Genomic DNA, 56421 nt, shown 5'->3' on the forward strand with positions numbered 1-56421 from the left:
GAGGGATACGGTTTGCGTGCAGGCGTCATCCCTCATTACTGCACCAATCAGGCACGAAAGTACATAACACCCTCTAGGCTCGTATCTCGGATTTGAGCATCTGTTAAAGTTCCTTGCTACGGACGGACATGATGCTGTCGTGCCCTCGGTACCCAGCTCTGCCTTTTTCAACCCGATCACCGGTATCATACATAGGCCCGCGTTGTGCAGCCGCACTCATATGCGGGCTGATGGCTCGTCTAGCCGGTACCCGGCGTTTTGAACGCTCATCGGCGTCAGGATAAGGCTCCAGACTCACCCCGCACCCAGACTGAAACAGGTGATTTCACACCCCTGCCCAATTAGAGTACAAAACCCGACCACAGCCCGGTGCCATTGCTAACGTATAGCAACCTACCGCCAGGAATGTGCTGGCAGCCGCAACCGAACGTGACCCTGTTCGGCTGTGCTGCACATCTCATGTTTCCGTTTTCTGGCGCAGAGGCCAACGTTGCCCTGTATGTCGGCGTAGAACGTGGTTGATCGCTCATCAGACAAGCGCATGCAGCGTCGAACCTACAACACATATTAAGAAGTCCGGCAGGACATGTTTGAATACATTGAAATGTTCGGGCTTCCCTGTTTTCCTCGGCCAGCCAGTAATCTGGCATGCTGACGAACTGCCTCAATTTCCTTTGCCGAGACCTTTCCTTTGAGCTTCGCGTTCCGCATCCGCCAGTCCAGACTTCTCACCTGATCAGAGAGGACCACACTGGCGGGTTTTACTACTACGGCTACTTCAAACGGATAGCCTTTGATTTTAGTGGTCATGGGGCAGCAAAGCGTCATCCCCGCTTTGGCATTATAACTTGCAGGGCTGAGAAGCACCGCAGGCCGATGCACAGCCCGTTTCCGCCCCGGCTGAGGGATCAAATTCCAACCAGACAATGTCGCCGCAGTCCGGAACCCACGTGACCTGCGATTTGGTGTTCACCAGCTTTCGTCACCTACAGACTGTCCAAAGTCAATTTCATCATGCCCGTTCAGATCGGTAATCCCGGCGACGAGATCTTCCAGTTTGAGCAGTGTGGCGCGAACTGGCGCAATGATAACTCGAACATCTTCCTCATGAACATTCATCATCTGATCATCCTGACGTTCGGGTGATGCCTGGCTGCCTTATGACAAAGCCGGATAGGCTGGGCTGATCAGTCAGACCTTGGCCCCTTTTGCTTTCGTGCCGGTCTTCCGTACCGCACGCGGTCTCGCTGAAGTCTTGGAACCCGGCGTTTTCTTTGGCGATGCCGCGGAAGATCCGGTTTCAGTTGCCGACGACCTGGATCGCTTCGAAATCGTTTTTTTGGGGGGTAATACAGCCTCTGCAGTGTCGACCAACACTTCTTTCGTCGCACTATCGACAGAAGGTGCTGCGGTTGCTTCGTCCACGGGAGCGGTCTGGGGCACCAAAACCTTACGTCCGAGACCCGCGTCTCGCGCCAGAGTCGCCCGCATTTTGGCATACTCCGGAGCAACCATGGGATAATCCATAGGAAGCTGCCACTTCTCTCGGTATTGCGTTGGCGTCATTCCGTACCTTGTCTGCAGGTGACGCTTGAGCATTTTGAGTTTTTTGCCATCTTCCAGACAGACGATGTAGTCAGGAAATACCGACTGCGCGACTGGAACTGCGGGTTGCTGGGCAGGGATGCTGCTGTTTTTCTCTGTGGCCGGTGTTGTTTCGCGGATAGCGGCGTAGACATCGCGGATAAACGCCGGGACATGTTCTGTCGGCAGAGAGGTATTGGTATTGCCGAGATGCGCTGCCACGATGTCGCTCATGGCAATTACAATTGCCGGGGTTAGGTCGTCTGATTGGTCCATGATAAAGCCTCTCCGCTATATTTTTGCCGAATAACATTGCCGGAGTGTAAGTCTTTATGCAATCGGCAAAATATGGCGTATCGAAAGCTAAATTATATATTGCGGTACGTTGCCTACATCGATCACATTGCACCATGAACATCAAGTTTTACGCAAATTGTATGCGGCGGAGCCTGCCCCTGATTACGCTATCAGACGGCGTAAACTGGCTTATGCAGCGGGCCTTTCACGAAAACTACGGCTCACCTCAATGTCGATGATAAGTTTTTTTAGTCGGAATATATCCACACACGAATTTTCCATGACGTGGTGAGCGGATACAGTATTTATCTCTATCACCTGTCTGATGATCACCCCGGGTTATCCTGCAGATAATGCTGCCAGTCATGACTGTGTAACGATATAGCCGCGTTTCAGGCGATAACGGATCATCGCGGTCAGAGCATTCACCGCAGCGCCTTCGTCGGGATAGAGATCCACGCGCTGGGTGCCAGCTGTCCCGATCCTGCCCCAGTTACGAACAAGTGCAGCACCACCGAACAGGTCGGGCTGAACTGACAGTCCGTAATACCGCCACTCATTGAAACTGGGTTGAATACGGCGCAACTGGACCGATAGCGGGAACAGTCCAAGTTGTATTGTTTTCCCTGGGGGAACGGCGCTCCTTGATCTTCTGGATGTCATATTGGTCCTGCGCATCGCATGATGCTAACATGATCTATTATCCAAGTACAGATATTCTGAACTTCTTTCAGCCTTTTGCAACTCCGCGTGGAGCATGCATGGATCATTTCCTACGATCTATGGGTCGGATGATACGATGCGGATGTCTTCCGATACGTCAATCATCCAGCACATTGGTGGTTGCCTCAAGCCATGACCCGGTCGAAGATGACGTAGAAGACGCTTTTTCTCGCCACTCAGGCGTGACTGCCCTTCGATCAGCCAGAAAGTGCAGGGCATGTTTCGAACATGCGTTGCCCGCAGAATATTGACGAAACACTTGGTAACAATAATGAGATATACGTTACAACAAGACGGAATCGTGTAGATTGAGCAGCCTGATCATGATTCCGTGGAGCCAGGTGACCAGATTAAATCACTACGGAAATCGTCAACAATAGCAAAGTATATCGGGTTATGCCGCTCCAGCGCTCCGTAAGAAACATGGCAACCGTGCACTGCGTTGCTTCAGTGTGTTCGTCTTGATCCGTGTGAGGATGATATGAAGTTTGATGAACTTCGCTCGCGTTTCGAGCTTATCGATGACGAACAATCCGGACAGCTATGTCTGACGCTGGTTCAGGCGATTTTAGCGCTGAGATGCAATATTGAATACATTGCTTCTCCAGCGAAAACATCAACTGCCAGGCGTGAGCAGGCAAGATCATTGCACCCCATTCTGGTGCTTTGCCACGAAAAAGGCCATCAGTTGAAAGACGACCACCCGAATTCCCATTATTTGCAACTCCGCGTTGATATTCTTGTAAAAATGATAAGCGAGATGTCGGTCGAGGAGTTAGGAAGCGAAGCAGAAGATACGTTTATTCTCTCCCCGATCCCCCCCCCTTTTGAAAATCTCCTGTCTCAAGAAAGGGGAAACGACAAGGGATGATTTTTTAATCGCAGTCGCATGATCAGGGCGTACAGGACATAGGTATTGTCCGGAGTCCGCCATGCGCTGTTTCTACGTGTTGCCATTTCTCCTGCTCATGCACGCGCCAGCGCGAGGACAGCAATGCTCTGTGTCTACTCCGATTGAGTCCAGGAGCGACACCATAGGGCCGACCCTGGAACATGATGATAAAGGTAGGACCGATGCAGTCGCCCACCTTGGGATCGCAGGGGCCAACATCGAAAAACTACCCGATCTCCACGGGTTCGAAGCTGGCATCGCCCATACCCGGAACGAACTCCTCGTCTTTTTCGCTCCGGAAAGCCATGCAATCGTGCTTAGCGGCACGATGATTCCGGTACCCTACGACACCCTACGTTCACTGGCCGGGTCGCGCGCCCACGATCTCGCACCGGTCGATGGCATCAGGGGAATGTTTGTTCGGGCAGATAATCGTTTTCAGGTCGTCTATGCGACCCCGGATGGCAAGGCAGCAGTCGCGGCCCGGATGTGGGGTGCCGCTGGACAGGACATCACGAAAGACCAGATCAGGGGCATTCCTGGAGCCGTCCCAGAAATCAGTATCTCTGGCGCTTCATCCGACGCTAACGAACAGTCCGAGTTCCAGGGGCTCTCGGGAGGCCTTATAGGGATACCTTCCGCCCCGGAAGTCATCATGTTCATAGACCCGCAATGCATTTACTCGATGAAGGCGATGCATATCCTTCAGCCCGCAATCGATGCAGGGAAAGTTCGCCTGAAAATAGTCCCGCTGTCATTGCTTGATTACGAGGATAACGGCGCCAGTACCGTCAATGCGAGAGCCATGCTATCGCTCCCGGCAAACGAGATGGCACAAGCGTGGGTCAACGGTCGTCTAAACCCGGGATTGGCTGCACCTGAACCGGATAGTGGGGAGAAGCTTGCCCGTAATACCCGGATTGCACGGCAGATAGGGCTCACAGGGACACCAACGTTCGTCTGGATGCACCGCAATGGCGGGACCGGCCGGCTCGACGGCGTTCCCACGGATGTCGCCACATTTCTCACCTCGGTCTCGCAATGAAGACACGACAGGACCAGACCGGCCCGCGGCGTTTTTTTGAAAGAACGCGCAAGGTGGCCCGCGTGGTGATTGGCGACCCACGTACATTGGTCGCCTGGTCCGATGTAACGAGGAATGCCGCGCTGATTGAAGCCCTCGGGAAGGCATTACTGAAGCCTAAAGCCGGTATGCAGGGCCCGCGGGCGCCAGACGGTACCCCTATTGATATCGCCGCGGTCGCTGCCGAATACGGCGTCGAACCCCGCGTTGTGGCGATCTTACTCGATCAGAGACAGCATGAGACATACAGGCGGGCGCTTGCTGCCAGTATGCTCGCTGTTGTTCTGGTGCTTGGCTGGACCGGAGAAATGCTCCTTTCCCACTGGAAGGGCAGCCAACTCCTTGCTGCGCTGGAGTTCGCACCCTTCTGGACATTTCTGACACTCGTGGCGTTTCAGAACGCGTGGCTCAACTGGCAGATCCGCGAACGCCGCCTGGGTTCCGCCCGCCAATTTGTCGCCACCGCCGACAGCCTCATTCCACGCAGGCCGTAACCGCAAGTCCATCTGCTTTACGCTGGTGAATAGATAGGATTGGCGGAGCACTCAGAACGTGCCGGGTGGCGCGTTCTTGTCGCCGCCCTGAGCGCCTGTTGCCCAGGAGGCATGTTCGTAATCCTCGCGCCCCGACATCGCCCGTGGATCATCAGGCCGGACGATCGTACCGGCGCGATCGTACGTAGGGGGTGTCCAGATTACACGTGTCGATCCGTAGGCCACGTGCGGATCATAACGCGCATGCCTGGTCGGGGGAGCCTTTGGGCCATGCACATGTGCAGCAGACGACACGTTGCCAGCGCTGCATGCCGCAAGCCAGGGGGAGAGGACAAGAGGTAGAATGAGATGTTTCACGAATGGTCTCCCGCTTAGAGGAGACCATCCTGACAAAGTATCTTGCGACTAGGACTGCCGCTTTCTCCATTCATTTTCCATGGAAAGATAGCCCCAAATCCGTCGTTCCATGTTCTCGGCTTTAGTCTTCAGCATTGTATGGTCGTCGCTAAGTCGATGGTATTTATCGTGGGCTGCCGCAAGATCGCACGCCAGGCGTTTCTCTCGGTCCCCAGCAGCCTTAAGTTGAACTGCCTGCCGCGCAGTTGCTGCATCTGCGAGAGCGAGAGTGTCTTTCAGGTCTTTGATCTGAGCCTCCAGACCAGAAGCATATTCCCTAGATCTGAGCAGATGCTCCTCAAGTCTGTCAGATTCCGCGTTCTTCTGTCGCAGTAGACTTGTCATCTGCGAAAGCAGGTGAGCAAGTTCATCGGCTTCTGTCGGTCGCGCAGGCCGTCGGCCGTAAAGCGCACGTTGTATGGAGTTCCCCAGCGTCTGTTCGTACTGGTGCGATGCACGTCCCAACATGAACGCTGCAGCCCCGCTCAGGCCACCACAGTTCGACATCTCAGTTCCTCCTGACCCTAAAGTCAGACGCTCTTTTTCATTGTTGTATCACTTATCAGGGCTCGAGCACCAGAAGATATGCCACCGTTGCCTTGTCCCGGCCCATTCTGATTATCTGCTTTATTTCCTGCCAGAGACTGCTGAATCGAGAGCAACGTGCCCGCCATACCGACAACGGCGGCGTCCCTGCTGAACTGGTCGATATCAACGCGATCCACGTCACCAAATCCGATCATCGCGGGAACCCGCTGGGGCAGGATCGAGATCATCCTGAATGAAATGAACGCCAGGGTGACGTGAATCATGACAAAAAGGCTGACCAGAACAATCATGCCGAGGAAGTTGCTGACAATCCAACCGTTTGACAGCACCAGTCCGGCCGCAATGCCGAAACACATGTGGATCAGCCACGACACTGAATCAAATATAAAATATCCGAGGAAAAGTCCGAACAGCATCAGTACCGGCCGGAAGATGACATTGAACAGAAGGGCATAACCCTGTTTTGCATGACCGTGCAGCCCCTCCCCATTCATGGTCATATGCGCGAGCATCCACAGAGGTGCTGCAATCACGGATTCACAGACCATGATGAACCACCCAGCTACGGCAAACATCCACATGACAAACGGGATCATCGGGATGACGTAGGCAATGGTGAGGCCTGGCATAAGCATGGCAAAGCAGCCGCCGATAATCGGCGCGCCAAAAAAGTGCATCAGTGCGTGCCCGGCCCCTGCCGCTACGGCACCTTCTGGATTCCCGCTCAGAAGCGACAGCACGCCGATACCAACGGTCCCGGCCGTAGAAGAAAGGACCGACGCAGTGCCCATCGTGAGAAGGGCGGTCGTGATCATCCAGTTTCCAAGTGACATGAGATTGCCAAACGGATCCGTCCAGTAGCCGTTCGTCCCGGACGGCTCGATAAATCCGGTCACGATCTGCAGGGCGTAATCGTTCAGGTGCAAAGCGCGGAACAGCTGGTCGAGCACACCCGCACCGTCTCCACCCGGTATAGCGCCTGTGTACAGGTCGGCATTCCCGCCTGGCGCAGTCACGCCATCCTGCGTCGCAACCATGCTGTCAATGTTCTCCATAAAGGTGTCCGCAGACTGCACCAGGGGCGCAATGTCCGAGGCAAGATAGTTTCCGAGACCGGAATAGGATGGGGTGGTGATGGTTGGCGTTGCGGTCATGAGAGACAGGGTCTGGCCATTGAGGCGCGCGAATTCGAGATAGTAGGCTCCTGCGCCAGTCCACCCGAGATTATCCATCTGGTTGCTGGTGTTGACCGCATCTCCGTTCGTCGAAATCCCCCATTGGTGAAGCGCGAGCGTCTGATTGTTGACCGTGTCCTGAAGCTTCGACCGCAGTTGTGCCGCCTGCGTCGTGAGACGCGACGCATAATCGTTGGTGGCATTGACGATGATGGTCATGAGTGGGGCCAGGGACGCTGTCGTTTTCGTCTGCCAGTAATTCTCGGCCACCTGCGCAACCTGGCTGCGAATGTCGCCAAGGATCACGGAATCAAGGACCTGTTTTTGCATACCCGCCTGGTCGACCTGGAAACCGGCCAGATTCACCGCGTCAGTATTGGGCGCCTGCAGACTTACGGCCCCGCAAACTGGTGTCCCGTCCCCTGCGCCGGCTGCCATATTGTAAGAATAGTTGATGATTCCCATCTTCCCGCCGGTCACGGACAGGACGGTCTGCCCGGTCGGGGCTGCAATCAGGTTCGTGTTATTCGCAGCAATGTTAATAATGGCCCGGCAGAACTCATTTTTCACAAGACCGGTCACAATCCCCTTTGTGCCGGGAATAAGGGGCTGTGCGATGACCATGCCGTCTGGTCCGATTGCCTGCTTCGCCTTGTCGTAGACGACCTTCGCCATACCGATGCCCCAGAGCGAGCCCTGCACGACAACGGCCTGCGCCGCATTGAAGCCGGTTGTCGGAAGCGGCCACATCAGGATGGCTGCAATCCCGATCCGCACAATCGACATGCTGGTCTGGTTGTTGCCAAGGAGTTGCGCTGTTTCTGCCCCCCGGTGGATGTTCATGAAGTAGATATAGCTTACGACCGCCATCGCAAATGCCATGACGAACCCGGAGAACCACCCGATCATGGTTCCTATCACGGTCGCCTCGTTGCCGATGCTGGGCGCGCTCGTATCCTGGCCGAAAACCGGGAATACGGACCGGATGACCTGCGCCGCCCAGTCACTGCCCGGATCAAGCAGGTCCCATGTCACGTTATAGCCCGTGCTGCTGGCTGCATCTTCCGAACCGGTCGCAACAACCGTCTGCGCTGCAGCGGACACGGTAAGAGCCGACAGAAACAGGAGCGGCAGGATGGCGAATACAGGGCGACGAAAGGGCGTCATGGTTTGTCCTCCCAGCAGCACAGTCACGGCGCAGGACTGGCGGTGGGACCAGGATTCATCCGCGTCATGAAATCCGTCACCGCAGTCACAGCCTTGTGCATCATCTCGCGGACCTTCTCGCTCATGTCTTCCAGCGCACTGGCCCCCTCTTTTTTTCCGGGCACTTCGGCAGCAGTCCTGCCAATCTCGGCATCGATCTGGGTGAAGCGCTGCGTCACACTGCCGGGCATTCCCATGCGCTGGCCTGTTGCCTCGGCGGCTTCCCTTCCCTTTCCGTAGGCTTCGAGTTTGCTGGTGACATTCTCCAGTTGCGCCGCAAATGCCTGGTTATTCTGTTTCTCCGTCACAAACTGGCTATGCAGATCGGCATACCGACCACCAGCCTTCATCTCCGACAACACACCGGCAACACCGTCAGGATCGCCCTTTCCTGCATCTGAGATCGCCGCCATGATCGAGGAAGCTGGTCGCTCCCTGAGGTCACGCAGGGCCTCCACCGCCTGCTTTCCCAGACGTTCGGTCGCCTCCAGGCTCTTTGCGTCACGCGCGTTGTGCAGCCGGGTGCTGAAATCGACGGCCTTTTCCATCCACGATGATGCCGGGTTCGCAGGCTGGTTATCAATGCGCGAGGCAATCGCTTCCGCAAGGCGGGCAAATCCGCCACCGCGAATAACCTTGACGTCCTCCTGATCCTTGGCCGCCGCGTTCGTTTCCCGCGTGTTCGCTGCCGCCTTTTCCTTTGTGCCGCTGGCATCCATCGTCGATCGGCTTTCCGGCGCATCTTTTGCCGGACCTGTCTGTTTCTCTCGAAAATCCTTCTGAGGATCCGTCGTATGGGTCCGTCCGGGCTGGCTGCTGGCTGACTGCTCCGGTCCTGGCGGGGTACCCTCCCCCGGGGACGCCATTCCTCGGGTTTTGTCCGGCTGACCTTTCTCATCGTGCGCAAACCCGGCAGCATGGTCATGCCCTGGCGCTGGCTGGCGCCCTGGTTCGGGAAAGACGGTCGCCCTCAGGTTCTCGATGGTGTGCGCGATGTCCGGGTGATCCGGATCCTGACGTCCTTCAACCAGTTCGCTGGCAAGTGTCCGGATCGCGTTTACTTCTGGCTGCTGAAGGCGATGCGTTTCACGCATCATCGCAGCGACCACAGGTTCGTTCAGACCCGGGTAATGCGCCGCGCGCTCTGTCATCTCGGTGCGGAGAGGATGCTCCTTTTCGAGCGTCGGTCCCAAAAGACGCTCTACATCCTGCATGGCGTATGCGACGCGCGTACGGAAGCCGGGATCATTATGGACGTCAGGCTCGCGGGATTCCTGCCGCAGCCGATCATAGGCGGCGGCCTGCCCGGGTGCCTGCTTCCTGTATTCGGACTGCACGCGATCAAGGGTTGTCAGCACATCCTCGATATCGCCGGTTTTCTGCTGGGCCTCAGACATGGCAAACCTCTAGGGATTGATCGTGGGGGAAGGCATCGGTGTCAGGCCGTCCTTGAAGGCGACCTCTTCTTCCTGCGCAACCCGGGCAGCTCCCATGGTCGCCAGGTAGAGCCCGAGACGGTAGTTCTGCAGCGCAAGGTAATTGGACTGCGCCATCTCGGTGGCAACTTCGCGCATGACCGATGCGGGAGGCATTGCCTGGAGCGAGGCGTTCCAGCTCACGCTGGAGACCCTGCGATTGACTTCCAGCGCCATGGCCTGCAGCCACGACGCCTTGTCGAGCGGCGTAAGCCCCTCGGCCGTCATTTCGGCCTTCTGGTCCCGCGTGAGCGTGACAGACGGAACACCAAGAGATGTGACGTAGCCCGTGACCCAGCGGGCAAGAGACATACGACTGTTGTACGACCGGCGCCGGGTTGCGGCTTCACGTCCCCGAAGGCTGGACAGCTGCTCGCCACGCAGGGCCGCAGGCGCTACCGGCTGGATGAGCGTGGTCGCATAATCATTGGCTGCATCCACTGCGCCATCCGCGGACAGGGTATCGGCGCCGAACAGGCTGGCGGCACGCTGGTCGGCGTTCGGCAGCCGCGACACGGAAGAGCAGAGCCCCTGCGCCACGTCGTCGGATGAACAGTAGCGCTTGAGGTGCAGGGACATGTTCGCATCCGTGCCCTGTGACTTGCCGTAATAGGAGGGCGTCCCCTGACCTGCCTCACCACGGGGATCGCTTACGGTCGCGATGGCATACACCGCGGATCGAGCCGCCTTGGACGCGGCCACGGTGGACTGCTGGGCATCAAGGCCCGCGCAGAATTCCGGATTCATCATATGCTCGTCCCGGATTCCGGTTTCCTGCTGACGCCGTAGAAATCCGGCCATCGCCGCGTCCTGGGCATCCATGAGTTGCGACTGGGCACCGACCTGGGCTTTCGCGTAATTGGCAACCTGCGTGAAACCCTTCGTCAGGAGAGACGCAACGGAATTCGGGTTTGTAAGGCTACTGAGATTTGAATCGATGCTGTCCGTCAGGTTTTTCGTCATCGTATTGAGGGCGTTGCCCGTGAACGCCTGGAGAAGCTTGATCGCCGCAACGACAGCAGCATCGCTGAAAAGCGCGTATGCCGGACGCGGCGTGACTGCCAGCACGCAGACACACGAAGCGGCACCAATGGCAACCATCTGCAGCCGGCGCATCAGAATACTCCGTCCACGAGATTGCTCAGGCTGTATCCAGTCGGAAGCTGGGGAGATCCGTTGATATACAGGTCAGTCGCACCGCTCGACGTTCCCGCAATGGTGGTCGCAATTGGCGGCCCACCACCACCGAAACTCAGGCTCGGGCACATGAGTCCGCTACTCGAGCCAAAACCGAGCCCCAGGTTAACGCCCGACAGACTGAGTCCACATTGGGTCGACCCCATGGCGTTCCCCCATGCAGCCTGTGCGGCCTGACAGACCTGGCCACCTATCTGGCCCTCGACGGCCTGCAGGAGGGCTGCTGGGTCAAGGCCGTTCGTGATGAGATTCAGTCCGGTGCCGTTGAAAAAATTGCTCAGGCAGGACAGGCCGTTGACGCTATCCGGCTGCTTTTCATAGGCGTCGTTGGCCTGGACGCGTTCGTTTACGGCTGTTGCCGCCGCCTGGGTCAGGGCAGCACAGCCGACGCTTCCCGTAGATGTCGTGGCACCAGAGGCGCCTGATGACGTGGTCTGCGCATGCCCCTGTATCGATACAAGAGCGGCAGTCACTGACAACAGGACACGGAAGCGCAGACGGATCATGCGGCCTCCTGACGTGTAGCCGGACGCGTCACAGCCTCCAGCAGGGCAATCCTTTCCGGAGCAAGAAGGCGATGAAGCGCCTGGCGCCTGCTTTCCGAGATCACGCCCCGTCCAAAAGGGCTATCCGCCGACAACAGGTCCCTGCGGCCGCGCAGATAGGGGATCAGCGCGTCAAGGGAGTTGACCAGATCAGGCCATTCAGGCGACGCGACACCAGAGAGGATGGCGTGCCAGGCCGTCCTCGCTGTCATATCATTGTCCAACATCGCGATGACATCCTCTCCGCCCCTGATGCGCCAGATCTCGCCGAGCGCATCCAGCGCAAGGGCGACATTGGGCATCGGGGAAGAAGGTCCGGATTTCCGGACGGATGAGGGCTTGTTCATGGAACCTTCCTCGGGTGATTACGACGAAGGTGTCGGGCCATCATGCGACCGGTCAGCGAATTCGACGTCGGACCGCGACTTTATTATGAGCGACATCAATGACGTCGCCCGCCTGGGCTACCGTGGTCGCCAGAACCTTGTTCCATTCCCGGCCGCCCTGCCAGTCAACAGGAACGCTGGTGTCCACGTCCGCCGCGAACACGACACGCACCCCATGCGGAACGATCTGGCGTATGGCGAAGCCAAGTGGAACCTGCTTTCCGTATCCACTGGCGATATGGAAATATCGACGGGCTGGAACATTCCCGGATGTTCGAGGATCCGTACCAGTACCCGGCAATACGCCCGGCCCTTTCTGACCAGTGTCTCCCGGTGAAGGTAAGGTCTCCCCGCCGGTCGTCCCCATTGTGGGCGACGTCAATGCCGACTGCGGCGGAGTTTCCGGAGAGGTTGTCTGGACCAGATGAAACGCGGCAGGTGTGACAGATATGGGGCCAGAGGCCAGCGCCATAACCACGGCAGGCATAACAGGCATATGAGTGTCTCCATCAAGCTCTCCTGACCAAAGCAGCGGCCTTTGCGACCTCAGACACCTTTTTTGCGGGCTCCAACTCGACTATCATGACGTTCCGTCACGGCTGATCCCCTGTCAGGACGCGGCCAGTCGATATCTTCTGGATGTTGGAAGTTTCTTTTGCTGAGGAAAACGCCCGCCGTGAGAGTAAACGAAAATGTCCCATGACAATGGCAAGATGCAAGCCGAGGCCTTATTTGCATCCGGCCAATTATATAGAGACATCGGGGAAATCATTTATGACAGGCGGACTGCGCTTGACTGGACGCAGGTGCACCTCGCCAAACTGGCACGGTTGAATGTATCGGTCATACGGAGCATCGAAGCCGGTCGTCCGGTTTCCCTGGAAACATTATCGGCGCTGCTACGGGTGTTTGAGATAGATCCGCGCGATATTCTTCCGCAAGGTGCACCGGAAGGAACATGGTTTGCCCATCTGGATCTGGCGGCATCCGCCACGCAGCTGAAAAAGACCATGAAGCAGTGTTCGGACTACAATCTGGCAATCCAGAAATTACGCGACATTATTGGCAATATTTCCAAGACGTTTAACCTGCCGGAAATACCGGCCAGATTGCCGATCGATCATTATTCACACAGTGTCGCCTTCACCTCGGGGGAACGGCAGGACCTCCTTGAGATATTTGGGCGCAGGATTCAGATCTTCAGAACGCTTCAGGGAGCAACAGCGAGCCAGATCGCTCATAAATCGCACGTTTCCCTGACCAGCCTGAGCCTGATCGAAGCAGGGCTGAGAAATCCGAGCCTTGAAACGGTTTATCGCATTGCCGAAGGACTGTCCGTCTCCGTTTATTACCTGATCCCGGGAATACATGACGACGCAGATCTTTTGCGTTCCCTGGACATGACCGCGTGGGCAATGTCCGCGCAATCACAACTCGAAGCCCTCGCTGATCTCGAATCCATTATTGGTCACCTCGACGATATCGCAAACCACTGACCGGGTGCATGAAGGTATAAAGACTGTCAGGAAAGGGGTCTCCTTTCTTATGGCAGACCCTATGCCTTGGGCTGTCCATTCCAGGTGATGTGCCCCGGCTGATCACCAACGTGGACCGGAAACCGCGTCTGGAGTCATATTGGCGCGTTCTGCGCTATTTATTTCTTGACGGTGATATAACGCTTAAGAGATATTATTCCCAAAACACGCAGCCTATCCCGAAAACGCGATGACGAGGGCATACCGCCATGAAGTCAGCATCGTTCGGCCAGGTCATAAAACACGGTCTGTTTACATGGCTTCAGACCTATCCCACGCCAGAAATGACGCGCGCCCTCTATGCCAGGCTGTGCGACGAAGTCCTTGTAGCGACAATGCTTACCCTGACAGTGCAGGAGGTAAAGGAGTCAGTCGCGCAATGGGCCAACCGACCCCAGAATGTTTTTTATGAAGCGCCTGCACGCAGGGGAGCATGGACAAGGACCCAGTTGCTCATCCTTGGCCAACGCTGGCTCTGTGGTGATAAAACCGCCGACATAGCTGAGATGCTTGGCCGCTCGGCCGGGAGCGTGCGTGCAAAAAGAAAGCAGCTTGGCCTGCCACCGCGCATCAGGCTCTCAAAAATACAGGCGGAGACCATACTTGCCGAAAAGCGGAGCGCCATTCCCGCAGATCCCGAAGCTGTCCTGACATGGGAACAGGCCTCCCTGCTTCCTCATGAAGCCCGGCGGGGACGGACATGGCTTGTCAGGAAGAGCCTCAACAGGCTGACCCTCACAGGACATAAGGGAGGAGACAAGGTACGGTGGCACGAGGCCGCCAACATTGAAATCGCATACCGCCATTTTGCATTTCAGAACCCGCGTGAAATTGCGCGGGACTTCCTTATTTCGGAAAGCGCGCTGAAATCCCAAAGCTGCTGGGAACAGCTTCCGCCACGACGCGGCGCCAAAGTGCCCTGGTTCATTCACGCGAGGGCCGAATATTATATCGGCGAACACCACTACATCCGGCGGGAATGCCTCTGCAAGAGCGGATGCTTTTTCTGGACCACCCGCAAGGGTGGTGACCGGGTCAGCAGACGATACCGCCGCAGCATTGCCGCCACGCATGGCATTGCCGCCTGAGTAGTAGCGGGAATCATCAAAGAAAAAACGTGCCGGTCGCAAGATAGACTTCCAGCCTGCTCTCATCACCGTCGGGAAATGAGAGTAGAGTGATGACCACCTTTTTTCATGCCCCCGTAAGGGAGGCGCGCCATGCGGCTGTTTAATTCCGCAGTAACCAGGCGGCTTACCGACCCCGACTTTCAGGGGATTGTTGTAGACAGATCACTGCTGCTCAACATCGCACTGGCGGGCGTGGTCATCGTGTTCGCGGCGCACGACGCCTATATCCGTGCACACCCGCCCACACCCCTCTATTTCTACGTTGACGGCCAGAATGCTCCCCGACCGGCCGTGGCCCTCACCAGTCCGGTACTTGGCCAGGATCAGCTTCTCGGCTGGGCCGTCAAATGGGCGATCGCACCCTACAACATCAACTATCGTGATTTTCCAACCCAGATGAACACCGCGGGCGCTCACTACACGCTCAACGGATGGAACACCTTTGCAAAGTCTTTCATTACGCAGGGGAATCTGGCGAAACTCAGGGATGCAAAACTGCTCTGTTATGCGCAGCCGACACGGGCCGCGACCGTACGCGCCGAGACAGTCGTGCAGGGACACGCGCGCTACGTAATACAGTTTCCTTTCATCCAGACCTGCGAAAACGTGAACCAGCAGAATACGCAAATGCTGATGGCAACCGTGACGATTGATCGCGTGGAGGACCTGGATCACCCGGATGGACTGGCCATCGAACAGCTTGTCGTCTCGTCGGGGAGGGAGTGACAACCGTGCGAATTCTTTCTCTCTTTCCGCTGACCCTGTCCATCCTGCCACTTGCGGCACTCGCACAGCAGCCATCACAGCCCGGGCCTGCGGCAACGACACCTGCAGACGATCAGGATCAGGCAGCCGAAGGTGAGGCCGAGCATGAGGCCATTCCTTTCACCCCCGAAGAAATCCTTCGGCTGGGGGAACGCCTGAAGGACGTGCGTCGTGCCACGGAGCAGGTCGGTACGGAATTCGCGACCCCTAATGCGCGCCCGGCGATCCGTGTCTCCTTTGCGCCTGGTCAGCAGACAAGCCTGATCTTTACGACAAAAGGCTATCCGACCGCATTGTCCTTCGTGGACAGCACGGGACAGCCCTGGCCGATCGCATGGAATACGTCTGGCAATTCCGCCAACCCGGACGGCAGCACGAACTGTGCTTCCGGCAAAAGCGGCGCGTCGGCCGGGAATCCTGCGGTTGAGACAACGGGTTTCTATACCTGCGTCCCGTTCAAGGGCTCCAATACCATCAATATCGAACCGATGTCGCTCCAGCCCAGAGGTGGACTGCTCGTAACGCTTCAGAACGCGCCAAAGCCGGTCTCCTTCCTGCTGATCGCGGGACGTGGATCCTACGATGACAACCTGACCGTTCGCATGTCCGAGGGAGGGCCCAATGCCCGGGAGCCGGTCGACAGCCGCCCCGGAGTGCCCGCGACAGGCGAGCCCTACATGAACGCCATGCTAAGCGGCATTCCACCAGCGTCAGCCGTTCCGCTGGCCGTCGAGGGTATTTCACCCGATGACGTACGCGCCTGGCGGATTGGAAACGAGGTCTATCTTCGCACGCGCCTTCATCTCATGACGCCCTCCTCGGACAGCATGGAGCAGGGTGAAGGGGGATACACGCTCTATGCCTTCCATGAGTCCCCCGTTGTCCTTCTCTCCGATGCGGGACGGACGGTCTCGGCCCATATCAGGGACGCACAGTGATGAAACCCAGGTTCAACCAGCTGCTCAGTGATGCGTCGCGGGGCGGAAACCGGCGTCTGCTCGCAATCCTTGGGAGTATAGGCACCGTTCTTGGTGTCACGCTGCTCATCTCCACCATCCACCGTAAGGAGCTTCCACGCTCGGACCCCGGCAGGCCGCCCGCCGCCAACCCCCTGCCCGGCGGCCTGAATTCCAATCCGCGCCAGCAGGAACTCCGCGAAGATCAGATCCGCGACGAGGCAGGTCGGGCACAGACTGCGGGACAGTCGTATTCACCCGATATTGCACCGGGCACGCCCACCCATCCCGACGACAAGCTTCCCCCGCCCCCAGTCGCCCAGGAGGTCGGGGCGGACGTCAACCCGGCGCTGGCCAAGGCCGCCGCAGCGCCAGCCCTGCACGCGCCTGAGGTCGTGCCAAGCGTTCCCGTCGTACCAGTGCAGACGGATGCAGCCTTCCGTGCAGCCATGCCACGTGACCCACAGCTCCAGAAAGACGCCATCACCGCATACAGACATGCGATCATGGATCTCGCGGGCCGTCTTGATGGACGCTTTCCTGTCACAAATGTCCTGTATGAAAAGACGGAAATCGGAAGGGAACAGACAAAAAAACCGGTGGTCTCCCCTTCAATAACTTCGGCCGCGACAGCAAATTCCCAGACGGCCCTCTCCCGCGTCCTTGTTCCTGCCGGGCGGGGGATTTACGCCCATACGGTTTCAGCAACCAACAGCGATCTCGGGGGAGAAATCATCCTGGAAGCTGATTCAGGTCCACTCGCTGGCGACAGGATGAAAGCATCCGTCAGAAGGGCCGGGGGACATCTGAACAGGCTGGTTGTCCGCGTTGATCAGGTCTTCCATAAGAATGATCCGACCCCGATCCAGGTCGAAGGTATGGTGGTTGCGCCGGACACCATGGAAGCTGCGGTGGCCTCAAGCGTTGACCAGCTATACGTTGAGCGCTTTGTTCTTCCCGCCGCAGCCGCCTTTGTCCAAGGGCTCGGGCAGGCGATCGAGATGACGTCGAACACGACCGGTTCGATCGGAGCCCTCGGCAACGTCAACTACGTCCAGTCACTGAATTTCCCGCAACAACTGGGCGTGGCGGCCGGTGCAGCGGCCTCGCAGGTCAACAGCGCGCTCATGCAGCAGATGCCGACCCAGCCGCGCGTAAATCTTGCCGCTCAGGTCAGTGTTGGCGTGATCTTCATGTCGGACGTCGTCATGAAGAAGTAAGTTTTCGGGCACCGGTCGCATGATATCGGCGAATTCTGCACTCTCTACCAGAAGGCAGCATTCACCATGACCTCAGCCGCAACCGCAACGACGTCCCGGGATCCGTTCAGCGCGGATCGCGGCATTGAACCTGTTCCGTTTCGCAAGCTGGGCACGACGCCCGAGCCTGACCCTTCGCCTGAACCGGACACAATTGCCGAGCCTCTCTCTCCTCACCCGCAACCTGTGACAGCAGCACCTGACAGGAACAGACCCGTTCCACATGCCATAGCCCTTTTCAGGGCGCTTCCGCGCCGCAGGCAGGTCATCATCGCGGGTACTGCCGTCGGCAGTCTGCTCTCCCTCTTCCTCGTGATGGGCATAACAAAGAGGCAGGCGTCTCCCGTGGGCCAGGAAGTCGGAATGATTTCCGCCCCGCTACCAGCAGGCCCCAAAGCGTCTCCAGCGCCAGGGCACTCACCTACATCATTGCCATCACCCCCGGCACCTCAGGTCTCGGCTACAGATGAGGATCTCAAGGCACTCCTTGCGATGAAAAAGCCGCCCCATCCCGCCGACCCAATACCGGCAACTCCGTCGGCTGAGAACACGCCTACGCAGAGACACGATATCGGCATCGAAACGGCCGTTCCAACCGACGATGCGGTCCAGAAAGCAACCCGGCTGCAAGCGGCTCCCATGACATCGGACGACCAGTTGCAGGTGCTGCAGCTTGTAACGGAAGAAGCAGCACTGGTGCAGCGGACCCGCAGCGACATCGCAGCGCTCCGGCAGGATCTTGACCGGCTGCGTATCGCAGATACGGCAAAGGCTTCGGATCTCAACCGCCGGATGTCGCTCCTCGAAGCGAAACGAGCCGTGGCCGACGCCGAAGCACCCCCGTCAGATGGACCGGCCGCCACACGCGCCGCAGCCGACAAGGCACGGGCAGCTCTGGAAGCCGCGGCGGCCGAGCCGCAACCAGCACCAACGCCGCCGCAATCTCCAGCGTCCCGGACAGCGAAAATGCGCCCGACGCCTCCTGCTCCGCCCCCGACATGGACGCCCCACTACCGGATACTTGCCGCATCTCCCCAGCTTGCCATGGTGCAGGACGACGCTGCGCCGGCCGGGCAACCGCCGCAGTCCGAAATCGAAATCGGCACGGATCTCCGCGGATATGGTCGTGTGCGCGCCATCTCTCAACGCGGCACGATGTGGGTGATCCAGGCTGAACGCGGCATCATCCAGTAAGGCAAGGACACATCGACGTGCAAGGTCTGGTCAACCTCGTCAACGATCTCGCTCTCGCCATGGCCTGGCTGCTGCCAATGGCCTGCTATATTGCAGCGTGGATTGCCTTCCTGACCGGGGCATGGGGATTATGGCAGCAACGCCAGCCCCAGAACCCGTTCGTCGGCCGTCCCTGGGTGCCCTGGATCGGGATTGTCCTGTCCGGCGTTTTTGCCACCTTTGACAGGATACTCACCAAGTCCACCACCTCTGCCGGTCTCGATACGCAGGTTGCGCTGGGAGCTTCTGTCACCGGCTACACGGAAGCGACGACGGGAAGCGTCATTTCCGGGACTGGCCCAGAGGATGCCATCCTGTCAATCGTCAGTGATTTCGCCCTGTTCTTCGAAATGTTCGGCGCCTGGGCGGCGTTCATGGCGGTCGTTGCGTGGAACGCGTCGGCGACCGGAAAAACAAACCGCTCAAAACTCAGTTGCCTCATCCAGTTCGTTTTCGGCGTGATCCTCCTCAATCCCGTCAAGGAAGCAACCTGGATCCTGAGCCACTGGACAACGTCCGGCTAAAATCATGACCCAACCCGTAGCGCTAAGATTGGCCACGGTTCGACACTTTCTTCCTGCGCATTTTTTTGATAACCGATAAACATGATAAAATTGGGAAATAATAACCCGAAAAAGCGGGGCGCGCGCCATCTGGAGAGATGGCCACATGTGGCCGTGCGCCAAGGCATTAACCGTGCTGGAGCAATCCGCCGCCTGATCGCAAGGGAACTTGAAGCCGCCGAACGCGATGGCTGGGATGGGTAATCTTGTTCATAACGAACGGACCAAGCTGCGGGCAAACCTGCTGAATACCGCTGCGGGATCTTGCCTTTCGCTAGGTGTTCTATCTTCTTTGGCTGCGTCATTTTTTAATCTGACAGCCAACCGCGTTCCTACTCATATCGTTATCTTGGGAGTCGCTTTCTGGCTGGGAATGGCGTATTTTCTCCATCAGCGGGCACAAGCCGTTTTAGGAGGGCTTCGAGAATGACCTTTATGCAGTTCTTCGCCTTTATTGGCATGCCAATCATCATTGGCGTTCTTGGTTATGGTATTTCTAAAATGCCTATCAAGGATAATTGAGAGTTTATCATCCGTTCCAATCAATGGTTGATCGTATGATACCTGTTTATGATTAGGATAACAGACCCATAAAATTTGAGGTCCATGCAGAAATAAGGGTGTATTCAAGGTAATACCTAAACTCTGCCCGCTCACTTTCGTTTACCGTTCACATTTTACAGAAGTTAAACAAAAAATATTTCGTTTTTACTGAAGCTCCGAGCGGTTCTGGATCAAGATATATGTCCCGGATTTTTATACCAAAGTCATAGTGTACCGTTCGACAAGATAGATTTTTTCGGAAAAAACATTCGCAGTCGCATGTTACTGGCCGAAGACTCCTCCGAGGGACATGCCTCCCTCTTTAACGGAGCCCTTGACCATGAACCTCTCTCGCACAAGCATCCCCGACACGGGGCGATTGACGCGTCTCGTGACCAAACGGGTCGGATACAGCCAGCGTGCCGTCACGGCACTTGGCACATTGGCCGTCCCGATCCTCATTGCCAGCCATGCGCTGGCCCAATCCGCAACCGGCAGCGCAAACGGTATCGGGGCCCAGATGCAGGCCACCGCCCAGGAGGGGCTGACAGCGGGCGGCTTTGTCGCTGCAGCATGCATGTATGTCGCTGCCTTCATCTGCTTCATCGGCGGCGTATGGGCGGCCTGGCAGAGCCGCAACGAACAGAACCGTTCGCCCGGAAAGGTCGGTATGGCAATCGCCGGCATCGTGCTGTGCGGTCTTTTCGCAACGGGTCCGCAGTGGATCAACAAGGCTGCCAACACCGCGTCCGGTGGCTCGGCAACCGTTGGTACGCAGGCTCAAGCCTATCAGTTCACGAGCGGCGGCTAGGAACCCGATCGCAATGGCCCGTCTCACCCAGTCTTTCCGTCTGCTGCCGCGCCCATGGGATCCGTCAGCGCCAGGCGCCAGGGAGATGGGTGAGCCGGGCCTTTTCACATGTGCCTGCTGCGGCCTGATAACGCCTGGTCGCAGGTTTCCATGGCATGGTGACGGACCCGGGCCTGTCTGCGCCTTATGCAACATTCTGCAGGATCCGACCCGTCCGGCCATTGAACGCGAAGCCGTCCTAATATGGTGGCCGAAACTGCCGCAGGCCCGCATCATGACCCTGACCCGCTGCGCGCATCAAGCCCTCATCCAGACGCTCGGCAATGGGCCAAACGGACAGGATGTCGTCTGGCATCGTGCAATGGACACGATTGCGTCAGGGTCGGACACCGCGATGATGCCTGCGCAATGCAAAAGCGCTCTCGCTGTGCTCCGCGCTTTGCACGCGCGAACGACCGAAGCCCGGCGGCGGCTGGAGACAACCTCTCCCCGACTGCTGGCGACTGCCCTGCTGATGGCGAACCGGGCTGACCCGCAGATCAATGAAAGCGCGACCGCCCTAATGGACGGCATCCGGCTCTTCCCCCTGGGCCGTCTCTACAACGGCCCCACCGACATCTACCCGGCGCTCGTCAGGGAATGGCTTGATGCCGATCCCCAACCGGTCATGACATGACAGGATCATATCAATGGGCGGTATTCTTTCCAGTCTGCTGGCCGGCATCAGCCTCGGGCTGCGCCAGCCCCTTGCCTCATTCTGCGATGTGGAAAGTACGCACGGGGACCATCTCATCACCAAACGCGGTGAATATGTCTCCGTACTGCGCATCAATGGCCTGCGTCGCATGTGCACGCGGCAGGAAGTGGAAGCGCTCGCCGAGCAGCAGCGTATAGAATTGCAGGGTCTCCTTGAAGAACGTGGCCATGCCATCGTGGGATGGTATATTTCCGATCCCGAGCGCTCAGGTATCGAGATTGACCGCCTGAGCCTCAATGGTTGCCGGTCCATAGCCCGACAGATCGGAGCGGACCTTTCGGACGTCATCGAAGAGAGGCGCCGGCGCTGGCCAAACGTCATGCGCTGGGAAGCCACCTGTTACGTCCTGTGGACCCGGCCCAGCGTGCTGACACGTGAGGACCGCAAACAGGTGGCAGAGGAGCGCCGGACCCTTGCCTCCCAATTTCCCCGCGTGGGCAATACCCAACGTTTTGCCCTGCGCTCCGATATCATGGCGGCCCGCCATGAATCGTTCATTTCACGCGTCCAGGCTGCCCTGCAGGGGTTCGACATTTCCTGCGAATTCCTTGGTCCACATCAGGCATTGCAGGTCGCGCGCGAAGCGACCTATCGTGAAACGGCGGGCTCCGCCTGGAAACCGACCCTGCTGGGTGACCGGGTCATGCCACGGCTTCCCGACGATCTGGATGATCCGCAGCCACATCCGCAGGGCCTGCTCTGGCCGGCGATCCGGGACCAGATCTTCAATGCCGACGCCGAAACGAAAGGCGGGCAACTCGTGACCGTGGGGGATTATACATACGCCCCGGTCGACATGACGATTGGCCCAGAGGATCCGCGCCCGTTTTCCGAACTGTCCAGCGTACTCGGCCGCAAGAGACTGCCATGGCGCAGCGCCATGATCCTGGAGGGTGGTGGCCGCGCCGCCTTCGGCTTCAAGGAAGCCGGAGCCGGGTTTCTGGCGATGTTCCCCGGAAATAGCGACATTCGACGGGCGTTTGCCGCACTCAAGCTGGAGCGCCAGAAAAACAACCATAATTCCGTGCGGATGCGCATGACCGCCACAACCTGGGCTCCGGTTGGAGCAGAGGCGAAGCTGCGACGGCAGGCGTCGGACCTCTCTCAGGCAATTGATGCGTGGGGCAACAGCAAGACAACGCGGATCTCTGGCGATCCGCTGGAGGCGGCCATGGGTTCTGTCCCTGCCCTGGCGCTCGGTTCGACTGCGACCTCATCGCTCGCCCTTGTCGGTGACGCGTTCTCCATGATGCCGTGGGCACGCAGTGCATCACCGTGGCAGAGAGGATCCATTCTCTTCCGCAAACCCGATGGTTCAATCTGGCCCTACGATCCGACCGGGGGCGGGCTACGCCCATCCGTCGTAGACATTATCGTAGCCCCGCCTGGCGGCGGAAAATCCGTTCTGGCCAATACCATTCTTCTGGGCTTGATCCTCAGCAGCGCCGCGATCAGCAGCCACGGCACGAAGCTCCCCTATATCGGCAAGCTCGATATCGGGCCGTCCTCGCGCGGACTGATCGAGATGCTGCGCAACGCGCTTGGCCCCGAACGCCAGCACGAGGCGGTTTACGTCAAGATGCAGGCAATCCCGGGCTTCGAAGTCAATGTCTTCGATACCCAGGTCGGACTGGAATATCCCCTGCCACTCGAGCGCGTTTTCCTGCAGAATTTCATCTCGCTTCTTGCCACGCCGCTGGATGGCAGGCCGTGGGAGGGCATGGACCATCTGGTAGAGGACGTGATTGATGAAGCCTACCGCCTCTGTACCGGGGTGCAGGGGGGCACGCCCAAAATCTACACCCCAGGGATCGAGCCCGACGTCGATGCCGCAATAACATCGCTGGGTATCAGCCTGCCCCACCATGCGGGAGAGGACGATCCGACATGGTGGCGGGATGTCGTCGATGCCCTTGTCAATCTCAGGGAATACCGCCTTGCAGGTTTTGCCCAGCGCCATGCCGTACCGGTCCTGCAGGATCTGCTGATTGCGGCCCGCAGCCCGGAAATCGAAAAACGCTATTCCAAGATCACCCTGGAAACCGGTGAAAGCCTGATCGACACGTTTGATCGCTACATCATGAACGTGATCAAGAATTTTCCCATGCTGGCGTCCCCGACAAGGCTGGATATGGGGGACGCGCGCGTGATCGTCCTCGATCTTGCCGAGGTTGCACCATCCGGCTCTCCCGCGGCCAACCGCCAGACAGCGCTCATGTATATGCTTGGCCGCCATATCCTGGCCCGGAATTTCTTTCTCCATCCCGATTATGCCGACGACCCGCATATGCCCTCGTCCATGCGGGACTATCATCTCGCCCGCTTCACTGAGATGTATGAAACGACGAAGCGTGTCGACTTCGATGAGTGGCACCGTACCGAACCCGCACCCCAGGTAGACAAGCAGGCTGTCCGCGACGGCCGCGAGGGGCGTAAGCACAACGTCCAACTCGCCTTCATTTCACAGAACCATACCGATTTCAGCGAGGATCTCTACAAGATATCAACCGCCCGATGGGTCCTCAAATGCGGTGATCAGGAGACGGCAGACAGTCTTATCCGACGTTTCAAGCTGTCCGATGCCAGCGCCTATGTCATTCGCAACGCGCTGCCGGGTCCGGGAAAGAATGGTGCGCCGTTCTTCGTGGACATGTCGGCCGGAGAAGCAAAATATGAACAGCTTCTGGTGAACGTCCTGGGGCCAATCGAACTCTGGTCATTCTCGACGACGCCTGGCGACACGGCGCTCCGTTCGCGCCTTTACAAACGGATCCATTTTGCCCGCGCCCTGCGGATGCTCGCCACTGTATTTCCCTCGGGAACAGCAAACAGCGAGATCGAACGCAGAAAAAGCGAGCGCATGAATGTTTTCGGTCTCGCGACCGATGAAGCGTTTGCCGGCGTTCTGGATGAACTGGCGGATGAGATCGTGGAAGGTAGAGGCGTGGCCGCAGGATTGTATGAAACCCTGCGCGCCATTGATGAACAATCGGAACTCGAATTTACCATTGGGTAGAAGGTGACCGATATTTTCCTGATGGCCTCACATCCCGATCATTGCGGACACAATGATGTTGACCATGCTGTTCGATCAATAGCGCGGCGACGTCTGGCAGGGATAGATTCGACAAATTTATGTGTCGTATCTGGCATATTATACGATATTATCAGTCATATGTGACTATCAGATCGTTAGCGCGATCCCGATCTGATCGTTTATGAAGGCGGCTTCATAATGACGCGCCATCGCCCCGGAAACACCAACCTCTCGCAGAACAGGCCTCCACTCATCCGAAATTCGCCGCGCTGTCACACGGATCATCTGCCGGGCCTCAGCAGGGGTAATTTCGAAGAATTCACACGCCTCCAGTGCCAGACGGATGGACCGATCATGCGGACCGCCCTCCAGTATCGCCGTTTCCAGATGCGGGTTACGGTCGGGTGCTGGATTCACATCGAAAACGGGGGATAACCGCCAGTGTCCAGCGCCCACATAGAGAAATCCGTGATTTTTCAGATGATCGTCCTTATTTGACACGAGAATAGTATAAACCAGACGCAGGAAGAGTTCGCGGAACTCTGCCTGGGGATCGGCGGCATAGGTCCGGATAAAATCGACAATCTCCGTATAGGAACCCAGTTCCGTTCCGGTTTTCCCCAGAGCAGTCCTCGCCGAAATATAAGGAATCCGGCCAGCCCCACGCCGATCAAACCGCTGGATCAGAGCCACAGGAAACGGCGTTTCAGCCAGTTCCAGCCTGACCTCTGGCGTCCGGATTCCGCATGCTCTTGCCAGACGAAGCGTGGCAACTTCAATACGTTCTATTGGCCACTGGTCGTGAACCGAGGTAAATTTTGCAAGCCAGAGCACATCGCCGTCCCGAACATTGGCCTTCGGTCGCGCCCCACCCGAACCACCTGCACCAGCGAGCGCCTGCATATCCCTTTCGGATATGTCCTTGCCCTGTTCATATGCCCGCGCGATAGCCGTAATAGCGGCAAGATCGACCAGACGCGGTATGATGTCATCGGCGCCGCCACGAATGATTTCTCCGTTATCATCGGCGAAACGAAGCGCACCCTGCCGACATACGTCATCCGACAGTGTGAGATATTCAAACTCGGAAAGCCCATTACCGTAGGCACGCTCGAGAAGCCTGCGCCCCCAACTGTCGGGCGCAGCATCAGCAAAGACACCCGCAAGGGCATCGCGCACGTTCCCTGGCTGGCCAGCCGCATGAAACGGCCCAGAGCCAAGGGGAAAGGTTGGCTGGATGGCAAAGGCCCGAGAATTCTCGACCCAGGCCGGATCATAAGTGAAGGTCGAAAACTGCCGTGGACCTGCCTGCGTAAAACGCAGTTGACCCACGGGAGTCAGGCTGTTGCCAAGAACGACATGGGCGCTGAAATCAGGCATCAGAACGAAGCACCGTCCATATCAATAACATCCGCTCCCCCATGCGTGGCCTTATCCTTATCCTGCTGCCTGCGTAACGTGGTCGCAGAAGACCGGCCTCGACGAGGCTGACGTTCAGCAGCCAACGCCAGTCCCAGATCATCCTTGCGGATATCAATCAGGTCGGCCAACCGGTCCAGAAGACCAAGCACGACAAGCACGTCGGCCAGAGTGCCGATCCCCACACCCGGGTCTCCCTTTTCCAGGCGCGCGATGGAACTTGCTGACGTGCCGGCACGAGCGGCCAGGTCGGCTATCGCTATGCCGCGCCGCAGGCGCGCGCCACGAAGGTCACGCCCCAGTCGTTCAAGAGCCGCGCGGGATTTTGGTGAGCCCATTACTATCACTCATATTTGACGGATAATTTGCCTTATACCGTCATATATGGAATTCTGCAAACTCCAGCCTCTGCCCTTCACAACACGTTCCTGGCAGGAACTGGCACGTCGCGTAGAAAACGCTGGGCAGGCCGCCTGAATTCCACGGGCAGTTTCTGGTCGCGGGGCGATCATCACCCTATAAGTCTATTTTCCACCTTGAGGTCATGATGCCTGTGCCGCAAATCGATCCCTTCCACGCGCTGTCCATCAGCGCACTGGCACATGAACTGGCCGCGCAGGGGCGCAGCATCATTCATATGGAATTTGGCCAGCCTTCTACCGGCGCGCCAAGCGCGGCGATCGAACGCGCCCAGCACGTACTGGCGACCGACCCCATGGGCTATTGGGAAAGCCAGCCCCTGAAGGAACGGATCGCCTTGCACTATGACGAAACATATGGCGTTTCGCTCCAGCCTGAACAGATTATCCTGACCTGTGGCGCCTCACCCGCGCTGGTTCTGGCGCTCATGACCAGTTTTGTGCCCGGCGCGCATGTAGCCATGGCGCGACCGGGTTATGTGGCCTACCGCAATGTCGTGCGCTCGCTCCATATGAAACCGGTTGAAATTCCGTGTGGGGAAAAAGAACGCTTCCAGTTGACCCCCGACGGCATTGCCGCGCTTGAACCTGCTCCCGACGGGTTGATCCTGGCCAGTCCCGCCAACCCCACCGGTACCATCCTGTCTCCTGATGAAATACGGCGCATTGTTGACGTCTGTCGCGCGCACGGGATCTGCATCATATCGGATGAAATCTATCACGGCCTGAGTTTTGGCGAACGCGCGCACAGTATTCTGGAATATGATCCCGATGCGCTGGTGGTAAACAGTTTTTCCAAATACTTCAGCATGGCGCCGTGGCGGCTGGGGTGGCTGGTTGTCCCGCCAGCCAAGGTGGAAGCCGCCCGCGCGCGGATGGGTAATCTGTTCCTGCCGCCCGCCGCCCTCAGCCAGCACGCGGCCCTTGCCGCCTTCGATTGCCGCGATGAGCTTGAAGGGCATATGGAAACCTACCGGCGCAATCGTGACCTGCTGTTACGTGCCCTGCCCGAAATGGGGCTGCGCCATATCGCGCCACCAGATGGAGCGTTCTATATCTATGCCGATATCCGGCACCTGACGGATGACAGCATGGCGTTTTGCAAGCGCCTGTTGCTGGATACGGGTGTTACGACAGCACCGGGCATTGATTTCGACCCTCTAGACGGGAAATACTTCATCCGTTTCAGCTTTGCGGTAGCAACGGACCAGATTGAAGAAGCCATCCGCCGCATGGTCCCATGGTTTCGTCACCAAAAGGACCGCTTACCCGTCAATGCAGTGACTTAAAGGGGGATAGACGTCTGGAGCGCGTATAGCTGTGTTTCTGATCAGGAGACATGCGGATACGCACTTACCGCGACCCATTACTACGGACCATGCAGGTGGTTTCTTCCAACTTAATTTCTGCGGCACACGTCTTGATTATAGTCAGCCCCGGCTGCATGCCTTACCCAGATCAATACATTCATACCAAACCATTACCTGCCTGCGATATTACTACCTCAAGCCACTGCTGGAACTGAAATGCGAGGTGGCAAAACTATGCTTCAGCACGATCCCGTTACTCAACACAACAGTCAGCATCTTGCTTTTGTTATTTGATCTTTCTCCAAGCATGCCAAGCCCGACTACGTCCTGCGCTATTGAAAGACCATCCTCCCTGCCGGACGTAAAACTATAAATCCAGACCTCATAACCATCTTCATAGGTTTTCTGCCCCGGTTCACCGTAAATCTGACGCACCTGGGATGAAGTTGTCACACCATCATGAATATTCTGATCAACTTCCGCGATGGTTGTTTTTTTTATGGAAGCATCACCCGTGGACGAACAGGCACTCGTGCCTGCAATGATCGCCATCACGATGGCCGTTCTGATGATCTTCATCCTGCACTCTACCCTCTCGGCTACATATCATCGACATACCTCATTGTGTCCCATCGATACAGATTGTTCAGCGCACATCAGATGCTTGGTAGGACTGTCAGCAACATGGATGGCTGCCGGTGATCCCCTCACGTTCAGAGCCGAAAACAGAAAAGGGTTGCTCCTGTCCCACGCAATTCTGCGCGTCAATCCGGCGACAGCATACCCCAAAAGAGGACACGAATCTGCTCTCGGGGCCTACATGAAAGAAAAAGCAACGCAGCCAATTTTTGCTGTAGCAGTCGCAAGATGATCTTCGAAGCTTCTCCCATCATCCGGAGAAGCTCATGAAACATTCTCTGCTCATTTTTCTTTTGTCCATGGCGCTCAACGCCTGTGCGCAGAGCCTGTCGTCACCTTCTCCCATTGCGACGACCGGCATGGCCAATCCTGAACTGGCCTTGCAGCGGTCAATAGCAGAGACCACGACTGATCTTCGGGAACTTGGCAGCATCCGCCCGTCTCCGGTCGTTGCATCTACCAACCAACCCCCGCTCCCCGATGACCTGACCCGCCGAATCTGGTTCGTGTGGGACGGCCCGCTGGGCAAGGCCGTCGCAAAACTCGGCCAGGAGATTGGCTACAGCGTGACGGTCACCGGCCATCCCCGAGCAATGCGCGTCGCGACCAACAGCGTTGCCGCCGTGGTGGATATCCTTCGGACATTGGGCGATCAGGCCGGAGATCAGGCCATGGTCTCGGTAGACCCGCTTCACCACGCGATAACGGTGGCCTGGCATGCGTAAGATGGCGCTCTTTCTATCTTCGGCCATCGTCGTGACGGCCGCAGGCAGCCCGACCCATGCGGCATCTGTCTCCACGGGGAAGGTTGTCATTGAGGAGGGGCAGCACGTCCGGCTACCGACATCGTCTCCATCCCCGCCATCGGCCCGCAGCGGCACATTGGTCCCGGAGCCACAGCCGCCCCAGCCGGGTGCGGATCAGGTGGACGGGGCTGACCCCGCCCTTGCCAATCCCATCAATAAACCGGTGACAGGGGCCTCAACGCTCGACGAGGTGGTTGGCGGCGGAGCGCCCCCCTCTCTTGAGGCCCTTGAGAACACCCGCCCCAATGACGAGCCAGGCGATGACCTGAAACCCGGTCGAAGCACCCAGCTTCGGGAAGCCGCGCATATTTACGGCGCGCAAGGCGGTCTGGCCGCCCGGGCATTCGCAATCAACGAGATGCTGCGGCGCCACGAGGAGACACTCGACGCCACTTATGATTTCCGGTCGATCGTGCTTCCGATCGGGAGCGGCCAGACCCTCATGCAGCCCCCCATCGTCACCGAGGCACAGATGGCCTTTGCGCTCAATGACACCGGCCAGGTGGCGCACGAGACAGAATGTGTTTTCGAGATCACCCGGGAGGCACAACTGACATCCGCGCCCCCGGACTGGCGCACGTATCTCGTCCGGACATGGGGCAAACCGCATCACCCGGTAGCCGCGGCCCTGCCCCGCACAAAGGCGGAAGTGTCACACTGGAACCAGTGGGTGGCCGAAGGCTGGGCAGACGGGGAAAAGCAGGCGACCGAGATCTTCCTCTCCGACCTGTCGCGCCTGCAGCGCGACATTACCGGCATGGCCCGCTACCGGGTGCTGCTGAACGCTGGGCGCGTCGAAGAACCGCGCGTCGTGTTCGAGCACCAAGATACCGTGGGAGGAGGAGACACCCTCCACCTCAATGACCGCACGATCCGGATCGCGAGCCAGCCGGGGCTTCAAGGCCACGTCCGGCGCGGAAGCGATTACGGTTATCCGGAGCATTGCCGATGAATATCACCATCCCCGTCACGACCGACGAACGCTGGCCGGATGAAGGCAGGAAAGCGTTTGCCTGGGTCGAGGAGCGACGGCGTAACGCGCCAGGGCTGGACTCCCTCCTTCGCTGGGCGCATGGCCTCGGCGCCTCGCGCATCGACATCAAGACCGGCCATCCGGTCACGATCAAAGTGCACGGCGTGATCCGCTACGCCACATGTAAAGCGACGGACTCCCTTGCGCTGGCGGATATCGTCGGCCATGTCTATGCCTCTGACGGGATGGCCATGCTTGGTGTCGGCCATATCCTCGATACAGCCTACAGCGTGGCACTGGACCGCAAGGTCAATCTGCGTTTCCGGATCAATCTTTCACCCATTTCAGTCAAGCGGGGCAGTGGCGTCCACATCGTCATGCGTCCGATCCCCGCCCGCCCCGCAAGCCTTGACCAGCAGATGGTCGAGCAGGAAATCCGGGACACGAACAGGCTCAAAAGCGGCATGATCCTGTTTGGTGGGGCAACCGGTTCCGGAAAGACCACGTTGCAATTCGGGCTCGCCATCGAAAAACTCATGGACCCGACCGTGTATTGCGACATGGCAACCGGCGAGGAGCCCATCGAGTTCCTGCTGGACGACCTGCGTCCGCCTTCAGGCTCGCGGATCAGCCAGACGGAGATCCGCCCCCCCACCCTGACTTTTCCCACGTTCACCCGCAGCCTGACACGCCGCGAGATGAGCGATGGCATCATCACGGAATGTCGGGACGGCGAGACCATGAATGCAGCCATCAATATCGCCATGATGGGCGGTATTCTGGGCACGACGCTGCATGCAGACAGCGTCTCCCTCATGATCCAGCGCGCGATCGCGCTCTGTCCCCCCTTGGAACGTGACAACCTGGTCTCGGCCCTCGCTCAGGCGCTCCGGTTCTGCATCAACCAGCGCCTTGTGCCCCGAAAGGACGGCGGGCGTGTTGCGATCCGCGAATTCCTCACCTTCGATCGTGATCTGCGCCGCAAGCTGACCCGGACCGAGCCAACAGACTGGCCGGACGTCGTGGCCGACGCGGTCGAGGCGCAGGGCCAGTCCTTCGGCAGAGCCATCCGCAAACTGCTTGATGCCGATCTGATCACCGAAGACACCGCTCTGGCGGAAGAAAGGAGAGACGCGTGATGTGGCGTGCAACGGCCTATCCTGTCCGGGTTTTCATTCTCGACGCCCGCAGCTGCTTTCCCATTCTCATCTCCGTGACACACTGGAGCCTCACCACCCTGCTGATCGGGGTCTTCGGCGTGGTGTTTTTCGGGACGATCTCGTTTTTCGGGCTGACGCTGCCAGCCGCGATACGCTCCATGCGACGCTTCCTCATCGGGCCGGTCCGCACCGCCCTGCCGACATGGCAAAGGAGGCGGTTCTCATGAGCGCGATCGATCTGGCGGCGATCAGTGCCGCGCAGACACGGCTTCTGGCCGAAATCGGCAAGCCGATTGAACTGCTGGACCGTGGCACCGGAAAACGGGTGGTCGTATCACCAGCTGACGCGGCACACCCTGAAGCCTATCTGCCCATTTTCCTGATCAGTGCCGAAACCCTGTGGCTGGAACTGACGGGAACGGGCTTTGCCCTTGATGTCAGCAGGACGCCCGACAGCGCGCTCGGCTATGCCGTCCGCAAGGTGCGCGCCGGTTCATTTACGGTCGTGATGTTATGTCTGATCGATGTCACGATGAGGCTTGCGGAGATGGACGACGCGCTGGTCCTCAATCATCTGATCGACTTCTGGGGCGAAGCCCATGGCCGGATTGCCGATGTCGCGCCGACCTTGCAGGGGGCGACATGATCCCCCGCCTCGCTCTGGCGGCACTCGGGGCGTTTCCCCTTTTTGTCGCCAGCACGACCGCCCGCGCCACGAGCATCGAAGAAAACGGCCACCAGATTGCAGCCTGTCTGGAGGCTTCGGCAAAAATCTCCAGTGTGCCCCGTGGCGTGCTGCTCGTCCTCCTCTATGTCGAGGCCGGCCGCCCCGGAATGGTCAGCCCGAACGGTAACGGCACGGCGGATCTCGGGCCGATGCAGGTCAACACGACATGGGTCGATCGCATCGCGAGGCGATGGCACAGCACGCCCGCGCAAACATATGCAGCGCTGCGCGACAGTTCGTGTGCCAATATCGAGGCAGGCGCCTGGATCCTTGGTCAGGCGATGCACGAAGCACACGGCGACCTCTGGCAGGCCGTGGCATTCTATCACTCTCATACCCCACGCCATGGCAATGCCTATCTCCGGCGTTTCTACGACATCGCCCTCACGATGATGGCCAGAAACCGCAGGGGCGATCGCTCATGAGCACGAGCCGCGTCCCATGGTCATCCAGCGATGACTATCTGCTCTTTTCCTCGATCATCATCATCATCGGGATCCTGCTGTTCAGCTACATGGCCTGGAGCCTGTGGCACACGCAGATCTCGGCCTTCTATCTGCGGGCCATGCTGGGGCAGATCAACCTGCTGCATACGTCCGATCCCGACCTGATGCGCCTGCGGTTCCAGTTGCAGGCCGCACAATATCGACCGGACCTAGTGCGGGCGATCCAGCTTTATTATGGGCTTGCGATCCTGGGCAATGCCCTGAAATGGCCGGTGGCCATCGTGATTGCGCTCCTGGGCGGGTTATGCATGTGGCGTGCTGCCCCCGGCCGTTTTGCAAAAGCGCTCGATCTGGAAGGTCTGATTGCGGTCCAGGCAGAAATGTTTCCGACACTGAGAGGCTTCGTCCGACGCCGACTGGACAGGCTTGTAACGCCCACGGATGGCATCCCCCTGCCCGCGGACCCGGCCCTGACACGTGCCGAATGGGGCGCGCGCTTCGCTGTCGATGCACAAGACCGCTACAGTGAAACCGGCGCGCTCGAAGCGTTCACGCGCCAGCTGGGCCGCCACTGGTCCAGCATCCACGCCGCATCCCCTGTCGAACAGGTGCTTCTCGTTGCCTTTGCGATGCACTACCTCCAGAGGCGCCGGGACGCCCTCGCGCTCCTTGGTGAACTCTCTGCCAGTCTGGCGGACGCTGGCCTTGGTGGTCCGCAAGGTCCGCTGGCGCCGCTTACGGTGCCAGAGTCCGTTGTGCGAAGCGCCCGCTCTGCCCTGCAGGACAAGGAAATCACAAACTGTATCGATACGGTCTGCGAGCGCAGCGGATGGAGCGTGACCGCGCTCATGACCCTGCTGCACGAGGCCCGGCGTCAGGCGGGCGTACTGGCACCCTCCTCATTCGCCATCGTGAAGCTTATCGACCGATCATTGTGGTACGCGCTGCACTCACTCGGCTTTCCTGCTGAAATCCCGGCCGAAGACCTTCATCCCAATCCCCGCATCGAGGCCGCTGGCGCGCGTGCGCACTGGAGCGAAGAACGACGCTACCAGCGTCCGATCTACATCCCTGCGGTTGAGAACGCGCTCGCCATCCTGCGCCCGATGCCCGAAGCACAAGGATTTTCCCATGACCCGTATCATTCTCCACGCTGATGGCCGGGCGCCCATCACCGTTGAACTCGACGGGACAGGCTTACAGCCCCTCCATCTCCATCTCCATCTCGGATCTGATTTCGGGCAGACAAAGACAAGCGATGCGGCACCGACTGTACCAGAAACGGCAGCAGCACGACGCGGGCGCCTGAAAAAGGCATTGCCCGCGCTCATCGCCGGGGGGCTGGCCGCCATCCTGATCATCGGCACACGTCAGGCCATGGTTTCCGACCGCGCTGTTCCCGACACGGGGCCCGCTGGCATGCTACGACCGCCTGCAATTCTACCCCCACTCTCCGGCTCGCCCATGACGGACGAAGGCGCGCCAGGGGTCAGCTCAACCTATGTCCCGGGCGCACGCATGCCGGTCGACGGGAATGTGGTCGGCAATCCCGACGGTCACCCGGCGAGCGCGGAAATCGATGCCGCACGACGCATCATGACGCAGCGGCCCGTCGTCACTTATCCGCAACCCCCAGGTAGCGCGCAGACAGCGCCGACGGCGCCGGTTTCCCCCACGGCACCAACCGCGCCCGTGGCGCCCATGATCGACACGGGAAAATCTCCTTTCGGGCTGGAAGACTGAAGCATGGTGAAGCGCGAGATTGGCGGACCGCAGGTCCACCAGCAACTGAAACACGGCTCCACCTATCGCGACACGCGTCCCTTCACGGTCCGGATCGCCGAAGAGCTGCAATCCAGCAGTTCCGGGTTCGCCCTGATGATTCTGGCAGGGCTCAGCGTGCTGGCTCCCGCGATCGTCGGGATCACCTTTCCCCTCGCCCTCTGCCTGACGCTCTGGGTCATGACCCGCCAGCCCGTGCTGCCTTTTCATCTGCCCAGGTATTGCGGACTGAAAGACAAACACGATCTTGATCCCAAAACCCGTCGGCCGCGGGCGGCGGCAGGCATCATATATCTTGGAACGGACGGACTGACCGGCCAGCAACTCTGGCTTTCATCCGACGCGGGGCGCCAGCACGCCGCCGTGCCCGGCACAACGGGTGCAGGCAAAACGACATCCGCCATCTCCCTGCTGGCCAATCCTCTCGCGCACGGATCCGGGTTCATCCTGATCGACGGCAAGGGTGACAACACGGTCCACGGCGATGTGCTGGCGCTCGCCCGCCGCTTCGGGCTGGACGACCAGGTTCTCAATCTCAACTTTCTGACCGCAAGCGGCATCCGCCAGTCCAATACGTTCAATCCGTTTGCAACCGGCAATGCCGACGCCATCCGTGAAATGCTGGTCAGCCAGCTTGGTGAGCCGTCCAGCAACGACGCCAACGGCGTCTTTCGGGACCGTGCCGTCGGCCTTGCCGGCACGATCGCCCCCGTGCTGACCTGGATGCGCGACACCCACGGCGTGCCGATCAACATCGAGACCATGCGCTACGCCATGGAACTGCGCTGGATCGGCACGCTGGCCCGGCATCGCGTATTCCTGATCCGCAATCCCGGCTCCGATCACCCCATCGAGATCAGCGTTCCCGAAATTCCCGATGATATCCTCTATCCGGCCCAGGCCTATCTGGGCGAACTGCCGGGGTATGATTCCTCGTTGGCGTGGAATGAGCAGAAAGAAAACAAACCGAGCGAGCAGCATGGCTACGCCAAGATGTATTTCACCCGGGTCTTCACGCAGCTTGGTGTCAGTCTCGGGCACATCTTCCGCGCCCAGATCCCTGATATCGACATGCGCGATGTGGTGCTGAACCGCCGCATTCTCGTCGTCACGCTGCCCGCGCTGGAGAATTCCTCGGATACGCTGGCCGGACTGGGCAAGATCGTGGTTGCTGCCGGTCGCGGCGTCATGGCCCAGCTTCTTGGCGCCCGCCTTGACGGCCCCGCCGAGCAGGTCTTCAAGCTCAAGGCAGGCAGCGGCGACGCGCCGTTCCATTTTTTCTACGACGAACTCTCCGCCTACGTCACGGACGGCATGGACCGGCAGCTGGCCATGGGACGCGGCCTGAACTGCATGTTCTGGCTGGGGTTTCAGGATCTTCCGGGTCTCACGACACGCATCGGCGACAAAGCCTTTACCCTGCTCGGCAACGCCAACCTCACCCACGCCATGCGCCTGCAGGATGCCATGCGCACACGCGAGTGGATCGAAAAGCAGTCCGATCGGATCGAGGTCAGTCAGGCCACGCATTTTGAAGGCAACTCCGCGGGAAGTTACCGGGAAGGACGGGGTGCCGAAGTCCGGGAAGTCGCCCGTATCCCCTGGGCAGACCTTCAGTCACTCATCGAGGGCGAGGCCATAACGATGTATGCCGGTCGCATCGTCCATTCGAAGACGTTCTTTGCCGCCGTCAATGGGCGGTCAGGCGCGATCCGCATGGCCCAGCCGGTCATGCTTGCAGCGCCGCTGGACCTGAATCGGGTGCCCCCGGACCAGCAGCTGCTTGCCCTCCTCGCGACGATCGAAGGCGGTCTGTTTCAGTCTGAACTGACCACCGTACACGACGAGCCGGATGTTCGCGCACTCGAGGAAGCAGTCGACCGCCTCGGTTCAGGTTCTCAAGACATCCTGCGCAATTTTGCACAGATTGGTGCAGCAGTCGCCGCCGCACCACGCCGGGTTGCGACCGCCAATGACGATGAAGAGAATGAGCATGCAGCCGGAACAGACATGCTGACACCATTTTCCTATATGCTGCGTGACGCTGCCTCCATCCCGAAACCCGGTTTTCGGACACCGCCCCGCACCATACCTCCCATCGACGGTCACCTGCTTGGACGCCTGGAGGCTATTGAACGCCGCGTGGACCGGCAGCCTGGTGTAGCCCGGCGTCAGGCACTGCTTATGTTGGGTGTCAGGGACGCGATGACAAAAGGCGCATCGAAGGAGGGCGCTGCCAGCACCGGGATGACCGAGAAGGAAATCCTCGCCCAGATCAGGATATTGCGAGAAAAAACCTCGGCATGACCGGCACGATCATCATCCTTCCCGGCGGGGAAAGGTTCCAGCTCGAATGGCGCCGGACCGACCCGGAGCGATGGGAACGCCGCCTGAAGGCAAAATATGATGAGAGCCGGAGCGCGGAGCGTTCTGACAAGGCGCGATGCCTATGCCAGCATCGCGGCGCCGTACTACCTCTACAGATCCGTTACCGGGCGGACAGTCACAGTTATCACCTCGCCGTCTGGCCAAATGAAGGGCCGCTGCATGAAAAGACATGCTCGTTCTACAAGCCTGATCCGGAGAAAAGTGGGCGCGCCAGCTATGTAAATAGCGTAATTCGCGAGGGTGAGGATGGGGATGTCGCTGTGACCCTGTCGATCGGCCTGCGCCGCAAGGGACCACCCCGGCCAGTCGATGACACGCCGCTGCCTGCTTCAGATCGGCCCGGACAGGCGCGACAGCGCCGGATGACGCCTCTCGGGCTGCTCCATCTCCTGTGGGAGCGGGCGGGGCTGACCGAATGGCGGCCACAATTCGCCGGACACCGCACACCGACGGTCGCCCTGGGCCGGATCGCCTCTGCCGGAACCCGGATCCGGGCGCAGGGCCGACTGATCTCCGATCTTCTATGCCCTGTTGCCCCAGGGCATGAAAAGTTCGGACGGCGTCTCCATGCCGTTGTCAGGACAGAAGGACAGGAAAACCATCTGTTCCTGATCGGGTTCGTGGAGGCTCTGGAACCAGATCCCAGGGGCAATTTCACGATGGCCCTGAGCGGTCAGCGCAACGGTTACCGCTGCTTTCTGACAGTGCCTGCTGCCGAGAGGAACCGTCTTGTCCGGTCGCACCAACTGGCGGCAGCCACGCTCGCCCTGCCCGAAGCGGCGCGGCAGGCACATGTTGTGGCGTTGCTCTATGTGACGGCACGAAACATCGGAACGCCCAATAGCCGATGGAAGGGCTGGATCCAGGCGGAAGTCAGGACCGGTGCCCTGATGACCGTCTCTCGCAGCATGCTTCCTTTCGAAAGCAGCCATGAACTGGCGGTAGCCGATGCCCTCGTGGCAGCGGGACGCGCATTCGAAAAACCACTACGTTTCGACGCAGAACGGGATCTCGTTTTTCCCGACTTCATCCTGCAGGACACCGCGCGGAGTGACGGATATCCAATGGAAGTTTTCGGTCGCACGGACGAGGCCTACACTGCCAGACGAGCCGGGAAGGAAAACTACTACACCATGACTTTCGGCGCAGGCGGATGGTGGTCATGGGATGCGACAACGGGAAGCCGGATTCCAGCCTTCCCGCCCGCCAGAAAAGGAGCGATGCTGAGCTGATCACGTCAGACAATGCCTTTCATCCGGCTTGATGGGGCTCCAGACCTTGTCGACGCCACCGAACCCAGCCGGGACCATATCAACGGACACGAGGAGCAAACAGGCTGATCATGCGGCGCTTCAGTGAATGAGAATTATTGATCACAAAGACGAAGTGACGAACGCATACGCGGGGCCACGGCTGTCCATATATATTTTTTTACACAAGGCACCGTTTATATGCGATTTTAAGCATCAATAAACGGTTTTGGACAACTCGGCAGGAATCTAACTCCAATGGCGGACCCGATTGGCGGCACGTGGCTCGCACTGAAATATGATGCAGAGCCATTCGGTGGACTGGCTGTCAAAAGCCAGCTTGGAAGTCGCCGGTCGAGCAGTCATCATAATTTATACAGCATCGAGACATATCCCGAAAACATGCGTCCGGCTGACACGGCGGCCGCGCATCTGCAGTTTCATCTGCGACACGAACCCACCAGCCTGGAGTTGCTGGCGCGCGTCTTTGCGAAGACCGGACCAGGTTTTGTCCAGGAGTGGATAAACAGTGCACCGACCGGACAATATGCCAGACGGGCGTCATTTCTCTTTGAGTTCGTCACCGGACAAACGCTCGTGCCGCCAGTCGACCTCGGCGGCAACTACGTCTTCGCACTGGACGCATCTTTTCAGGTAACAGCTTCTCCGGACAAAACGAGCAACGTCAGCAGATGGCGCGTCCGTGACAACATGCCCGGGAACCGCTTTTTTTGCCCCTTTATCCCGCTTTCCAGTCAACTCAAGACGGCTGCGGAGATGGACGTATCTGCCGGTTACGGTGAACTGGTGCAGGAGTTCGGCGAGAGCATGCTTGCCCGGGCCGCAGTGTGGCTGACAAATCGTGAAAGCAAGGCAAGTTTCACCATTGAAGGCGAGGAGCATCAACTTGACCGGATCCAGCGCTTCAGCCACGTACTCGCCACGAGAACCGGGCAAGGGACAGTCCCCCTGACAGAGACTGACCTTGCCGAATTGCAACGCAACATCCTCGGTGACGTCACAATAACCGAGCATTTTGGCTTGCGACTGTCTCCGGTATTCGTTGGAGAATACACGATGAGGTACGAGAATGTTGTTCACTACCTCGCGCCTCCCGCACAAGACGTAGCGGATATGCTTGAGGGATTAAAAATTTTCCTCGACAGGACTGAAGAACAGTCTCCTGTCATGCGTAGCGCCGTGGCAGCCTTCGGGTTCGTCTACATCCATCCTCTTTCTGACGGGAACGGCCGTGTCCACCGGTTCCTGATAAACGACGTTCTCAGGCGGGACGGCGTCATCCCCGACCAGATCATCCTTCCCATCTCAGCTACGATCATTGGAGACCCGACGAGCAGGCGAAACTACGACCAGATTCTGGACAGGGTTTCAAAACCCCTGATGCGACAGATCACGGATCATGTCTCTTTCGATCGTGACATGAAGACCTATCCTGATGGGATAAAATCCAATCTCGACTTCTCGAACCCTGATCTGGCGAGACCGGCCTGGCGCTATATCAATTTCGCCCCCCACGTTATCTATCTCAGCGCAGCACTGGAGATGACCATCAAGCACCACATGAAAGAGGAAGCCATATATCTCCGGTCACACCATAATGCCCGGCAGGCACTCAAGGAGCTTGTTGAAATGCCGGATATGGATGCCGACCGCATCATCAGGTCATTACGGAATACTCGTTTCATACCCAGCGGCAAGATTCAGAAAGAATATCCCATGATCGAAAAATTCAGGCTTTGGAGCGCCATCTCTGAGGCGCTGAGGCGTTCATTCTCTGAATGACTACACGTGGACCGCCCGTGACAAGAAGAAAGTTGTCCGTCACCAGACATGGGATCTGCAAAAGGATTATCCGAGCGGAAAAGGCAGGCTGCCCTCGTGAGAGCACAACTTTGTAGTCATCGCTTATGGATTTTCACTGAGAACTGAATTCTTCCGCGAGGTGCATAACGCAAGGGCTTAGGATCGCGATCCGCAACCTGGATTGTATAAAAGGCATCTTTCGTCGGGATTTATCGACGTCACGCCCCGAACTGGATCATGGTCCGGTCAAACAGGAACATCCACTGTCGACACCCTACAGCGTAGCGAAGAAGTTCTGCCTTCGCATATTGCTGCGTTCCTGAGCCAAGAGATCGCCGCGCCGCCCGGTCCGGCGGCGCGTTCCCCTTTTAGTGGATGGCCTTCTTTCTACCCCGGCGACGTCCTTGCGGCCTGTCAGACAATGCAGGTTCTGTCGCGCCCTCATCACCAGATTTGGTGGCAGTGGACATTATATCCCGCCCCAGCCCAATCTCTCTTGCAAGTTCCGATCGGCGTGCTGTGTAATTGGGGGCGACCATCGGGTAATGAGACGGAAGTCCCCATTTCCGCCGATATTCTTCAGGCGTCATGCCATAGGATGCCTGCAGATGCCGTTTGAGCATTTTCAGCTTTTTCCCATCTTCAAGACATATGATATAATCCGGAAATACGGACCGCTTGATGGGAACGGCAGGTATCTGTTCTTTTACGCCCGAAGCAGTCGGGACGGACAATGAATTGTAAACAGTCCCAATCAGCCTGATAAGTTCGTCCGGCGATATTTTATTTTCCGATACATAAGCAGTTATGATTTCCACGGTCAGCGCCAGCTGTCTTTGTTGTTCTTCGGGCATTGTCCATCACCTCAACAGACGAAAAAAACTCTGGCCCTGTATATAACACCGCTACTGGGAATAGTCCTCGACGTTTTCGAGGATTTGGCAGATTGCAAAACAGGTATGCTCTTGAGCAAATATCCAATAGGATCCTTCGCCTGCTCATCTGTATTTTATCTGACCGTCAACACTTCTTTCTTTATACAGCAATCCTATTACCCGTTTCCCGCCCAGCATCAAGACGCCATATCTGCGATACGAAATTATCTGGAGCCGGTGTCAGCAGAACACTCAGACACAGCTTCCTCCTCGGTCCAGGAAGGTCTTGAGGCGTGAACATGCCCGGAAGCTTCAGTCGCGCCAATAATGCGCAGCAGACTTTCAGGGATCGGTTCACGCACAACATCATTGAACCGCGCACGCAATTCGTTCTTCAACCAACAGTCGAACGGATCAGGATCTCCCCGGAAAGACACATCGTCCATCATTGGCCTGTTATCTGCTGCTCCCCGCCTGCCTAACGGTACGCATCCGACTTCGTTGCGCAAATGACCAAAGCGTGCGTCAGATCTGAGACGTTGTCGCGGTATGGCACACTGTCAGCGGGATCCAGATACGGGTGAGAACAGCAGAAAGCCGGACCGCTCTAGCTGGCGGCGCCTGGCGACGCAGATGGCACAGGGGGACGCCTGCCCAGCACCTGAGCGGCCCGTTGGTTCCGAAGCGTCTGCTCTGCACCCGTCATGACCGCTGGTGCGTTCCTGATCATGACCTCCAGTCTGGCGTCGATCTCGGCCAGACGCGCCTTATGCAAGCGCTCGGCCTGCCGCGCCTGAGTTTCCAGAATAATCTCCCTTCCGTATGGGCGACCTGACTTCATCAGTGTCTCCTGCGTGCGTCCAAGCGCGATCAGTTCGCGGATCCTCGCATCCCGGGCCTTGCGGGTTCGGGCAACCAGATCCGTGCCCAATGATTTATAGGGTTTATGCGCCATTTTCTTTGCCACGTGGTTCCACAGATCGTCACTGGTGATGGGCGTGGTATCCCCGAGCGGCCTCTGGTTCCGGACCGCCTCAAACGTCGCGCCATCGGAGATCATGGTCCATGTGGTTCCACGCGCCCGGCTTTCCGCGACGTATGAGGTAAATCCCGTCGCCAGTTCGACGCCTCGCGGCAGGGCATTGATATGCTCATCGGAAGTAAGCCCCTGTGCCGCATCAATCGTCATGGCATGTCCGAACCCGAGCAGTACCCGACCAGTCTTCACATCACGAAACCGCCGCCATTCGACATCGGCAACAAGCCCGTCCTTCGTGCGAACGCGAAGCCCCGCATCGCCATGGGCCAGAACCTCCACCACATCACCGTTATTTCCGACTGTGGCGCCCTTTCCATCCACACTGCCCCATGTCCGACGATACAGCCGAAGCCGGTCGCCCATAGCGATCGCAAGATCATAGGTTTCGCCGCGCTGATCAATAGCCTGCACGGTGATTTCATGCGTCGAGATCTCGCCGCGCTCCTGCAGGATTGTACGGACTGCCCGACTCAGATCGGCAGCATCCTGATTGGTCAGTGCCGACATGCTGATCGTCTTGGTCCGACCACGCCGCAGGCCGGCACCCTCGGCGGCCAGGGCATCGCGACGCGTCACATACAGCCGGGCAATATCCTGCAGGACTTCCTCATGGTCGCCGCCGACCAGACGGATCGTTCCATCCGCCCGTTTCATATCAATCGCGTCCCGGACTTCCTTCAGATGGAACCTGTTACGGACGTCGTCATCATTTTCCTCGTCGGTATGCGCGTTGGCCGCAGCCCCCTTGAACTCGTGGGATTCCAGATCGCTCTCTTCCGGCTCTGCGCCACGAAACAGATCAGCAATCTGGCGATTTCTTGCAGATACCTGCCGGACACTGGACAGAAGCTCAGGCATATCTTCCGGATCCAGGACCCGGCGCAGCATCTCGATGGCGTCCCCTGCCTCGATATTCTGCGCCTGCTCGTGGTCACCCAGCGCCTTGATCGTGCAACCGGTATCGCGCTGCAACTGTAACAGGCGAAGCATCTGGCGCGGGCCGACCTGACCGACCTCGTCAATCACCAGCACCGTATTCTGGTCCACATCAACGTCACCGCGCTCCAGCCGCGCCAAAAAGGGCAGCATCGCGCTTGTGTCAAAGATGCCGGCCTCACGTAATGCGTCCGCCTGGCGCCAGGCATTGGCAATCCCGATAACCCTGCGACCATTCGTGTCATAACGCGTATCATGTTTCCACGCATCAACCAGCGGAGACAGCAGGGCCGTCTTCCCGGAACCCGCGACGCCGGTGAGCATGGAGAGCGCACCGCCCCGGCCAAGAGCGTAGATCGCAGCCTTCTGGGTCTTTCCATGCTCGCTTGCGAAGTCGAGGGGTGATCGTCCGATCGCTTCCGTGATCTGGCGGTCCGACAGCGCCCCGCTCCGGTCTCCTGAAGCACGAGCCGCCTGAATCGCGAGGTCCTCCTCAATGGCGATCTGCGCGGAATTCGTCACCCTCAGCCTGTCGCCACGCATCTCCTGAATCAGCGAGACCCGTTCCCCGCCGAGTTCAAGACCACGCTGTTCAATAAGGGCCACGACATGATCAATGTCCTTCACGCCACCCTCGATGCCGGTGCCGATCAGGCCCCGGGCCGCATACGTTCTGAGCTTGTCGTGATCGATCACGGCGGCTGTTTCAAACTCCCTCGCGAGATGGCGCGCAGCGAAACGGTAGGCAATATCGTATCGTTGTTCCCTGGCGCCCACGGGCGCTACTGGCGTGCCAAGCAGACTTTTTTTCTCCCAGCCAAGACGCCTGGCCTGCTCGTGCCATATCTCATGGTCACTCGTACCTTTGTCCTTGTCGAGCCGGGCTGCCAGGCCGGCCATGGACAGGATGCGGCGCTTGCGTTCGATCGGCATATGCGCCCAGTCCGCTCCTTCCGCCGCGGCATACTCCTTGGCCGCCCTGATGACGTTGCGTCGTCCCTTGCTGAAGAAATCCGATATATCCTGCGGCACGGCCGAGATGACCGTCGCCTGTTCACTCGCATCGTATTGCTGGGCGATGCCGATCCGGCGCAGTTCATCGGCGAGCTGTGCCTGGAAATATGCTCCAAATTCGTGAACGCGCGATCGCAGCCGCTTCGTGTCGAGTGAACCCACATGTCCCTCTTCCGTAACCACGACATTGAACAGGGCATTATGGATATGGGCATGGGGATCGCCGCCTGCTGGCGTATCGATCAGATAGGTCTGACCTGTCCCCGCGTCACGCGCCTCGACCGTCGGGCGCGCGGTATCATGCCGGAATGACACCCAGGCGACCTCGCCCGGGTTGGCACCGTCTTCGCCCCCATGACCGCGCCGCGCGAAGCCGATTTCCCGCGCGACATAGAGCATGGTGGCGTCGTTTGCCCGATCAATGGCGTGCCAGATGGCTGCCCTCTCGGCCTCGGTCGGCGCAAACTCGGCCGCAAGCGTAACTGATTTGTGTGGCGCCAGGGTCAGATCATAGGCACTGATCTTGCGGGCATTCCTTGACCAGTCATCGCCATTATCGGCCCTCTTTGCTTCAAACAGGCGATTGAGTTGCGCGTTCTTAGGTGGTGTCTTCGGATCAATGCCAAGAGCCGCTGCAATCTCGGGTCGCATGTCCGGTCGCCACGAGGCCCGCCCATCGCGACCGGTGTAATAGCTGGTCAGTCGGCCACCATCCGCGTCGGGCACTTTTCCGGGCCGGGTACGGAAATCGTGCTCTGGCTCTGGCAGCTCCTGCGTGAAATAGGCAGTGATCAGGCGACCACTACTCTCAGCCGAGATTTTCCGGAACGTCATCATCAGACACCCGTTCCGTCCTTTTCCTCGGGTCGAGAGGTGAGGGGCGCCCGGCCCTCCTGAATATCGAGGGTTCTGCAGGTTGTGGCGTCAATATGCCTGAGAACAGGGCCCTGCGCGGCGACAAGTGTCACCAGTCGGCCGAGGATCTCATCAAGTGTCGGACCATCAGATTCCTTCGGGGCGAGAATTTCAATGATCAGGGACAGCTTGTCTTCGATCATTCGAAGCCGTTCCCGGATATCGTCGTCCCAACTTGCGGTCGTGTTAGGTTTTCCGACTGACTCGCTCATCATCGTCACCCCCCCGTGTCAGAAACACGGGAAGCGTGACGCGGAATCATGCAACCGTTCAGACCTTCTTCTGGTTAGCCCCGGTGAGCTGGTCCTTGACCGCCTTGGCCGGCGCAAAAACCAGCTTGCGCGAGGCCGGAATCTGCATCTCAGCACCGGTCGCCGGATTGCGACCCATGCGGGCAGCGGTATGCCGGACGGTAAACTTGCCAAAGCCAGGCAGCGATACCTCATCGCCGACCTCTGCAGCCTGAACGATAGAGGCCAGGACGGTCTCAAGAGCGGTCTTCGCATCGGCCTTCGTGCCGCCCGTGGCTTCGGCGATACGGTCAATCAGATCGGTACTTTTCATCAACGCTGTCTCTTTCAATTAAGGTGACACGGAAAGATCGAATCACAACCGTGGCGGCTTTATGATTTCTCTCGGGTAGGCACGATGACGCTGCGGGACAGGTCCACCCCGATGCGAATGGCGTCATCAAGCTGGCGACCGATACCACTCTGCAAGACGGCGGAGCAATACATCGCCCCGTCGATTTTGCAGCATACGCTCCAGACCGACCCGATCAGGTTCATGGCGTGAACCAGCCCCTCCACGTCGTGACGATCCAGATCGCGAATGAACTGATGAGGATCAACCTCCTCAATGTATGGCTCCTGTCCCGGCATCACAAAAACCATGTGAGGACCAGGCCGCGAAAGACGCCTGAGAAGATCCATCTGACTGCTGGTGACTGTAAGTTGCACGGCACTTCCGGGGCATCCGCCGGGGATATAGGCACCGGTTCGACTGATCTGTGGCATCACCTCTCCGGTAATCCAGCGCCGAACCCGTTTGGCAACAGGCTTTCGAGAAATGAACGTCAGGTGATTGGCTCCGCTTTCACTGACGAAGAGCTGTTCCTGCGTCCCGCCTGCCGTCACCACGCCAATACGGCAATATTCATCATCATCAAGCCGTTTGACCGTCGCAGAAGGATTGCTGAGGCCCAATATGGAGCAAATCTCCCGCGCCGAGATCCATCGCCTTCCGGTGACTTCCTGAACTGAGATCCGGGTGTCTTCAAATGTCAGATAGTCTCGTTCGCTTTTATGCAGAATAGGTTGAACCGGATCACTGACCGGCTTCCTGACTCGCGGCCTGTTAGGGATGGTATCTCGCATCTCATATCTCCCCTTTTCCTAAGGAGATTGTGCGCGGGGAACATGCGACCTCTTGTTAAAATGGGCTCAGCGGCATCCGGAAGGGTCTAAGCATTGCTTATACCCTTTCCAACTCCCCCGCTCCTGGCGGCGAAGCCGCCCGCACCAACGGTGCAATGGTGTATGAGGACCCGCTATTTATGGGTAGGCGCAATGTCGGCCTCGGGTATGTCAATGGGTCGTCGTAAGGGTAGTCGTTGGGTCGTGAAACAGTCGTTCCGTCCGTGCGTCAAGGGTAGGGATATGGGTCGTTCATGAGTATGCGCGCGCAGATCACATGTGAGAATCTGCATGCTGACGAAGTTGCGCCCCAGGTATGATGATGCAGGAGGGGATGAATCATGACAGGCAGGTTCGGCAAGGAACGGCTGAAATCGCTCATTGAGAACCATAGAGCCCGAGACAGTGCGACACCTCTCTATCGGTGGCTGCTCACCAACTGCGAGGACATAAGCGCACTGCGATCAAAAGGGGATTCCTGGGCTCCCTATGTTGCCGCAGCCCGAGAAGATGGCCTTGACCTTCCGGACGAAAAGGAAGCGATGAAGCGTATGGAGCGCTATTGGCGCCGTATGGCCGGCACCCGCCGCATGCATCCGGAAGCTGAACAGGTTCCACAATCTCCTGACACCGAAAGCGCCATGCAACCCAGCCGCTTCCCTCGCGGCTGGAGGCCCGCTGTTGTCGATGACGGTCGCGTAAGCTGCGCGCCCGATGGAACTGGCGTTCCCGCACAAATAGTGCCCGCCGAAGAAAACGCACAGGTCGCATCATTGCCTGCGACAGTGCCAGTGTGCTCGGACAGCGAGACAACCGGGGAGAAGAACTTCCCCATTGGTCGCGCCCGGGCCGAGGCCATCAAGCGGGATCTTCTTGCGCGGCTGAAGCGAAAGGAGCCCGGTTTTCATCGGGAGTAAGGCATGGCATCCGCCACGATCACAGACGCCGCAGACCCAACGGAGCTGGTGACACGCCCGACACTGCTCGTAGCCATCGGGCGCCAGCGGGTGGGAAAGACGACATTCCTCAAATCGCTGGCCGAGATCACGGCCCAGCAGGGAGGCAGACCGGAGATCTGGAACACGGATTCCATGAACCGCTCGCATACGCTTTCATCGCTTGGTCCGCAGGTTCTGGAAGCGGACAGCATGTCCCCGACCGGGCAGGCTGCCTGGCTCGAAGGGCAGATCGAGAAGCTGGTTGAATCCCGCCATGATGCGATCCTCGACATCGGGGGAGGATGGACTGCGATGCACGAACTGATCCGCTCATCTCCCCTTGTCGCGGCGCTGGACGAGCTCGGGATCTCGCTTGTGACGATCTTCATGATCGGCATGGAGAATGCGGACATCGACTATCTGCAGGACCTTCAGGAGCAGCACGGATTCCTGCCGCCCCGCACGGCTATTGTCATAAATGAAGGCCTGCTTCCCGTCGGTATCGATACACCTCAGGCGGTCAGCCAGATCCTCGAAAACGAAGCGGTGCTCAACGCTCTGGACCGAGGCGCCGCGCACGGTGTGTTCCCCGCGATCAACGGGCTGAAGAAAATCGCGGATCGTGGGCAGTCGTTCATGGATTTTGCTGCGAACAAGCCGGTTCCCGGACAGCCGAAAAGCTCGGTATTCGACAGGCTACGGGTCAATCGCTGGCTCAAACGGGACGTGCCCCTCTTCCTGCGCGACCTCGGAGCGGACTATCTGCCCCGGATGCCGAAGGGATTGCCCGACGTGGTGATGGAGAATGTCTGATGGCAGCCCAAGGCGACATCGAGGCGGCAGACCGTGAATTCGCGGTCCGAATGGAGAACCTGCGCCGGGTCGCCGCCCAGTGGGTCGAGCGTCCGATCGCGCCCGAAGTCGAAGTGCTTTCAGCACTGGTCGCAGCGATAGACCAGATCGGCACCCTCTGCATTGAAGCCAGGCGCGCCTCCATCCGCTCCGTTGCCGAGAGCAGGCTGGTGGCCGAACAGCAGCGCGAAACCCTGGCGCAGGACACGATCGCCATCCGCAGTCACCTCAGGGACGGCATTGAAGCGGTGCACACGCTGCGCACCATCAACGAAAAACTGGTCGAGAAGAAACTCCTCGCGATCACCGCGGATATGACGAAAGGATTGAGGGGTGCCATCGAGAGCCAGGCCACGGCCATGACCAGACGGTACAACCTGCAGACGGCCTTTCGGATCCTAGGCTACAGTTCCATCGTCCTGATAGCAGGATTTGCGCTCGGGCGAATGCCCTGAGCGTGTCCACGACGGACACGTTCAGAACCGGAACCGAAACGCCGTACTAAGTACTGACACAGGTCGCATGATGCTGGCCGATCCTGTCCGCCTCGCAACAGGAGGCCAAGGTGATCCGGCTCCCCTTTCCATGCTGCCGCACGGCGCAAGCGACCGTGGTCCTCGTAACGTGCGGCCTCCTCGTTCCGCCGATCGGGCACGCACAGACAGTAAACGTGCCGGGCGGGCTCCCGACACATGTCAACGCAACCTATCAGGAACCGGGGCTCGGTGGCTGGACCCCGGACACGACGGGGACAGCCCAGACCACCAGCGGAAGCGGCGCCGTCACCCAGCCAACGACAGCAGGCACGTCCGACAGCGATGCGCTCGAGACCCTATACCAGCAGTCCTGGGGCTATGCGGCAGCCCAGAACGCCGAGGCGCTGGGCGTCAATCCATCAGCGCTGGCAGCGACCTGCGTGGTGGAATCCGGCTGCCAGAACCTCTACACGGCCGGAAACGGCAGTACGATCACCGGCGCGTTCCAGATGAGCAACGGGACCTACAGCCAGACCCTTGGAGAGGCACTGGCAGCAGACCCCTCGCTGGCCTCATCCATCACCAGCGGCACGGCGGGCCAGCAGGACCCGGCAACACAAGCGGTAGCTGCAGCGCAGTATCTCAAGGATGCCGCGACCAGTCTGCAGCACAGCGGCATCAGCAACCCGACAGCCCTTGATGCCCGGGCCTATTATAACTTTGGCCCGAGCGCGGGCGCTGAAATCGCGACGGCCGACGACAGCAGCCTCATGTCGTCCTACATATCGAGCACGGCGATGTCGGGGAACAATATCAGTTCAACCACCACGGTCGGCCAATGGCGCGCGGCGGTCGCAGCAAAAATGGGCAGTGCCGCGTCCAGTTCGATCCTGACCGGCTGACGAGGAGTCCAGCATGAGGTTTTCCCACCGGGCCGCGATCCTTGCGGCCCTCACCTGCAGCCTAAGCCACCCGGCTTTCGCGCTGCACAGAACCCCGGTCCGTGCGCTCGACGGGTACAGATGCATGGCCCTTGATGCACCGGAGCGGATTATGATGGATTTCAGGCATCCGATCCCGCTGCAGAGCGAACCGCGGGACGATGCCCCAAGCATTGCTCCCGCGCTAGCGGTACTCCCGGTCGCCACGAACGCACCGCCTACGAACGGCTACGTCCGGAGCATGAATCTCGCATTGCGTCCCGGCTGGGTCTCGACAAGATGGCTGAAACCCTACGACGCGGTCCATCCCGGCATGACCTGCACGCCCTATGTCATGAATGACGGCAAGCTTGGCTTCGTGTTCGGCAGGGCGACACAGTAGGTTTGTCATCTCCACAGTCCGGCATGCTGCATGGCCTACATTGTTTTCCCCGGGAGCGGATCAGGGAAGGCCGCTGCCCGCCGGGAGGACCGCGAGGTGCCCGGGTCAAGCCTGAGGGCATGCCCCTGAGGTGGACCGGGTTGCCCGGAGCGCGGGGCACCGCCCTGCGATCCGGGCGGCCCTGTTCACTGAAAGGGGCGTGTCCTCACCGCGCGAAGCGCGGCGCGCAGCGGGCTTGAGGCGGGTGCCTCGCGGCGACATGCTGGTTTCAGGGCATTTTTTTGCAAACACGATGGCGACCCCGGACACCAGAAGCAGGAACCCGGTTTCCGGGCTCCTGCGGCGTGGTCTCTCAAGCCGTTGGATCGTCGGGCCACCAGGGGTCGGGGGCGTCCGCGATCTCGCGCGCTTTCGCTTCGGCTGCGGCGATGGCTGCGGCCCTTGCGGCCGTGGTCGCCTCCCGCCATGCGTCGATGCCGTGGTCGGCAATAAAGTCATGGGCGCCGTCATCTTCGGGATGCGGCATTTCCGGGCCATGATAAAAAGGATTGCGATGCCAGACGTCCCGGTCCGTCAGGACCCATGCGTGGTGGGGCGCAGCACGCGAAAGCGCAAGGGCTTCGTCGCGGTCTGCCATGGATTCATATTCGCTCATGCGGGTCGATCCTTGCGGAAAGGTACCTTGCCGTGGGTGGCCGGACCCGCCGTGGGTCCGGCCGGGTCGGTCAGAAGCCGAGGGCGTCCATCTCGGCAGCTGCGGCCCGCTGGTCGATGGTTCGGGCGTTGCTGGCCGTGTAGGGCTTCCACGGAGTGCCAATCATGTCCTCGTAGGCCGCAAGGACCCCGCGGGCGGACGCGACCAGAGCGGCGGCCTTGATCCCCTGCTCGGCTGCGAAGCGGCGGGCGTTGGCCGCCCTGTTTTCCAGCCCGTCGACGCCCAGCCGGTCCTCTTCGCGATACTCGTTGAACTGTGAGGACAGTTCGCGGGCCTGCGCGCGCTTGGCGTCATAGAACTGGGCGGCCCCGAAGGCGGACGCGACAGCGGCGCCAGCCATGCGCTGGAGGTGCATTTCCAGCCCCTTGTCGTTCTGCTCCCCATTCCATGTGGTCACGACCAGCACGGGCGAGAGGCTGCGGGCGATGACGGTAAAAGCCTGCCGAGCCGTTTCCGCGAGGGCGTCGGCGTCGAAGTCCTCAAGACCGAAATGGGAAACGATCTTGGTGATCTGGTCGGGAACGGGGATCAGGGCTTCGGCGGCCTCGATGGTGATGACAGGCGCGCGCCGGGCCGCTTCCTCGAAGCGGCGGGCAGCGGGGGCCTTCTGGCCCGATTTTGCCTTGCTGGCGGCTTTCTTCTCTTGCGCGGAAGCAAGGGCGGCGGTCATTGTGTTGGTAGCGTTGGACATGAAACTAGCCTTTCTGTCTGGCGTCAGCCCTGTCCGGTGTTCCAGCACCGGGCGGGGCGTCTGTGGCGGGAACCATTTCCCTCCCCACAAATAAAGAATAGTACGAACAGAATATAAATTCAATAAAAAAGACAATATATTAGAAGTAAACATTAGTTTACTACTGTTTTTATTCCATTTATTTCCTTATGCCCATTTTATTAATCGCAGTATTATTATGTATTGCATAAGTATTGATCCTGAAGAACCCCAGGGCGAGCGGTCGAACCGTTGCGCGAAAGCGTGGAGACCCCGCAGGGGGCTCCAGTGAGGTTAGCGGCGCAGCCGCTTAGCGAACCAGAGTGAGAGAACCCCGAAGGGGCCGCCCTGATTTTCTTTTTTTCCTGTTGAACAGAGATGTTTCCCGAACCGGGCCTTCCGGGAGAGGCGGCTATAACCAGACGCCCAGGACTTACGCCGCGTTTTGCGGGCATGCGCTGCAGGGACACAGATCCAGTTCATCTGTGACCCGCGACATGACTTCAGATACTCTTGATGAAGCCGGAAGGCGTGCCTTCGGCAGGATTGACGAACACCACGTCATCCGGTGCCCGGCGCGGTGTGTCGATGGCAAGAAAAGTGACAGGATCACGCAGGATACGCGGCACCGCATGCACCGCACGCCGCGGAAAGACCAGCAGGTGCCCGGGAACAAACGGCGCTTCCTCAGCCGGGTCATCAATCCAGAATGTCCCTTCTCCGGAAAGCACATGGAGGACTTCATCACACTGGGTATGATAATGCGGCGGCACGTCCCGATAGATCCGGAACACCCTGATACTGGCTTCAGGCCTGTCGGTCAGATAGGTATCCAGCAGCATCGTATCCGCGGTTTCCGGGAACGCCGCGGCAATCCTGTTGAGATCGAACCGTCCACCGGTACGGTTCAGGGTCATCAGATGTTCTTCATCAATCATGCGGCCTGTTCTCCGCCCGCTAGCAGCTCCTGAATAGCCGCCGTATCCGCCACCTGCTGCAGGGCCGAGATCTGGCCGTCTCTCACGGTCCAGAAATGCGCGAAGGCGATATCGCCCGGCCGACCCTGTTTCGTCCGCACGCGATAGATCCCCGTTACCGCGACAAGGTTTCCTTCGGCGGTGAAGCTGTGCGGGTGGGTCACATACTCCGAAAAGTGGGCCGTCAACCGGGGGAAGAACTGCTCTTCCACAGCCTTGCGGCCGACATACCGTCCGCCCTCGGGAAAGGTTGACAGCACAGTCCAGACAATGTCCTGGGCAAGTAATGCCGTATTGCCTGTTCCATACCATGTCTCGACGAGCGCTTTTGCGGATTCAGTCATGGTCTTCTCCATTTCAGCCAGGAAAACCTTCGAGCACGATCTTGCCCTTTGCCTGGCCGCTCTCAATCAGGGCATGAGCCTGCCGCAGGTTTGCAGCCGTGATCAGGCCGAGGTTCCTGCCGAGCGTGGTGCGGATACGCCCGTCATCCACGAGGCGTGAGACGTCGTTGAGAATCTTGCCCTGCCTGCCCATATCGGCTGTGCCGAACAGCGGGCGGGTGAACATCAGCTCCCAGTGCAGCGACAGGCTTTTCTTCTTCAGCGGCAGGGCGTCGAGCGCGGCCGGGTCGTCAATCAGGCCGAAATGCCCCTGGGGCGCGATCAGCGCGACAATCTCTGGCATATGCCGATCGGTCTGCGTCGTGGAAAAAACGAAGCCGGGCGCACCGGTCGGAAGGGCCGCGACCTGCGCGGCAAGAGGCCTGCTGTGGTCCACCACATGATGTGCCCCGAGGGATTTTACCCAATCGCGCGTTTCTGGCCGGGAGGCGGTGGCGATGACCGTGACATCGGTCAGGACCCGGGCCAGCTGGATGGCGATGGAGCTGACGCCGCCCGCACCCCCGATAATCAGCACGGCCGGCTTCACGCCAGGGATTGACCGACGGATATCCAGGCGATCGAACAGCATCTCCCAGGCGGTGATCGCTGTCAGCGGCAGGGCCGCGGCTTCAGCCCAGTTCAGGGAACGGGGCTTACGGCCGACAATCCGCTCGTCGACCAGGTGGAATTCGGCATCGGTTCCCGGACGATCGAGCGCGCCAGCGTAGAAAACCTCATCCCCGATGGCAAAATCCGTCACTTCAGGTCCGGTGCCGACAACGATCCCGGCGGCGTCCCAACCCAGAACCCGCCACTGACCCGCGTCCGGCGTGGCGCTGCGACGGACTTTTGTATCGACCGGATTGACCGACACAGCCCTGATTTCCACCAGGAGATCCCGCCCTGAAGGAACAGGCTTCGGCAGATCGATGTCCTGAAGGGATGCGAGATTGTCGATCGGGAGAGGCGTCTGGTAACCGACGGCGCGCATGATGTCTGCTCCTGTGTTGATGAAGGAGAACAGTGAGCATTATGCTAGGTTCGGACAAGAACGCACTTTTAACGCCCATAGTATCGGAAATGATACCGTCATGGCCCGTATCCGGCATAAATCACTTGATTGCAGTCCCGGCTGTGCCGTTGAAGCGACGCTTCAGCTGATCGACGGGAAATGGAAAGGAGTGATCCTCTACCACCTGCTCGAGGGAACCCTGCGCTTTAACGCGATCCGCAGGCGCCTGCCCAATATCACCCAGCGCATGCTGACGGCGCAGCTCCGCGAACTGGAGCAGGACGGGTTTGTCCTGCGGACGGTCTACGCCGAGGTGCCCCCGAAGGTGGAATACAGCCTGACGCCGCGGGGGCGGACCCTAGAGCCGGTCATCATGGCCCTCAAGAAATGGGGGGACGAGAATACCGGGTTCAGACGGGATCCTGAATCCCCTGCGGAACTGGACGAGCCTGCCGCCGATTGTCCGGTCTCCTGCATTCAGGCTGGCGGTTGAGCGGGCACTATTGGTGATCCGCATCCACGCTGCAGACATGTACCCGGCCCCTCACCCGGAACATACACGGTTCCCAATACATCCAGCTGCAGTCGCATGATGGACAGATATACGGGACATGCTATCGGACCGTGGAACCACAGGGGAAGACTGCGTGGCAAGACTTCGACGTCATCGCGTGAAGCCTTCCGGCAGCTGCCGCCTGACGGCCCATGAGGCGCAGGTCTGGCGATCCTTTCGCGCCGCCATCCAGGGCGAGAAAGGAGAGAGCGCCGTAGCCCATGTGCTCGACCGGAGCGGCCTGGCCGTGCTGCACGACGCCATACTGCCGACGGGTGACGGCAGGACGACCCAGATTGACCACCTGTTCCTCAGCCCGCGGGGCATCCATGTCGTGGAGACAAAGCGGTATGGCGGCGAACTGACCGGACACCCGGAAGATGAACGGTGGCGGCAGCGTTTCGCGGGCGAGGCGCCCGACGTCCCGCCCCGGCTGATTTACAGCCCGGTGATGCAGAATGCCGCCCATTGCCGGGCCGTCTACGCGCTGGCCCGCCTCTTGGACCCGACCATCCAGGTCTTCAGCCACGTCGTGATGACGGGAACTGCGGTCCTGTCACCTGCGCTTGTCGCCTGCACCCTTTCCCTTTCCGAGCTGGAAACCCTGCTACATGGTCTTGAGCGCAACGTGCCGCGGGGCACACTGACTGACGCATGGCGGCGCATCGGGCTGGCCTGCCATGCCAGCAGGCATCAGTAAGCGGCCTCCCTGTCGAGAAAATCGAGCAGTTCCGCGATTTCCGCAGTTGAAAGCATACGCCCGCGACAGGCCTCACTATCGCGGGGAAAATCGAGCGGCTCACCACCATGGTCACGGTTGCCCGCACTGATCCAGAGTACACGCTCCGGCTCCTCGGGATCATAATCAAGGCGAACCCCGAGGCCATCTCCAAGGTCGATGAAATCGGAGAACAGGTCGTCCTCACACCGAAGCGGAAGCGTGCCGATTTCCACACCGATCCATCTGTCGGGAAATCTGGCCCGGAGAAGGTCGGCGAGCTGGCGCGTATGCAGCCTGAGATCCGTCGGATCCCGGACGGGCGGCGGTGGCTCCAAGGGCTGCAGGAAGACCGCCTCGTCATCATCCCAGTCATCGGGCTCAATCGGCGGCACCGGCTTTTTCGCCATAAAGCAGACGTCCTTCGACCAAAAGAAAAGCAATTTAAGACCGAAGCGTCGGACGGAACCAGCCTGTTTGGTGCAATGCCCCGGCCACGCGAACGCATGTCGCCGCTGCCGAAGCATGCATTGTCCGCATTCACAAGCCAAGCGCATTCAGTTCCTGATCAACCTGCCTCCAACGGGTGTCAGACTGACGTGGTTCGTTCCTGCCATGATTCCAGCTGCTGACCCGGTTCTCGAGTGGAATTTCGTCAATGAACCGGCTCGGACGGGAAGATCCGCCCTGGCGATAATCACAGAACGTGATCGTGGCCTGCTCCATGGCCCGGGTCAGCGCCACATAGGCAAGGCGACGCTCCTCTCCGGGATTGCGCGACATCGCACCGGGGAAAATCGCCTCTTCCCACGCAGGAAGAAAGACATGCCGGAATTCCAGTCCTTTCGACCGGTGCATGGTCATGAGCTGAACGCGATCACGACCTTTTTCTCCAGGTGCTCCGCCTGCCAGTGCCGCATGTTCGATGAGGTGTTCCACGCGCCGGAAACCCTGGGCCAGTTCGATCAGTTCCGCGAGGTTTTCGCGCTGGGTTGCCGCTTCATCCGAATCATCAGCCCGCAGCATGTCCAGATACCCTGTTGCCTCGAGCAGGCCGGTAAGGCGCTCCCCAAGGCTTTCCCCTTCCCGACATCCGATCTGTCTGAGAATCTGGACGAATCCCTGCAACGCCACGGCACATCTCGGGGACAGACGGGTCCGTGTGGCCGCCGCGCATAGCGACTGACCACCTGCCGAAGCCTCTATCTCGATTTTCCCCAGGCCCCTGGCACCAAGGCCCCGCGGGGGCCGGTTGGCCATCCGCCGAAAGGCTTCGTCCGACCTGCGCTCATCGGGCCATGCGCAAAGCGTCAGCAGGGCCAGAGCGTCCTTGACGGCGGTACGCCGATAGAAACCCATATCCCCGATGATCTCGTAGGGAACACGAGCGTGGAGCAATGCTTCCTCCAGCGTTCGGGAGAGCCGGTTCTGGCGGTAAATGATAGCCATGTCATGCCAGGCGACGCCGGTCGCTGCGCGACGGCCAATCTCCCGGATGATCGCCGCAGCTTCCTCGGTGGCGTAGGAGAACCCCAGAACCTCGATCGGGAGGCCCTCGCCCCGACGTGTAAACAGTGTCTTTTCGATCCGCGACGGGTCAAATGAAATCACCGCATTCGACGCATCAAGAATATTGCTGGTGGAACGGAAGTTCTCCTCGAGCTTGAACGTCTTCACAGCAGGAAATTCACGCGGGAAGTTCCGCAGAAAGCCGACTTTCGCCCCCCGCCAGGAATAGATGCTCTGGGAATCATCACCCACACAGAACAGTTCACCAGACGTCCTGCTGAGCAACGTGAGCCACAGGTACTGGGCGCGGTTCACATCCTGAAA

At 59.1% G+C, this 56421-nt stretch carries 59 protein-coding genes (1 of these 59 only partly in view); 33 read left to right on the forward strand and 26 right to left on the reverse strand.

The genetic code is table 11. From position 1 onward, the window contains the following. Positions 1–567: 567 nt before the first annotated feature. The 4 genes from QEG70_RS14115 to QEG70_RS14130 form a co-directional block, all read right to left on the reverse strand. The gene (locus tag QEG70_RS14115; RefSeq protein ID WP_306308847.1) at positions 568–882 is read right to left on the reverse strand and encodes a type II toxin-antitoxin system PemK/MazF family toxin; all 315 of its coding nucleotides are present in this window, start codon (positions 880–882) and stop codon (positions 568–570) included. Positions 883–969: 87 nt separating this feature from the next. Beyond that, positions 970–1122: an AbrB/MazE/SpoVT family DNA-binding domain-containing protein gene (locus tag QEG70_RS14120; RefSeq protein WP_053323998.1), complete on the reverse strand. Its 153-nt coding sequence runs from the start codon at positions 1120–1122 to the stop codon at positions 970–972. A gap of 69 nt (positions 1123–1191) precedes the next feature. Further along, a complete protein-coding gene (locus QEG70_RS14125; RefSeq protein ID WP_110569788.1) occupies positions 1192–1860 on the reverse strand; it encodes a Ros/MucR family transcriptional regulator in 669 nt (222 codons plus the stop codon). A gap of 384 nt (positions 1861–2244) precedes the next feature. Beyond that, a complete protein-coding gene (locus QEG70_RS14130; RefSeq protein WP_110569789.1) occupies positions 2245–2544 on the reverse strand; it encodes a WGR domain-containing protein in 300 nt (99 codons plus the stop codon). Positions 2545–3085: 541 nt separating this feature from the next. On the opposite strand from QEG70_RS14130, the gene QEG70_RS14135 reads away from it, so the two are divergent. The 3 genes from QEG70_RS14135 to QEG70_RS14145 all read left to right on the forward strand — a co-directional run bounded on the left by QEG70_RS14135 (position 3086) and on the right by QEG70_RS14145 (position 5074). Beyond that, entirely contained in the window at positions 3086–3475 is a 390-nt protein-coding gene (locus QEG70_RS14135; RefSeq protein WP_308721258.1) for a hypothetical protein, read from the forward strand. A gap of 61 nt (positions 3476–3536) precedes the next feature. Continuing rightward, positions 3537–4541 (forward strand): thiol:disulfide interchange protein, encoded by a 1005-nt coding sequence (locus QEG70_RS14140; protein WP_186336129.1) that lies wholly within the window; start codon positions 3537–3539, stop codon positions 4539–4541. Further along, positions 4538–5074 carry a hypothetical protein gene (locus QEG70_RS14145; RefSeq protein ID WP_110569791.1) on the forward strand — a complete coding sequence of 179 codons (537 nt, stop codon included), beginning with the start codon at positions 4538–4540 and terminating at the stop codon, positions 5072–5074. Before QEG70_RS14140 ends, QEG70_RS14145 begins: the two co-directional genes overlap by 4 nt. A gap of 405 nt (positions 5075–5479) precedes the next feature. On the opposite strand, the gene QEG70_RS14150 is transcribed toward QEG70_RS14145, so the two are convergent. Genes QEG70_RS14150 through QEG70_RS14175 form a run of 6 tightly spaced genes read right to left on the reverse strand, consistent with a single transcriptional unit; the run spans position 5480 to position 11964 of the window. Then, positions 5480–5977: a hypothetical protein gene (locus QEG70_RS14150; protein WP_112209948.1), complete on the reverse strand. Its 498-nt coding sequence runs from the start codon at positions 5975–5977 to the stop codon at positions 5480–5482. A gap of 23 nt (positions 5978–6000) precedes the next feature. Continuing rightward, a complete protein-coding gene (locus QEG70_RS14155; protein WP_308721259.1) occupies positions 6001–8361 on the reverse strand; it encodes a DotA/TraY family protein in 2361 nt (786 codons plus the stop codon). Positions 8362–8384: 23 nt separating this feature from the next. Further along, the gene (locus QEG70_RS14160; protein ID WP_308721260.1) at positions 8385–9797 is read right to left on the reverse strand and encodes a hypothetical protein; all 1413 of its coding nucleotides are present in this window, start codon (positions 9795–9797) and stop codon (positions 8385–8387) included. A gap of 9 nt (positions 9798–9806) precedes the next feature. Then, the gene (locus tag QEG70_RS14165; protein ID WP_130731471.1) at positions 9807–10991 is read right to left on the reverse strand and encodes a hypothetical protein; all 1185 of its coding nucleotides are present in this window, start codon (positions 10989–10991) and stop codon (positions 9807–9809) included. Further along, positions 10991–11578: a hypothetical protein gene (locus tag QEG70_RS14170; RefSeq protein ID WP_308721261.1), complete on the reverse strand. Its 588-nt coding sequence runs from the start codon at positions 11576–11578 to the stop codon at positions 10991–10993. The genes QEG70_RS14165 and QEG70_RS14170 overlap by 1 nt, the downstream gene beginning before the upstream one ends. Further along, positions 11575–11964, reverse strand: coding sequence for a hypothetical protein (locus tag QEG70_RS14175; RefSeq protein ID WP_308721262.1), 390 nt, complete (start codon positions 11962–11964; stop codon positions 11575–11577). The genes QEG70_RS14170 and QEG70_RS14175 overlap by 4 nt, the downstream gene beginning before the upstream one ends. Here QEG70_RS14175 and QEG70_RS14180 point away from each other — a divergent pair. The 11 genes from QEG70_RS14180 (at position 11963) to QEG70_RS14230 (ending at position 24571) form a co-directional block, all read left to right on the forward strand. Then, positions 11963–12340: a hypothetical protein gene (locus QEG70_RS14180; RefSeq protein ID WP_308721263.1), complete on the forward strand. Its 378-nt coding sequence runs from the start codon at positions 11963–11965 to the stop codon at positions 12338–12340. The two genes, QEG70_RS14175 and QEG70_RS14180, sit on opposite strands and share 2 nt — an antisense overlap. A 355-nt stretch (positions 12341–12695) precedes the next feature. Further along, the gene (locus tag QEG70_RS14185; RefSeq protein ID WP_048852102.1) at positions 12696–13499 is read left to right on the forward strand and encodes a helix-turn-helix domain-containing protein; all 804 of its coding nucleotides are present in this window, start codon (positions 12696–12698) and stop codon (positions 13497–13499) included. Positions 13500–13747: 248 nt separating this feature from the next. Further along, complete coding sequence (locus QEG70_RS14190) at positions 13748–14626, forward strand: hypothetical protein (RefSeq protein ID WP_308721264.1); 879 nt, start codon at positions 13748–13750, stop codon at positions 14624–14626. Between the two features lie 132 nt (positions 14627–14758). Continuing rightward, positions 14759–15394 (forward strand): DotI/IcmL/TraM family protein, encoded by a 636-nt coding sequence (locus QEG70_RS14195; protein ID WP_053323851.1) that lies wholly within the window; start codon positions 14759–14761, stop codon positions 15392–15394. After that, positions 15391–16371: a DotH/IcmK family type IV secretion protein gene (locus tag QEG70_RS14200; RefSeq protein WP_102325803.1), complete on the forward strand. Its 981-nt coding sequence runs from the start codon at positions 15391–15393 to the stop codon at positions 16369–16371. Before QEG70_RS14195 ends, QEG70_RS14200 begins: the two co-directional genes overlap by 4 nt. After that, positions 16371–17609, forward strand: a complete 1239-nt coding sequence (locus QEG70_RS14205; protein WP_308721265.1) for a DotG/IcmE/VirB10 family type IV secretion system protein — start codon at positions 16371–16373, stop codon at positions 17607–17609. Before QEG70_RS14200 ends, QEG70_RS14205 begins: the two co-directional genes overlap by 1 nt. A 678-nt stretch (positions 17610–18287) precedes the next feature. Further along, positions 18288–18842 carry a hypothetical protein gene (locus tag QEG70_RS14210; RefSeq protein WP_308721266.1) on the forward strand — a complete coding sequence of 185 codons (555 nt, stop codon included), beginning with the start codon at positions 18288–18290 and terminating at the stop codon, positions 18840–18842. A gap of 17 nt (positions 18843–18859) precedes the next feature. Then, a complete protein-coding gene (locus tag QEG70_RS14215; protein WP_048855554.1) occupies positions 18860–19405 on the forward strand; it encodes a hypothetical protein in 546 nt (181 codons plus the stop codon). A gap of 922 nt (positions 19406–20327) precedes the next feature. Further along, entirely contained in the window at positions 20328–20798 is a 471-nt protein-coding gene (locus tag QEG70_RS14220) for a hypothetical protein (protein ID WP_025811676.1), read from the forward strand. Between the two features lie 274 nt (positions 20799–21072). Continuing rightward, complete coding sequence (locus QEG70_RS14225) at positions 21073–21474, forward strand: hypothetical protein (RefSeq protein WP_308721267.1); 402 nt, start codon at positions 21073–21075, stop codon at positions 21472–21474. Between the two features lie 13 nt (positions 21475–21487). Next, entirely contained in the window at positions 21488–24571 is a 3084-nt protein-coding gene (locus QEG70_RS14230) for an ATP-binding protein (protein WP_308721268.1), read from the forward strand. 168 nt (positions 24572–24739) lie between these two features. Here QEG70_RS14230 and QEG70_RS14235 read toward each other — a convergent pair whose 3' ends face one another. Both QEG70_RS14235 and QEG70_RS14240 read right to left on the reverse strand, forming a co-directional pair. Then, positions 24740–25972, reverse strand: coding sequence for a type II toxin-antitoxin system HipA family toxin (locus tag QEG70_RS14235; RefSeq protein ID WP_019087396.1), 1233 nt, complete (start codon positions 25970–25972; stop codon positions 24740–24742). Further along, positions 25972–26349, reverse strand: a complete 378-nt coding sequence (locus QEG70_RS14240; protein ID WP_019087395.1) for a helix-turn-helix domain-containing protein — start codon at positions 26347–26349, stop codon at positions 25972–25974. Before QEG70_RS14240 ends, QEG70_RS14235 begins: the two co-directional genes overlap by 1 nt. Before the next feature lie 209 nt (positions 26350–26558). Here QEG70_RS14240 and QEG70_RS14245 point away from each other — a divergent pair, with 209 nt between their 5' ends. Continuing rightward, the gene (locus QEG70_RS14245; protein WP_048852326.1) at positions 26559–27719 is read left to right on the forward strand and encodes a pyridoxal phosphate-dependent aminotransferase; all 1161 of its coding nucleotides are present in this window, start codon (positions 26559–26561) and stop codon (positions 27717–27719) included. A gap of 210 nt (positions 27720–27929) precedes the next feature. Here QEG70_RS14245 and QEG70_RS14250 read toward each other — a convergent pair whose 3' ends face one another. Next, entirely contained in the window at positions 27930–28319 is a 390-nt protein-coding gene (locus tag QEG70_RS14250) for a hypothetical protein (RefSeq protein ID WP_007396668.1), read from the reverse strand. A 326-nt stretch (positions 28320–28645) separates the two neighbouring features. Between QEG70_RS14250 and QEG70_RS14255 the strand changes: the two genes are divergently transcribed. From QEG70_RS14255 to QEG70_RS14305, 11 genes are all read left to right on the forward strand, one after another. Next, entirely contained in the window at positions 28646–29104 is a 459-nt protein-coding gene (locus QEG70_RS14255; RefSeq protein WP_048852667.1) for a DotD/TraH family lipoprotein, read from the forward strand. Further along, positions 29097–30137 (forward strand): type IV secretory system conjugative DNA transfer family protein, encoded by a 1041-nt coding sequence (locus tag QEG70_RS14260; RefSeq protein ID WP_308721269.1) that lies wholly within the window; start codon positions 29097–29099, stop codon positions 30135–30137. Before QEG70_RS14255 ends, QEG70_RS14260 begins: the two co-directional genes overlap by 8 nt. Further along, entirely contained in the window at positions 30134–31297 is a 1164-nt protein-coding gene (locus tag QEG70_RS14265) for a type IV pilus twitching motility protein PilT (RefSeq protein WP_048851935.1), read from the forward strand. The genes QEG70_RS14260 and QEG70_RS14265 overlap by 4 nt, the downstream gene beginning before the upstream one ends. Then, positions 31297–31545: an IcmT/TraK family protein gene (gene icmT, locus QEG70_RS14270; protein ID WP_010511855.1), complete on the forward strand. Its 249-nt coding sequence runs from the start codon at positions 31297–31299 to the stop codon at positions 31543–31545. The genes QEG70_RS14265 and icmT overlap by 1 nt, the downstream gene beginning before the upstream one ends. Continuing rightward, the gene (locus QEG70_RS14275) at positions 31542–31964 is read left to right on the forward strand and encodes a hypothetical protein (RefSeq protein ID WP_010511856.1); all 423 of its coding nucleotides are present in this window, start codon (positions 31542–31544) and stop codon (positions 31962–31964) included. The genes icmT and QEG70_RS14275 overlap by 4 nt, the downstream gene beginning before the upstream one ends. Then, positions 31961–32470 carry a lytic transglycosylase domain-containing protein gene (locus QEG70_RS14280; protein ID WP_308721270.1) on the forward strand — a complete coding sequence of 170 codons (510 nt, stop codon included), beginning with the start codon at positions 31961–31963 and terminating at the stop codon, positions 32468–32470. Before QEG70_RS14275 ends, QEG70_RS14280 begins: the two co-directional genes overlap by 4 nt. Beyond that, positions 32467–33648 (forward strand): secretion/conjugation apparatus DotM-related subunit, encoded by a 1182-nt coding sequence (locus tag QEG70_RS14285; RefSeq protein ID WP_308721271.1) that lies wholly within the window; start codon positions 32467–32469, stop codon positions 33646–33648. The genes QEG70_RS14280 and QEG70_RS14285 overlap by 4 nt, the downstream gene beginning before the upstream one ends. Continuing rightward, entirely contained in the window at positions 33623–34234 is a 612-nt protein-coding gene (locus QEG70_RS14290; RefSeq protein ID WP_308721272.1) for a hypothetical protein, read from the forward strand. Before QEG70_RS14285 ends, QEG70_RS14290 begins: the two co-directional genes overlap by 26 nt. A gap of 3 nt (positions 34235–34237) precedes the next feature. After that, a complete protein-coding gene (locus tag QEG70_RS14295; RefSeq protein ID WP_308721273.1) occupies positions 34238–36580 on the forward strand; it encodes a type IV secretory system conjugative DNA transfer family protein in 2343 nt (780 codons plus the stop codon). Further along, a complete protein-coding gene (locus QEG70_RS14300; protein ID WP_308721274.1) occupies positions 36577–37893 on the forward strand; it encodes a DUF1173 family protein in 1317 nt (438 codons plus the stop codon). The genes QEG70_RS14295 and QEG70_RS14300 overlap by 4 nt, the downstream gene beginning before the upstream one ends. A gap of 276 nt (positions 37894–38169) precedes the next feature. Further along, entirely contained in the window at positions 38170–39714 is a 1545-nt protein-coding gene (locus QEG70_RS14305; protein ID WP_308721275.1) for a Fic family protein, read from the forward strand. A gap of 389 nt (positions 39715–40103) precedes the next feature. On the opposite strand, the gene QEG70_RS14310 is transcribed toward QEG70_RS14305, so the two are convergent. The 6 genes from QEG70_RS14310 to QEG70_RS14335 all read right to left on the reverse strand — a co-directional run bounded on the left by QEG70_RS14310 (position 40104) and on the right by QEG70_RS14335 (position 45890). Beyond that, entirely contained in the window at positions 40104–40589 is a 486-nt protein-coding gene (locus QEG70_RS14310; protein ID WP_082086051.1) for a Ros/MucR family transcriptional regulator, read from the reverse strand. Positions 40590–40834: 245 nt separating this feature from the next. Beyond that, the gene (locus QEG70_RS14315) at positions 40835–41059 is read right to left on the reverse strand and encodes a hypothetical protein (protein ID WP_159264303.1); all 225 of its coding nucleotides are present in this window, start codon (positions 41057–41059) and stop codon (positions 40835–40837) included. Positions 41060–41217: 158 nt separating this feature from the next. Further along, positions 41218–44436, reverse strand: a complete 3219-nt coding sequence (gene mobF, locus QEG70_RS14320) for a MobF family relaxase (protein ID WP_308721276.1) — start codon at positions 44434–44436, stop codon at positions 41218–41220. After that, complete coding sequence (locus QEG70_RS14325) at positions 44436–44657, reverse strand: hypothetical protein (protein WP_374762613.1); 222 nt, start codon at positions 44655–44657, stop codon at positions 44436–44438. The genes mobF and QEG70_RS14325 overlap by 1 nt, the downstream gene beginning before the upstream one ends. A gap of 127 nt (positions 44658–44784) precedes the next feature. Next, a complete protein-coding gene (locus QEG70_RS14330; RefSeq protein ID WP_048851686.1) occupies positions 44785–45078 on the reverse strand; it encodes an HU family DNA-binding protein in 294 nt (97 codons plus the stop codon). Between the two features lie 59 nt (positions 45079–45137). Further along, a complete protein-coding gene (locus QEG70_RS14335) occupies positions 45138–45890 on the reverse strand; it encodes a BRO-N domain-containing protein (RefSeq protein WP_048851687.1) in 753 nt (250 codons plus the stop codon). Between the two features lie 380 nt (positions 45891–46270). Here QEG70_RS14335 and QEG70_RS14340 point away from each other — a divergent pair, with 380 nt between their 5' ends. The 5 genes from QEG70_RS14340 (at position 46271) to QEG70_RS14360 (ending at position 49518) form a co-directional block, all read left to right on the forward strand. Beyond that, a complete protein-coding gene (locus QEG70_RS14340; protein ID WP_048851688.1) occupies positions 46271–46846 on the forward strand; it encodes a hypothetical protein in 576 nt (191 codons plus the stop codon). A 3-nt stretch (positions 46847–46849) separates the two neighbouring features. Further along, positions 46850–47680: a hypothetical protein gene (locus tag QEG70_RS14345; protein ID WP_048851689.1), complete on the forward strand. Its 831-nt coding sequence runs from the start codon at positions 46850–46852 to the stop codon at positions 47678–47680. Beyond that, complete coding sequence (locus QEG70_RS14350; protein ID WP_048851690.1) at positions 47680–48174, forward strand: hypothetical protein; 495 nt, start codon at positions 47680–47682, stop codon at positions 48172–48174. Before QEG70_RS14345 ends, QEG70_RS14350 begins: the two co-directional genes overlap by 1 nt. 110 nt (positions 48175–48284) lie before the next feature. After that, complete coding sequence (locus tag QEG70_RS14355) at positions 48285–49097, forward strand: hypothetical protein (RefSeq protein WP_048851691.1); 813 nt, start codon at positions 48285–48287, stop codon at positions 49095–49097. Positions 49098–49110: 13 nt separating this feature from the next. Further along, the gene (locus QEG70_RS14360) at positions 49111–49518 is read left to right on the forward strand and encodes a hypothetical protein (RefSeq protein WP_048851692.1); all 408 of its coding nucleotides are present in this window, start codon (positions 49111–49113) and stop codon (positions 49516–49518) included. A gap of 352 nt (positions 49519–49870) precedes the next feature. Here the strand turns inward: QEG70_RS14360 and QEG70_RS14365 are convergent, their stop codons facing one another. The 5 genes from QEG70_RS14365 to QEG70_RS14385 form a co-directional block, all read right to left on the reverse strand. Beyond that, on the reverse strand, positions 49871–50173 hold the full coding sequence (locus tag QEG70_RS14365) for a hypothetical protein (RefSeq protein ID WP_048851693.1): 303 nt from the start codon (positions 50171–50173) through the stop codon (positions 49871–49873). A 70-nt stretch (positions 50174–50243) separates the two neighbouring features. Further along, positions 50244–50924, reverse strand: coding sequence for a hypothetical protein (locus QEG70_RS14370; protein ID WP_308721278.1), 681 nt, complete (start codon positions 50922–50924; stop codon positions 50244–50246). Positions 50925–51445: 521 nt separating this feature from the next. Next, positions 51446–51880 (reverse strand): cupin domain-containing protein, encoded by a 435-nt coding sequence (locus QEG70_RS14375; RefSeq protein WP_048851694.1) that lies wholly within the window; start codon positions 51878–51880, stop codon positions 51446–51448. Then, complete coding sequence (locus tag QEG70_RS14380) at positions 51877–52263, reverse strand: nuclear transport factor 2 family protein (protein WP_187293572.1); 387 nt, start codon at positions 52261–52263, stop codon at positions 51877–51879. The genes QEG70_RS14375 and QEG70_RS14380 overlap by 4 nt, the downstream gene beginning before the upstream one ends. 13 nt (positions 52264–52276) lie before the next feature. Next, positions 52277–53296, reverse strand: coding sequence for a zinc-binding alcohol dehydrogenase family protein (locus QEG70_RS14385; protein WP_048851696.1), 1020 nt, complete (start codon positions 53294–53296; stop codon positions 52277–52279). 100 nt (positions 53297–53396) lie between these two features. On the opposite strand from QEG70_RS14385, the gene QEG70_RS14390 reads away from it, so the two are divergent. Both QEG70_RS14390 and QEG70_RS14395 read left to right on the forward strand, forming a co-directional pair. Continuing rightward, entirely contained in the window at positions 53397–53810 is a 414-nt protein-coding gene (locus tag QEG70_RS14390) for a winged helix-turn-helix transcriptional regulator (protein ID WP_308721279.1), read from the forward strand. Between the two features lie 178 nt (positions 53811–53988). Next, positions 53989–54570, forward strand: coding sequence for a nuclease-related domain-containing protein (locus tag QEG70_RS14395; protein ID WP_082086056.1), 582 nt, complete (start codon positions 53989–53991; stop codon positions 54568–54570). Here QEG70_RS14395 and QEG70_RS14400 read toward each other — a convergent pair. Then, complete coding sequence (locus QEG70_RS14400; protein ID WP_048851754.1) at positions 54564–54998, reverse strand: hypothetical protein; 435 nt, start codon at positions 54996–54998, stop codon at positions 54564–54566. The genes QEG70_RS14395 and QEG70_RS14400 overlap by 7 nt on opposite strands. Positions 54999–55128: 130 nt before the next feature. Further along, a protein-coding gene (locus QEG70_RS14405; RefSeq protein WP_048851753.1) for an ATP-dependent helicase crosses the window boundary here: on the reverse strand, positions 55129–56421 show its 3' portion. Its footprint extends 759 nt past the window's final position; only the last 1293 of its 2052 coding nucleotides appear in the window; its start codon lies off the right edge, out of view; its stop codon occupies positions 55129–55131.

Origin of the sequence: Komagataeibacter xylinus (assembly GCF_031081985.1) — a bacterium.
Lineage (GTDB): Bacteria > Pseudomonadota > Alphaproteobacteria > Acetobacterales > Acetobacteraceae > Komagataeibacter > Komagataeibacter xylinus_E.

Bases quoted from the DNA above. Each gene is read 5' to 3' on its own strand.
- QEG70_RS14205 (WP_308721265.1), top strand. From the start codon at position 16,371: ATGAAACCCAGGTTCAACCAGCTGCTCAGTGATGCGTCGCGGGGCGGA.
- QEG70_RS14195 (WP_053323851.1), top strand. From the start codon at position 14,759: ATGCGGCTGTTTAATTCCGCAGTAACCAGGCGGCTTACCGACCCCGAC.
- QEG70_RS14255 (WP_048852667.1), top strand. From the start codon at position 28,646: ATGAAACATTCTCTGCTCATTTTTCTTTTGTCCATGGCGCTCAACGCC.
- QEG70_RS14335 (WP_048851687.1), bottom strand. From the start codon at position 45,890: ATGCGAGATACCATCCCTAACAGGCCGCGAGTCAGGAAGCCGGTCAGT.
- QEG70_RS14370 (WP_308721278.1), bottom strand. From the start codon at position 50,924: ATGTCCAACGCTACCAACACAATGACCGCCGCCCTTGCTTCCGCGCAA.
- QEG70_RS14125 (WP_110569788.1), bottom strand. From the start codon at position 1,860: ATGGACCAATCAGACGACCTAACCCCGGCAATTGTAATTGCCATGAGC.
- QEG70_RS14245 (WP_048852326.1), top strand. From the start codon at position 26,559: ATGCCTGTGCCGCAAATCGATCCCTTCCACGCGCTGTCCATCAGCGCA.
- QEG70_RS14175 (WP_308721262.1), bottom strand. From the start codon at position 11,964: ATGAACAAGCCCTCATCCGTCCGGAAATCCGGACCTTCTTCCCCGATG.
- QEG70_RS14240 (WP_019087395.1), bottom strand. From the start codon at position 26,349: ATGGGCTCACCAAAATCCCGCGCGGCTCTTGAACGACTGGGGCGTGAC.
- QEG70_RS14225 (WP_308721267.1), top strand. From the start codon at position 21,073: ATGACCCTGACCCGCTGCGCGCATCAAGCCCTCATCCAGACGCTCGGC.
- QEG70_RS14260 (WP_308721269.1), top strand. From the start codon at position 29,097: ATGCGTAAGATGGCGCTCTTTCTATCTTCGGCCATCGTCGTGACGGCC.
- QEG70_RS14210 (WP_308721266.1), top strand. From the start codon at position 18,288: ATGACATCGGACGACCAGTTGCAGGTGCTGCAGCTTGTAACGGAAGAA.
- QEG70_RS14165 (WP_130731471.1), bottom strand. From the start codon at position 10,991: ATGCGCCGGCTGCAGATGGTTGCCATTGGTGCCGCTTCGTGTGTCTGC.
- QEG70_RS14305 (WP_308721275.1), top strand. From the start codon at position 38,170: ATGGCGGACCCGATTGGCGGCACGTGGCTCGCACTGAAATATGATGCA.
- QEG70_RS14180 (WP_308721263.1), top strand. From the start codon at position 11,963: ATGGAACCTTCCTCGGGTGATTACGACGAAGGTGTCGGGCCATCATGC.
- QEG70_RS14390 (WP_308721279.1), top strand. From the start codon at position 53,397: ATGGCCCGTATCCGGCATAAATCACTTGATTGCAGTCCCGGCTGTGCC.
- QEG70_RS14250 (WP_007396668.1), bottom strand. From the start codon at position 28,319: ATGAAGATCATCAGAACGGCCATCGTGATGGCGATCATTGCAGGCACG.
- QEG70_RS14330 (WP_048851686.1), bottom strand. From the start codon at position 45,078: ATGAAAAGTACCGATCTGATTGACCGTATCGCCGAAGCCACGGGCGGC.
- QEG70_RS14185 (WP_048852102.1), top strand. From the start codon at position 12,696: ATGTCCCATGACAATGGCAAGATGCAAGCCGAGGCCTTATTTGCATCC.
- QEG70_RS14295 (WP_308721273.1), top strand. From the start codon at position 34,238: ATGGTGAAGCGCGAGATTGGCGGACCGCAGGTCCACCAGCAACTGAAA.
- icmT (WP_010511855.1), top strand. From the start codon at position 31,297: ATGTGGCGTGCAACGGCCTATCCTGTCCGGGTTTTCATTCTCGACGCC.
- QEG70_RS14135 (WP_308721258.1), top strand. From the start codon at position 3,086: ATGAAGTTTGATGAACTTCGCTCGCGTTTCGAGCTTATCGATGACGAA.
- QEG70_RS14310 (WP_082086051.1), bottom strand. From the start codon at position 40,589: ATGCCCGAAGAACAACAAAGACAGCTGGCGCTGACCGTGGAAATCATA.
- QEG70_RS14345 (WP_048851689.1), top strand. From the start codon at position 46,850: ATGGCATCCGCCACGATCACAGACGCCGCAGACCCAACGGAGCTGGTG.
- QEG70_RS14285 (WP_308721271.1), top strand. From the start codon at position 32,467: ATGAGCACGAGCCGCGTCCCATGGTCATCCAGCGATGACTATCTGCTC.
- QEG70_RS14140 (WP_186336129.1), top strand. From the start codon at position 3,537: ATGCGCTGTTTCTACGTGTTGCCATTTCTCCTGCTCATGCACGCGCCA.
- QEG70_RS14365 (WP_048851693.1), bottom strand. From the start codon at position 50,173: ATGAGCGAATATGAATCCATGGCAGACCGCGACGAAGCCCTTGCGCTT.
- QEG70_RS14275 (WP_010511856.1), top strand. From the start codon at position 31,542: ATGAGCGCGATCGATCTGGCGGCGATCAGTGCCGCGCAGACACGGCTT.
- QEG70_RS14170 (WP_308721261.1), bottom strand. From the start codon at position 11,578: ATGATCCGTCTGCGCTTCCGTGTCCTGTTGTCAGTGACTGCCGCTCTT.
- QEG70_RS14315 (WP_159264303.1), bottom strand. From the start codon at position 41,059: ATGATGGACGATGTGTCTTTCCGGGGAGATCCTGATCCGTTCGACTGT.
- QEG70_RS14190 (WP_308721264.1), top strand. From the start codon at position 13,748: ATGAAGTCAGCATCGTTCGGCCAGGTCATAAAACACGGTCTGTTTACA.
- QEG70_RS14300 (WP_308721274.1), top strand. From the start codon at position 36,577: ATGACCGGCACGATCATCATCCTTCCCGGCGGGGAAAGGTTCCAGCTC.
- QEG70_RS14220 (WP_025811676.1), top strand. From the start codon at position 20,328: ATGAACCTCTCTCGCACAAGCATCCCCGACACGGGGCGATTGACGCGT.
- QEG70_RS14375 (WP_048851694.1), bottom strand. From the start codon at position 51,880: ATGATTGATGAAGAACATCTGATGACCCTGAACCGTACCGGTGGACGG.
- QEG70_RS14120 (WP_053323998.1), bottom strand. From the start codon at position 1,122: ATGATGAATGTTCATGAGGAAGATGTTCGAGTTATCATTGCGCCAGTT.
- QEG70_RS14325 (WP_374762613.1), bottom strand. From the start codon at position 44,657: ATGATCGAAGACAAGCTGTCCCTGATCATTGAAATTCTCGCCCCGAAG.
- QEG70_RS14290 (WP_308721272.1), top strand. From the start codon at position 33,623: ATGACCCGTATCATTCTCCACGCTGATGGCCGGGCGCCCATCACCGTT.
- QEG70_RS14150 (WP_112209948.1), bottom strand. From the start codon at position 5,977: ATGTCGAACTGTGGTGGCCTGAGCGGGGCTGCAGCGTTCATGTTGGGA.
- QEG70_RS14340 (WP_048851688.1), top strand. From the start codon at position 46,271: ATGACAGGCAGGTTCGGCAAGGAACGGCTGAAATCGCTCATTGAGAAC.
- QEG70_RS14230 (WP_308721268.1), top strand. From the start codon at position 21,488: ATGGGCGGTATTCTTTCCAGTCTGCTGGCCGGCATCAGCCTCGGGCTG.
- QEG70_RS14235 (WP_019087396.1), bottom strand. From the start codon at position 25,972: ATGCCTGATTTCAGCGCCCATGTCGTTCTTGGCAACAGCCTGACTCCC.
- QEG70_RS14130 (WP_110569789.1), bottom strand. From the start codon at position 2,544: ATGACATCCAGAAGATCAAGGAGCGCCGTTCCCCCAGGGAAAACAATA.
- QEG70_RS14155 (WP_308721259.1), bottom strand. From the start codon at position 8,361: ATGACGCCCTTTCGTCGCCCTGTATTCGCCATCCTGCCGCTCCTGTTT.
- QEG70_RS14145 (WP_110569791.1), top strand. From the start codon at position 4,538: ATGAAGACACGACAGGACCAGACCGGCCCGCGGCGTTTTTTTGAAAGA.
- QEG70_RS14350 (WP_048851690.1), top strand. From the start codon at position 47,680: ATGGCAGCCCAAGGCGACATCGAGGCGGCAGACCGTGAATTCGCGGTC.
- QEG70_RS14385 (WP_048851696.1), bottom strand. From the start codon at position 53,296: ATGCGCGCCGTCGGTTACCAGACGCCTCTCCCGATCGACAATCTCGCA.
- QEG70_RS14400 (WP_048851754.1), bottom strand. From the start codon at position 54,998: ATGGCGAAAAAGCCGGTGCCGCCGATTGAGCCCGATGACTGGGATGAT.
- QEG70_RS14265 (WP_048851935.1), top strand. From the start codon at position 30,134: ATGAATATCACCATCCCCGTCACGACCGACGAACGCTGGCCGGATGAA.
- QEG70_RS14280 (WP_308721270.1), top strand. From the start codon at position 31,961: ATGATCCCCCGCCTCGCTCTGGCGGCACTCGGGGCGTTTCCCCTTTTT.
- QEG70_RS14360 (WP_048851692.1), top strand. From the start codon at position 49,111: ATGAGGTTTTCCCACCGGGCCGCGATCCTTGCGGCCCTCACCTGCAGC.
- QEG70_RS14380 (WP_187293572.1), bottom strand. From the start codon at position 52,263: ATGACTGAATCCGCAAAAGCGCTCGTCGAGACATGGTATGGAACAGGC.
- QEG70_RS14160 (WP_308721260.1), bottom strand. From the start codon at position 9,797: ATGTCTGAGGCCCAGCAGAAAACCGGCGATATCGAGGATGTGCTGACA.
- mobF (WP_308721276.1), bottom strand. From the start codon at position 44,436: ATGATGACGTTCCGGAAAATCTCGGCTGAGAGTAGTGGTCGCCTGATC.